58 protein-coding genes and 1 pseudogene (2 of these 59 only partly in view) are annotated in these 53,472 nt (G+C 71.7%); 35 read left to right on the top strand and 24 right to left on the bottom strand.

The genetic code is table 11. The features are described 5' to 3' along the window. Positions 1 to 409, bottom strand: the beginning of a protein-coding gene (locus N4G63_RS26515) for an ABC1 kinase family protein (protein ID WP_314600726.1). It extends 1,004 nt beyond the left edge of the window; only the first 409 of its 1,413 coding nucleotides appear in the window; its start codon is at positions 407 to 409; its stop codon lies beyond the left edge, outside the window. Then, positions 406 to 1,296: a TetR/AcrR family transcriptional regulator gene (locus N4G63_RS26520; protein ID WP_260791162.1), complete on the bottom strand. Its 891-nt coding sequence runs from the start codon at positions 1,294 to 1,296 to the stop codon at positions 406 to 408. Before N4G63_RS26520 ends, N4G63_RS26515 begins: the two co-directional genes overlap by 4 nt. Positions 1,297 to 1,422: 126 nt before the next feature. On the opposite strand from N4G63_RS26520, the gene N4G63_RS26525 reads away from it, so the two are divergent. Further along, positions 1,423 to 1,842 carry a nucleotide triphosphate diphosphatase NUDT15 gene (locus tag N4G63_RS26525; protein ID WP_260791160.1) on the top strand — a complete coding sequence of 140 codons (420 nt, stop codon included), beginning with the start codon at positions 1,423 to 1,425 and terminating at the stop codon, positions 1,840 to 1,842. A gap of 116 nt (positions 1,843 to 1,958) precedes the next feature. Beyond that, a complete protein-coding gene (locus N4G63_RS26530; RefSeq protein WP_314600727.1) occupies positions 1,959 to 4,211 on the top strand; it encodes an SLATT domain-containing protein in 2,253 nt (750 codons plus the stop codon). Positions 4,212 to 4,363: 152 nt separating this feature from the next. On the opposite strand, the gene N4G63_RS26535 is transcribed toward N4G63_RS26530, so the two are convergent. After that, on the bottom strand, positions 4,364 to 5,035 hold the full coding sequence (locus N4G63_RS26535; protein WP_314600728.1) for a glutathione S-transferase family protein: 672 nt from the start codon (positions 5,033 to 5,035) through the stop codon (positions 4,364 to 4,366). Positions 5,036 to 5,226: 191 nt separating this feature from the next. On the opposite strand from N4G63_RS26535, the gene N4G63_RS26540 reads away from it, so the two are divergent. After that, the gene (locus tag N4G63_RS26540) at positions 5,227 to 6,063 is read left to right on the top strand and encodes a hypothetical protein (RefSeq protein ID WP_260791156.1); all 837 of its coding nucleotides are present in this window, start codon (positions 5,227 to 5,229) and stop codon (positions 6,061 to 6,063) included. A gap of 41 nt (positions 6,064 to 6,104) precedes the next feature. Here N4G63_RS26540 and N4G63_RS26545 read toward each other — a convergent pair whose 3' ends face one another. Next, positions 6,105 to 6,341 (bottom strand): hypothetical protein, encoded by a 237-nt coding sequence (locus N4G63_RS26545; RefSeq protein WP_260791154.1) that lies wholly within the window; start codon positions 6,339 to 6,341, stop codon positions 6,105 to 6,107. A gap of 772 nt (positions 6,342 to 7,113) precedes the next feature. Here N4G63_RS26545 and N4G63_RS26550 point away from each other — a divergent pair. Next, the gene (locus tag N4G63_RS26550; RefSeq protein WP_314600798.1) at positions 7,114 to 7,218 is read left to right on the top strand and encodes an excalibur calcium-binding domain-containing protein; all 105 of its coding nucleotides are present in this window, start codon (positions 7,114 to 7,116) and stop codon (positions 7,216 to 7,218) included. A gap of 169 nt (positions 7,219 to 7,387) precedes the next feature. On the opposite strand, the pseudogene N4G63_RS26555 reads toward N4G63_RS26550, so the two are convergent. From N4G63_RS26555 to N4G63_RS26580, 6 genes and pseudogenes are all read right to left on the bottom strand, one after another. Further along, a pseudogene (locus N4G63_RS26555) lies at positions 7,388 to 7,672 on the bottom strand (OsmC family protein); the annotation flags it as partial. 139 nt (positions 7,673 to 7,811) lie between these two features. Beyond that, complete coding sequence (locus N4G63_RS26560; RefSeq protein ID WP_314600729.1) at positions 7,812 to 8,060, bottom strand: FmdB family zinc ribbon protein; 249 nt, start codon at positions 8,058 to 8,060, stop codon at positions 7,812 to 7,814. A gap of 115 nt (positions 8,061 to 8,175) precedes the next feature. Then, the gene (locus N4G63_RS26565) at positions 8,176 to 8,667 is read right to left on the bottom strand and encodes an ArsC/Spx/MgsR family protein (protein ID WP_314600730.1); all 492 of its coding nucleotides are present in this window, start codon (positions 8,665 to 8,667) and stop codon (positions 8,176 to 8,178) included. A gap of 118 nt (positions 8,668 to 8,785) precedes the next feature. Beyond that, on the bottom strand, positions 8,786 to 10,675 hold the full coding sequence (locus N4G63_RS26570) for a nitroreductase family protein (RefSeq protein ID WP_314600731.1): 1,890 nt from the start codon (positions 10,673 to 10,675) through the stop codon (positions 8,786 to 8,788). Positions 10,676 to 10,707: 32 nt separating this feature from the next. Next, entirely contained in the window at positions 10,708 to 11,301 is a 594-nt protein-coding gene (locus N4G63_RS26575; RefSeq protein ID WP_314600732.1) for a hypothetical protein, read from the bottom strand. Positions 11,302 to 11,307: 6 nt separating this feature from the next. Next, entirely contained in the window at positions 11,308 to 11,760 is a 453-nt protein-coding gene (locus N4G63_RS26580; protein WP_314600733.1) for a group II truncated hemoglobin, read from the bottom strand. A 372-nt stretch (positions 11,761 to 12,132) separates the two neighbouring features. On the opposite strand from N4G63_RS26580, the gene nifH reads away from it, so the two are divergent. From nifH to N4G63_RS26610, 6 genes are all read left to right on the top strand, one after another. Beyond that, on the top strand, positions 12,133 to 13,014 hold the full coding sequence (gene nifH, locus N4G63_RS26585) for a nitrogenase iron protein (protein ID WP_314600734.1): 882 nt from the start codon (positions 12,133 to 12,135) through the stop codon (positions 13,012 to 13,014). A 169-nt stretch (positions 13,015 to 13,183) separates the two neighbouring features. Continuing rightward, on the top strand, positions 13,184 to 14,650 hold the full coding sequence (gene nifD, locus N4G63_RS26590) for a nitrogenase molybdenum-iron protein alpha chain (protein ID WP_314600735.1): 1,467 nt from the start codon (positions 13,184 to 13,186) through the stop codon (positions 14,648 to 14,650). A 136-nt stretch (positions 14,651 to 14,786) separates the two neighbouring features. Continuing rightward, entirely contained in the window at positions 14,787 to 16,346 is a 1,560-nt protein-coding gene (gene nifK / locus N4G63_RS26595) for a nitrogenase molybdenum-iron protein subunit beta (RefSeq protein ID WP_314600736.1), read from the top strand. A gap of 203 nt (positions 16,347 to 16,549) precedes the next feature. Beyond that, positions 16,550 to 16,870, top strand: coding sequence for a hypothetical protein (locus tag N4G63_RS26600; protein ID WP_314600737.1), 321 nt, complete (start codon positions 16,550 to 16,552; stop codon positions 16,868 to 16,870). A gap of 110 nt (positions 16,871 to 16,980) precedes the next feature. Then, positions 16,981 to 17,223, top strand: a complete 243-nt coding sequence (locus N4G63_RS26605) for a hypothetical protein (protein WP_314600738.1) — start codon at positions 16,981 to 16,983, stop codon at positions 17,221 to 17,223. A gap of 209 nt (positions 17,224 to 17,432) precedes the next feature. Next, a complete protein-coding gene (locus N4G63_RS26610) occupies positions 17,433 to 17,687 on the top strand; it encodes a hypothetical protein (protein ID WP_314600739.1) in 255 nt (84 codons plus the stop codon). 58 nt (positions 17,688 to 17,745) lie between these two features. Here the strand turns inward: N4G63_RS26610 and N4G63_RS26615 are convergent, their stop codons facing one another. The 5 genes from N4G63_RS26615 to N4G63_RS26635 all read right to left on the bottom strand — a co-directional run bounded on the left by N4G63_RS26615 (position 17,746) and on the right by N4G63_RS26635 (position 23,251). After that, a complete protein-coding gene (locus N4G63_RS26615) occupies positions 17,746 to 17,991 on the bottom strand; it encodes a hypothetical protein (RefSeq protein ID WP_314600740.1) in 246 nt (81 codons plus the stop codon). Positions 17,992 to 18,094: 103 nt separating this feature from the next. Next, positions 18,095 to 19,747: a DUF2779 domain-containing protein gene (locus N4G63_RS26620; RefSeq protein ID WP_314600741.1), complete on the bottom strand. Its 1,653-nt coding sequence runs from the start codon at positions 19,745 to 19,747 to the stop codon at positions 18,095 to 18,097. A 93-nt stretch (positions 19,748 to 19,840) separates the two neighbouring features. Next, positions 19,841 to 21,277: an O-linked N-acetylglucosamine transferase, SPINDLY family protein gene (locus N4G63_RS26625; protein WP_314600742.1), complete on the bottom strand. Its 1,437-nt coding sequence runs from the start codon at positions 21,275 to 21,277 to the stop codon at positions 19,841 to 19,843. Between the two features lie 56 nt (positions 21,278 to 21,333). After that, positions 21,334 to 22,836: a methyl-accepting chemotaxis protein gene (locus tag N4G63_RS26630; protein WP_314600743.1), complete on the bottom strand. Its 1,503-nt coding sequence runs from the start codon at positions 22,834 to 22,836 to the stop codon at positions 21,334 to 21,336. A gap of 37 nt (positions 22,837 to 22,873) precedes the next feature. After that, positions 22,874 to 23,251: a winged helix-turn-helix transcriptional regulator gene (locus N4G63_RS26635; protein WP_314600799.1), complete on the bottom strand. Its 378-nt coding sequence runs from the start codon at positions 23,249 to 23,251 to the stop codon at positions 22,874 to 22,876. A 285-nt stretch (positions 23,252 to 23,536) separates the two neighbouring features. Between N4G63_RS26635 and N4G63_RS26640 the strand changes: the two genes are divergently transcribed. Both N4G63_RS26640 and nifE read left to right on the top strand, forming a co-directional pair. Beyond that, a complete protein-coding gene (locus tag N4G63_RS26640; protein WP_314600744.1) occupies positions 23,537 to 24,412 on the top strand; it encodes an SDR family oxidoreductase in 876 nt (291 codons plus the stop codon). A 120-nt stretch (positions 24,413 to 24,532) separates the two neighbouring features. Further along, positions 24,533 to 25,990, top strand: coding sequence for a nitrogenase iron-molybdenum cofactor biosynthesis protein NifE (gene nifE / locus N4G63_RS26645; protein ID WP_314600745.1), 1,458 nt, complete (start codon positions 24,533 to 24,535; stop codon positions 25,988 to 25,990). Here nifE and N4G63_RS26650 read toward each other — a convergent pair. After that, complete coding sequence (locus N4G63_RS26650; protein WP_314600746.1) at positions 25,941 to 27,143, bottom strand: GGDEF domain-containing protein; 1,203 nt, start codon at positions 27,141 to 27,143, stop codon at positions 25,941 to 25,943. The two genes, nifE and N4G63_RS26650, sit on opposite strands and share 50 nt — an antisense overlap. A 194-nt stretch (positions 27,144 to 27,337) precedes the next feature. On the opposite strand from N4G63_RS26650, the gene N4G63_RS26655 reads away from it, so the two are divergent. Further along, positions 27,338 to 27,646, top strand: a complete 309-nt coding sequence (locus N4G63_RS26655) for a DUF2322 family protein (protein ID WP_314600747.1) — start codon at positions 27,338 to 27,340, stop codon at positions 27,644 to 27,646. Between the two features lie 40 nt (positions 27,647 to 27,686). Here N4G63_RS26655 and N4G63_RS26660 read toward each other — a convergent pair whose 3' ends face one another. The 5 genes from N4G63_RS26660 to N4G63_RS26680 all read right to left on the bottom strand — a co-directional run bounded on the left by N4G63_RS26660 (position 27,687) and on the right by N4G63_RS26680 (position 32,065). After that, entirely contained in the window at positions 27,687 to 28,010 is a 324-nt protein-coding gene (locus N4G63_RS26660) for a hypothetical protein (RefSeq protein WP_314600748.1), read from the bottom strand. Between the two features lie 97 nt (positions 28,011 to 28,107). Continuing rightward, positions 28,108 to 28,818 carry an RNA polymerase sigma factor gene (locus N4G63_RS26665; protein ID WP_314600749.1) on the bottom strand — a complete coding sequence of 237 codons (711 nt, stop codon included), beginning with the start codon at positions 28,816 to 28,818 and terminating at the stop codon, positions 28,108 to 28,110. Between the two features lie 14 nt (positions 28,819 to 28,832). After that, complete coding sequence (locus tag N4G63_RS26670; protein WP_314600750.1) at positions 28,833 to 29,195, bottom strand: DUF3106 domain-containing protein; 363 nt, start codon at positions 29,193 to 29,195, stop codon at positions 28,833 to 28,835. Between the two features lie 231 nt (positions 29,196 to 29,426). After that, positions 29,427 to 30,680, bottom strand: coding sequence for a DUF1501 domain-containing protein (locus N4G63_RS26675; RefSeq protein WP_314600751.1), 1,254 nt, complete (start codon positions 30,678 to 30,680; stop codon positions 29,427 to 29,429). Between the two features lie 5 nt (positions 30,681 to 30,685). Continuing rightward, positions 30,686 to 32,065, bottom strand: a complete 1,380-nt coding sequence (locus tag N4G63_RS26680) for a DUF1800 domain-containing protein (protein WP_314600752.1) — start codon at positions 32,063 to 32,065, stop codon at positions 30,686 to 30,688. A gap of 213 nt (positions 32,066 to 32,278) precedes the next feature. Between N4G63_RS26680 and N4G63_RS26685 the strand changes: the two genes are divergently transcribed. Then, the gene (locus tag N4G63_RS26685) at positions 32,279 to 32,662 is read left to right on the top strand and encodes a hypothetical protein (protein ID WP_314600753.1); all 384 of its coding nucleotides are present in this window, start codon (positions 32,279 to 32,281) and stop codon (positions 32,660 to 32,662) included. Positions 32,663 to 32,692: 30 nt separating this feature from the next. Here N4G63_RS26685 and N4G63_RS26690 read toward each other — a convergent pair whose 3' ends face one another. Further along, positions 32,693 to 33,193 (bottom strand): PACE efflux transporter, encoded by a 501-nt coding sequence (locus tag N4G63_RS26690; RefSeq protein WP_314600754.1) that lies wholly within the window; start codon positions 33,191 to 33,193, stop codon positions 32,693 to 32,695. A gap of 271 nt (positions 33,194 to 33,464) precedes the next feature. Between N4G63_RS26690 and nifN the strand changes: the two genes are divergently transcribed. The 7 genes from nifN (at position 33,465) to N4G63_RS26725 (ending at position 39,275) form a co-directional block, all read left to right on the top strand. Next, positions 33,465 to 34,847 (top strand): nitrogenase iron-molybdenum cofactor biosynthesis protein NifN, encoded by a 1,383-nt coding sequence (gene nifN / locus N4G63_RS26695; protein ID WP_314600755.1) that lies wholly within the window; start codon positions 33,465 to 33,467, stop codon positions 34,845 to 34,847. A gap of 42 nt (positions 34,848 to 34,889) precedes the next feature. Then, positions 34,890 to 35,303 carry a nitrogen fixation protein NifX gene (nifX, locus tag N4G63_RS26700; RefSeq protein WP_314600756.1) on the top strand — a complete coding sequence of 138 codons (414 nt, stop codon included), beginning with the start codon at positions 34,890 to 34,892 and terminating at the stop codon, positions 35,301 to 35,303. Further along, entirely contained in the window at positions 35,300 to 35,788 is a 489-nt protein-coding gene (locus tag N4G63_RS26705; protein ID WP_314600757.1) for a NifX-associated nitrogen fixation protein, read from the top strand. Before nifX ends, N4G63_RS26705 begins: the two co-directional genes overlap by 4 nt. A 14-nt stretch (positions 35,789 to 35,802) precedes the next feature. Next, positions 35,803 to 36,006 (top strand): CCE_0567 family metalloprotein, encoded by a 204-nt coding sequence (locus N4G63_RS26710; protein WP_314600758.1) that lies wholly within the window; start codon positions 35,803 to 35,805, stop codon positions 36,004 to 36,006. Between the two features lie 33 nt (positions 36,007 to 36,039). After that, positions 36,040 to 36,345 (top strand): ferredoxin III, nif-specific, encoded by a 306-nt coding sequence (fdxB, locus tag N4G63_RS26715; RefSeq protein ID WP_314600759.1) that lies wholly within the window; start codon positions 36,040 to 36,042, stop codon positions 36,343 to 36,345. A 16-nt stretch (positions 36,346 to 36,361) separates the two neighbouring features. Then, positions 36,362 to 36,790, top strand: a complete 429-nt coding sequence (locus tag N4G63_RS26720; RefSeq protein WP_443112117.1) for a nitrogen fixation protein NifQ — start codon at positions 36,362 to 36,364, stop codon at positions 36,788 to 36,790. A 124-nt stretch (positions 36,791 to 36,914) separates the two neighbouring features. Then, on the top strand, positions 36,915 to 39,275 hold the full coding sequence (locus N4G63_RS26725; RefSeq protein WP_314600760.1) for a putative bifunctional diguanylate cyclase/phosphodiesterase: 2,361 nt from the start codon (positions 36,915 to 36,917) through the stop codon (positions 39,273 to 39,275). Here N4G63_RS26725 and N4G63_RS26730 read toward each other — a convergent pair. Beyond that, the gene (locus N4G63_RS26730) at positions 39,224 to 39,937 is read right to left on the bottom strand and encodes a GNAT family N-acetyltransferase (protein WP_314600761.1); all 714 of its coding nucleotides are present in this window, start codon (positions 39,935 to 39,937) and stop codon (positions 39,224 to 39,226) included. The genes N4G63_RS26725 and N4G63_RS26730 overlap by 52 nt on opposite strands. Before the next feature lie 135 nt (positions 39,938 to 40,072). Between N4G63_RS26730 and N4G63_RS26735 the strand changes: the two genes are divergently transcribed. Continuing rightward, on the top strand, positions 40,073 to 40,498 hold the full coding sequence (locus tag N4G63_RS26735; RefSeq protein ID WP_314600762.1) for a hypothetical protein: 426 nt from the start codon (positions 40,073 to 40,075) through the stop codon (positions 40,496 to 40,498). A gap of 4 nt (positions 40,499 to 40,502) precedes the next feature. Here N4G63_RS26735 and N4G63_RS26740 read toward each other — a convergent pair whose 3' ends face one another. After that, a complete protein-coding gene (locus tag N4G63_RS26740) occupies positions 40,503 to 41,069 on the bottom strand; it encodes a hypothetical protein (RefSeq protein ID WP_314600763.1) in 567 nt (188 codons plus the stop codon). 397 nt (positions 41,070 to 41,466) lie between these two features. Here N4G63_RS26740 and N4G63_RS26745 point away from each other — a divergent pair, with 397 nt between their 5' ends. The 13 genes from N4G63_RS26745 to N4G63_RS26805 form a co-directional block, all read left to right on the top strand. Beyond that, positions 41,467 to 42,690, top strand: a complete 1,224-nt coding sequence (locus N4G63_RS26745) for an IscS subfamily cysteine desulfurase (protein WP_314600764.1) — start codon at positions 41,467 to 41,469, stop codon at positions 42,688 to 42,690. Positions 42,691 to 42,812: 122 nt separating this feature from the next. Further along, positions 42,813 to 43,253 (top strand): Fe-S cluster assembly scaffold IscU, encoded by a 441-nt coding sequence (iscU, locus tag N4G63_RS26750; protein ID WP_314600765.1) that lies wholly within the window; start codon positions 42,813 to 42,815, stop codon positions 43,251 to 43,253. A 116-nt stretch (positions 43,254 to 43,369) separates the two neighbouring features. Further along, a complete protein-coding gene (gene erpA / locus N4G63_RS26755) occupies positions 43,370 to 43,783 on the top strand; it encodes an iron-sulfur cluster insertion protein ErpA (protein ID WP_443112118.1) in 414 nt (137 codons plus the stop codon). A 35-nt stretch (positions 43,784 to 43,818) separates the two neighbouring features. Next, positions 43,819 to 44,142 carry a HesB/IscA family protein gene (locus N4G63_RS26760; RefSeq protein WP_314600766.1) on the top strand — a complete coding sequence of 108 codons (324 nt, stop codon included), beginning with the start codon at positions 43,819 to 43,821 and terminating at the stop codon, positions 44,140 to 44,142. A 91-nt stretch (positions 44,143 to 44,233) separates the two neighbouring features. After that, positions 44,234 to 46,147 (top strand): Fe-S protein assembly chaperone HscA, encoded by a 1,914-nt coding sequence (hscA, locus tag N4G63_RS26765; RefSeq protein ID WP_314600767.1) that lies wholly within the window; start codon positions 44,234 to 44,236, stop codon positions 46,145 to 46,147. Between the two features lie 63 nt (positions 46,148 to 46,210). Continuing rightward, positions 46,211 to 46,609, top strand: coding sequence for an ISC system 2Fe-2S type ferredoxin (fdx, locus tag N4G63_RS26770; RefSeq protein ID WP_314600768.1), 399 nt, complete (start codon positions 46,211 to 46,213; stop codon positions 46,607 to 46,609). Between the two features lie 102 nt (positions 46,610 to 46,711). Then, positions 46,712 to 48,016 (top strand): DEAD/DEAH box helicase, encoded by a 1,305-nt coding sequence (locus tag N4G63_RS26775; RefSeq protein WP_314600769.1) that lies wholly within the window; start codon positions 46,712 to 46,714, stop codon positions 48,014 to 48,016. A 228-nt stretch (positions 48,017 to 48,244) separates the two neighbouring features. After that, positions 48,245 to 49,420: a homocitrate synthase gene (gene nifV / locus N4G63_RS26780; protein WP_314600770.1), complete on the top strand. Its 1,176-nt coding sequence runs from the start codon at positions 48,245 to 48,247 to the stop codon at positions 49,418 to 49,420. Positions 49,421 to 49,441: 21 nt separating this feature from the next. Further along, positions 49,442 to 49,792: a nitrogenase-stabilizing/protective protein NifW gene (gene nifW / locus N4G63_RS26785; RefSeq protein ID WP_314600771.1), complete on the top strand. Its 351-nt coding sequence runs from the start codon at positions 49,442 to 49,444 to the stop codon at positions 49,790 to 49,792. A 25-nt stretch (positions 49,793 to 49,817) separates the two neighbouring features. Next, a complete protein-coding gene (locus tag N4G63_RS26790) occupies positions 49,818 to 50,669 on the top strand; it encodes an electron transfer flavoprotein subunit beta/FixA family protein (protein WP_314600772.1) in 852 nt (283 codons plus the stop codon). Positions 50,670 to 50,698: 29 nt separating this feature from the next. Continuing rightward, complete coding sequence (locus N4G63_RS26795; protein WP_314600773.1) at positions 50,699 to 51,823, top strand: electron transfer flavoprotein subunit alpha/FixB family protein; 1,125 nt, start codon at positions 50,699 to 50,701, stop codon at positions 51,821 to 51,823. Positions 51,824 to 51,837: 14 nt separating this feature from the next. After that, positions 51,838 to 53,145 carry an FAD-dependent monooxygenase gene (locus N4G63_RS26800; protein ID WP_314600774.1) on the top strand — a complete coding sequence of 436 codons (1,308 nt, stop codon included), beginning with the start codon at positions 51,838 to 51,840 and terminating at the stop codon, positions 53,143 to 53,145. A 128-nt stretch (positions 53,146 to 53,273) separates the two neighbouring features. Further along, positions 53,274 to 53,472, top strand: partial view of a ferredoxin family protein gene (locus tag N4G63_RS26805; protein ID WP_314600775.1) — the 5' portion only. The gene runs 92 nt beyond the window's last position; the window shows 199 of its 291 coding nt (coding positions 1–199); it begins with the start codon at positions 53,274 to 53,276; the stop codon falls past the right edge of the window.

A 53,472-nucleotide genomic window follows, 5' to 3' on the forward strand; every position in this document is an offset into this window, starting at 1 on the left:
CCGTGGGCTCGAAGTGGCTGAACAGCGCCTCGGGCTCGCAGCCAAAGGCCTGGCGAAACACCTTGCCCACCAGCGCACGGTTCAGCGCCGGGGCCTGGTGGGTGGCGCGGGCCAGCTCGGCGCGCACGCCGGGGGGCAGAAAGTCGGCGTCCATGCTGAGCACCTGCGCGGCCTTCAGCGCGGTGCCGCGCAACTGGCCCATGGCGCCCATCAGGATGCGGCCAATCTCGGCCTCGTGCGCCTGGCGGGCGGCCGTGGCGGCGGGGGTGTCGGCGTGGGCGCCATCGCTGTTGCCATCGCTGCGCAGGCGGTGGCGCAGCGTGGCCAGGCCCACCCGGGTGGAGGCCAGGCCGGCAATGGCCGTGCGCGCCAGCTTGCCGGTGCGCGGCGGGCGGGCGGAGGTGCTCACTTCGCCTTCCTGGTGGGTCTGGCCGTGCTGGCCGTGCTGGCCGTGCTGGCCGTGCTGGCCGTGCTGGCCGTGTTGGCCGTACTTGGCGTGCCGGAGGCGCTGGCCGTGTTGCTGGCGCTGGCGCGGCGCCGGGCAGGCTTGGCCGGCCGGGGTTCGGGCGGCGCCGCGGGCTCGGGCGCTGGATCGGGCCCGGGCGCCGGGCCGGCATCGGCACGGGCCTGCATCACCCGCGCCATCTGGCTGCGCACGAAAAACAGCGCCAGCTGCACCAGCCGGTCGGGCAGGCCCGACTTGAGCGCGGCCACCAGGATGCCCAGGGTCTGATCCACAAAGCGCGGCGTGTCGGCGGCGCCGGGTGAGCGGTCATGCAGCCACCAGGCCACCACGCCCACGGCATAGTCGCCATACAGGCCGCTGAGCAGGCGCAGGAAATCGCTTGGCGCGATCTCGCCGCTGGCCACGGCGTGCTCCAGGTCGGCCAGCACCTGCTCACGCAAGGTCTGCTTGGCCTGCAGCTGATCGCCCAGCAGCAGCAGCGGCGCGCGCGCCATCAGTGCACGCGCCTGCAGCACAAAGGCGCGCTCGGGCTCCAGGCGCTCCAGGATGGCGTCGGTCAGGCGCTGCAGGCGGTCTTGCAGCGGGTAGTCGGCAAAGCCGGGCGTGGCGCGCGTGGCCCTCACGGCATCGGCGGCCACCAGATCGAAGTAGCCCAGCACCAGCCGGTCCTTGCTGGGAAAGTACTTGTAGATGGTGGCGTCGCCCACGCTGGCGGCCCAGGCGATGTCCTTCATCGTCACGGCCTCGTAGCCGCGCTCGCTCATCAGCGTCACGGCCGCGCGCACGATGCGCGTGCGGGTCTCGTCTTGCTGGGCCTTGCTGGTCTTCATGCCGCCTCTGCGTGGTTAATGCGAACTGACTACACGTTAAGTCTTATATTTTTCGTCGTCAAGGATGGTTTCATCTCTTTGATCGAATGTCGGCGGGGCTGCGGCGGTGTCGCCCATACTGCGCAGATGACTGCACACCTGGCTGAACTGCCCCGCGTCGGCGTGGGCATCCTCGTCATCCGTGAAGGCCGCGTGCTGCTGGGCCAGCGCCTGGGCGCGCATGGCGCGGGCACCTGGTCAGCCCCTGGCGGCCGGCTGGAATTTGCTGAAGACCTGCTGGCTTGCGCCCGCCGCGAGCTGGCCGAAGAAACCGGGCTCACGCTGGGCGCGGCGCGCATCGGCCCGGTGACCAGCAATGTGTTCGCCGAGGTGGGCCAGCACTACGTCACCGTGATCGTGCTGGCCCCGCACACGCAGGGCGAGCCACGCACGCTCGAGCCCGACAAGTGCGCCGGCTGGCAGTGGTTTGACTGGCAGGCGCTGCCGGCGCCGTTGTTTGCGCCGCTGCAGTCGCTGGTGGATCAGGGCTTTCAGCTTCCGGGCTGAGGGCTGAGGGCGGGGACCGAGGGCCGACCCTGCTGCGCACCTAGGGCTCGCCAATACACGGCGCGCCGGCCAACATCGCCGCCCGCCACAACACAAGAACCGAGGACGCCCGCACCATGGCCCATGCCAAGACGATTGCCCGCCCCGATGGCAGCACGCTCACGGTCTGGCCCGCCCCGGCCGGCGCCCCGGCCACCGCCGCCGCCCAGGCCCTGGGCCTGGCCAGCGGCGGCCCGGTGGTGTGGGTGGCGGGTGGCGACGATGCGCTGCCGCAGGCGCTGCAGGCCCGCATCACCCAGCTGCTGGCGCGCGGCCTGCTGCGGCCGCTGCGCGAGCACGTGGGCACGCCGCCCCTGCTGCTGGTGCGCGCCCAGGGCAGCGGCCTGCCCGCACTGCTGGGCCGCAGCGTGGCCGATGGCGCCGGGGTGCGGCTGCTGGGCGTGGCCCCGCAGGCCTTGATCGAGCTGCCCGCGGATGCCGCTGCGGGTGCCGCCGCCCTGCCGGCCGGCACCGGCCCGCGCCTGATGCCGGTGCCGGGCCTCAGCGACTTGCTGCTCACGCCGGGCAGCGCCTGGGGCGACGAGCTTGGCCAGGCCGTGGCGCTGGCCAGCCAGGTGGCCGCCGGCCCGCGTGTGCTGCTGCTGCTGATCGGCGGTGGCCCGGCGGCGCTGCCGCAGGTGCTGGCCGCCGTGCGCCAGGGCTGGCCGGTGCTGCTGGTGCAGGGCAGCGGCGGCCTGGCCGATGCGCTGCTGGCCCAGGCCGGCCGCGGTGCGGCCGATGGCGACGATCCGGCCGTGGCCGAGATCCTGGCCGATGGCAAGCTCGACTCGATCACCCTGGGCGACAAGGTGGCCGAGGCGGTGGATGCGCTGGCCCGTCGCGTGCGGCGCGACACCGGTGGCGACAGCGTGCTGCGCCAGGCCTGGCAGCGCTTTGCCATCTTTGATCAGGCCGCGGCGCAGCAGCAGACCGGCTTCAACCGCATGCAGCGCGGCATTCTGGTGCTCGGCGTGGCGGTGGTGGCGCTGTCGGTGGGGCGCAAGCAGTGGCTGGCCCATCTGGACGAGCGGGCCCGCAAGATCGCCGAGGCCGCCAGCACCATCAGCGACAAGGCCGCCAGCGCGGCGCAGGCGCTGGCCCAGGCCGGCACCGAGGCCGCCTCGGCCGCCGCGGGCGTGGCCTCGAGCGCCGCCGTGGCCGCCGCCAGCGCGGCGCAGGCGGCATCGGCGGCGGTGCAACCGGGGGCCAAGAACGGCTTCGACTCGGCGCTGTTTTTTCTGCTGGTGGCGCTGCCGATCACCGTGTCGGCGCTGGTGGCGCTGGACATCCGCTTTTCGCCCGGCAAGCGCTGGCTGCTGCTGCGCGCCGCCGCCGAGGGCATCAAGCGCGAGATCTACCGCTACCGCGCCATGCCGCACCCGGGCGCGGCGCCGGGCGAGCCCGAGAAGGCCCTGGCCAAGGCGGTGGAAGACATCACCCGCCGGCTGGCCCGCACCGAGGCCAATGCCCTGGCCATGCCGGCGTATGCCGGCGAGGTGCCGCCGCCTGGCGCCGTGGCCAGCGGCGACGACGGCCTGAGCCCGCTGGGCCCCGAGCGCTACCTGCACCTGCGCCTGCGTGCGCAGTGCGACTGGTACCGCCGCAAGACGGTGGCCTTTCATGCCAAGGCCAGCTGGTGCCAGGTGGCGGTGATCGTGGTGGGCGCGGTGGGCTCGCTGCTCACCGCTTTGTCGGGCAGCTTCGGCGACGGCATGGCCGACTGGGTGGCGGTGACGGCCGCGGTGTCGAGCGCGCTGCTGGCCTTTCTGGGCTTCAAGCAGTTCGAGAAGACGCTGGTGGGCTACAACCAGACCGCCACCGACCTCGAGAACCTGCAAGCCTGGTGGACGGCCCTGACCCACGAAGAACAGGCCGACACCGACAACATCGCCAAGCTGGTGAACCACACCGAGAAGGCCCTGGGCGACGAGCAGGACAGCTGGGCCCAGAGCATGACCAATGCGCTGGAAGACCTGCGCAAGGGCCAGGACCCGGGCTCGGCAGCGCGCGGGGCCGGCGGCGGGGGCGGTGATGGTGCGGGCGGTGGTAGTGCGGGCGGTGGCGGTGGCGGTGGCGGTGGAGCCGCTGCCGAAGCCGGCGCAGGCGCCGCCCGGCCGGGTGCCGTGGTCGTGGTCGGCGCCGGGCTCGTGGGCGCGACCGATGGCCTGGCGGATGCCAACATCCATGCGGACATCAGCGCTGACCTCGGTGCCGCCACCGGTGCCGACACCGGCGCGGCCGATCTGCCGCCTGGCGCCCAGCCACAGGACGCGCCCGCACCAGACGCCGATCCGGCCAGCGGGCAAGATCCCGCCAAACCCGGCACCTGAGCCGCGCAGCAGCCAGAGGCTCCAGCGCTCACCAGGTGCGAAGGAACCGTCGCGAGCGGGCTCAGGGTGGTTCGAGCAACGCAGCCGTACACCCGTACGGCGAGTCGCGCAGGGCCGCCATGTGCCCGCGCAGCAGGTTCATTCACAACTTGTCAGCGATAGCCCTCTTCGGCCAGCACCTGCCGCACCACCGGCTGCGCGCGCATGCGCTGCAGATGGGCCGCGCAGCGGGCGGGCAGGGGCAGGCCGGTCTTCTCGGCCCAGAACTCGGGGTAGAACAGCGCCGCGTCGGCCACGCCCCAGTGCGGGCCGAAGGCGAAGCCCTCGTGCTCGATGCCCGGGGGCAGGCGCGCGGCGATGCGCTCGAACGCCGCCGCCGCCATCTCGCGGCCCTGGGCCACCACGGCCTCGCGCCAGGCCGCGTGCAGGCCGGCCGCGGCCAGCGCATCGGCCATGGCCGGCGGCAGGTAGCGCTCGGGCGTGAACACGCGGGTGAAGGCCTGGCCGTGCAGGTGGCCCACCACGTCGGCCATCAGGCCGATGGCCTGGGCCTCGTCCACCGGGTCTTGCGGCAGCAGGCCGGCCTGGGGGTGGCGGCGCGCCAGCCACAGCGCAATGGCCTCGAACTCGCACAGCGCGCGGCCATCGTCGAGCACCAGGGTCGGGATGCTGCCCTTGGGGTTGATGGCCAGGTAGGCCGGCCCGCGGTGCTGGCCGGCAGGCAGGTTCAGCACATGCGCGGCAAAGGGCAGCGCCAGGCGCTCGAGCAGGATGTGGATGCCGGTGCTGCACGAGCCGGGCGTCATGTAGAGGGTCAGGGCCATGGCCTGCCGGTCAGCAAGAAGCATGCGGGCCGGGCGGGCCCGGGCCGGCATGGCATGGCGCCTGCAATCCGGGCCTCCACCGCGCCCTGCGCCCCTGGCCTGCGGGGGCGTTTGTCGGCTTGCCGACAAGGCGCCACGCGGGCCGCCCGCCCACCCGACTGCCCCACGGCACGACTGCCCGATTGCCCGTGATGACCCCCTCGCTGCACACGCTGGCGCTGGCCCTGGCCCGGCGCGATCCACCCGCCCCCGGCAGCACGCGCCTGGCCGAGGCCGAGGCCTGGGCGGCCGACCAGGCGCGGCTGGCCGCGCTGGTGCCCACGCTGGCCATCGAGCGCGCCACGCCGGCCGAGCGCTGGGCCTGGCTGGCCGAGGCGCTGCGGCTGGAGCGACCCTCGCGCTACCTGCAGGTGCTGCGCGGCTGCGGCGGCCTGCGGCGCTGGCTGCCCGAGGTGGAGGCGCTGTTCGGCGTGCCGCAGCTCAGCGACGGGCCCGAGTGGATGGACGTGGGCGAGCACCAGCTGCGCGTGGTGGACGAAGCCGCCCGCACCGGCCAGCCACTGGCCGTGCGCTTTGCGGCGCTGATGCACAAGATCGGCAAGGGCGGCACGCCGCGCGAGATCTGGCCCTCGCACTACAAGCACGAGCAGCGCGGCCAGGCCCTGCTTGACGCGCTGGCCACGCGCCTGGCGGTGCCGGCCGACGCGCTGGCGCTGGCGCACCTGGCCATCGGCGAGGCCGACCGCATCCACCGCGCCAGCGATGTGCGCGCCGGCGCCATGGCGGCCATGCTGCAGCGCCTGGCCGCACAGGCCCAGCCCGCGCGCTTCGAGGCCCTGCTGCAGGTGTGCACCTGCGACTTCGCGGCCTATCCCGGCCACGATGCGGCCAGCTATCCCAAGGCCCGCACCTGGCGGCGGGCGCTGCAGGCCAGCCTGGCCTGCCCGCTGGACGGGCTGGACGACGAGGCCGCGCTGCAGCGCCAGGCCGAGGCCATCGCCCAGGCGCTGGGGCCGGCGCTGCGTTAAGGCCTGCTCACGCGGCCGCAGCGCAGCGCGCGGCCTGCGGGTCAGCCGCGGCCGATCTCGCCCACGCTGTCGCGCAGCTGGCGGGCCAGCGAGGGGTTGGTGTGCTCGTACTGCGCGGCCACCGACAGCAGGTGGGCCCGCGCACGCGATGCGCCCAGCGCGGTGAGGCCGCGCCACAGCACGCCGCCCCAGCGGGCAAACGACGAGCTGACGGCCGCCAGCGGGCCGTGTGAGGCACCGGCACGGGGGTAGGTGCCACTGGTCAGGGATGCGGACATGGTGATCTCCGGTGAATGAACACGCACGGGGGCTGCGGGATCGCCGCCTGGGCCGTCTCTAGCGTGCTGCAGCGCAGCATAGGGTAAACCCTTTGCGTTGGCGCAAGTCGCCGAATGACCTGGTGTGAGATACGGGAATCCTGCACGCTTGGCGCCGCACTGGCGGCTGACCGGGCAGGGCGCGACCAGCCCGCGGCAGCCGGAGAGGCGCCGGCCTAGCGGGCCGCCAAGGCCGCCAAGGCCGCCAAGGCCGCCATGGCCGCCATGGCCGCCATGGCCGGGTGATAGGCTGCGGCGCACCGCGCCTGCCAGGCCCCTGCCCTGCCCCTGCCCCAACGCCCCGCCCCGATGCGCCACCACCCACCCTCCCCGTCACCCGGGCTCTGCGGCTGTTGGCGCTGATGGCCCTGGGCCTGGCCGCGCCGCTGCAGCCGGTGGTGGCGGGCAACGTGATCCACAAGTGCGTGGTCGACGGTGCGGTCACCTACCAGGGCGACCCCTGCCGGCCCAGGCAGGCGCAGGCCGCGCCCACGGCACAGCAGTTGAACGCCGAGCGGCAGAAGAAGCTGCGCCAGGCCGCCGCGGCGGCATCGGCAGAGGCAGCGCCGCCCGACACCGGGGCACCGGCCGCGCCGGCCGCAACCGCGCCACCTGCCCCACCCGCCCGTCCCGCCACGCCACCGATGGCCCCGCGGCCACCGGTGGCCGGCACCGGCCCGATGGCCACGGGCGCCGGCGCCTACCGCTGCGACGGCCGCCGCCGTGCAGCCAGATGCGCTCGTGCGCCGAGGCCACGTATTTCTTGAAGAACTGCCCAGGCGTGCAGATGGATGGCAACCACGACGGCATCCCCTGCGAAACGCAGTGGTGCCGTTGACGCCCGGCCAGCCAGCGCTCAGGCCGTCACCGGCGTATCGAGCACCGCGCTGAGGTTCAGCGTGAGGTTGTTCTTGGTGGCGTCCACGAAGGGGCAGATGCCCTTGGCGCTGCAGCAGGTCGTCGGCATCCAGCTGGCTCAGGCTGCCGGCCATGTGCACGGTCAGCGTCAGCGCCATGCGGTAGGCGTCGTCCAGCGTGGTGAACATCGACAGCTCGGCCTCCACATAGCAGCCCTTCAGGCCGCTGTGCTGCTTGCGCGCGATGTGGCGCACGCTTTGCTCGAAGCAGGCCGCAAAGGCGCCGGCCAGCAGCCGCTCGGGGTTGGGGCCGCCCTCAGCGCCGCCCGGCTCCCTGGGCACGGCCAGCTTGAGCTTGAAGCTGCCGTCCTCGCTCTGCAGGCTGCCGCTGCGGCCGCCCTGGGTGAGCATGTGGGCTTTGTAGACCAGATCCATGGGGTACTCCGATGCGTTGAAGAGTGGGGTAAACGCCGCCGCCTGCGGGGCCTTGTTGCGCCGTGCCGCAGCAGCGGGCGGCGGGCCATGCCCGGGGCCGGCGCGCCGCGGCCCGTGGCCTGCGGCCCGCGACCATCGCTCAGCGCGAGGTCTTCAACAGCTTGGCGCGCTCGGCCGGGCTGTAGTGGTTGAAGTGGCCGGCGCGGTCGGCCGCGCGGCGGTTCGACATGCGGATGGCCTCGATCTTGCCGGCCGGCGCCAGGCGCGAGACCAGGCGCTGCAACTGCGCGCTGCCGCAGTGCGGGCAGGCCGGCAGGTGGCTGCTGCTGCTGCGCACCAGCATCTCGAAATCGGCGTGCAGGTGGCAGTGGTAGTCGTGGATCGGCATGCTGGGGCTCCAGGAAGATCGGGCGATGGCGGGATGGCGGGATGGCGGGATGGCGGGATGGCGGGATGGCGGGGTGGCGGGGTGGCGGTGTGGGGCGGGGCGGGTGCGGGTGGGGTCAGGCGTGGGGTCGGGTGCGTGGGCGCGGTTGCGCTCGAGGGGCGGCACGGGGCCGGGCACCGGCCGGGGCGGCGGCACAGCCTTCCAGCACCACCGGCAGCGCGCCCTGCAGGGCCGCCGCGTCGGCCGGCTGCGACGACAGGCCGACGAAGGCCGCCACCTCGGCCAGCGCAAAGCCAACCAGGCGCGTGCCGTCGGCGCGCTGCATCAGCGGCCGCCGGATCAGCAGCGGATCGGCCAGCAGCAGGGCCAGAGCGGCCTCGGCGTCCAGCGCCTCGGGCTGCACCTCGCCCCGCTTGATCCGCGGCGCGGCGAGGTTGAACCACTGGGCCACCGGCAGCGGCGCCAGAAAGGGCAGCAGGCTGTCGCGGGTCCAGTGCGCGGTGAGCAGGTTGCGCCGCTGCAGCGTGTGGCCGGCAGCCTCGAGCAGCGCGCGCTGCCGCGCATTGCCGCCACAGCCGGGCTTCTCGAAGAACACGATGTCGGTCATGGCCGCCCCTTGCCCGGCGCGCCGGCCTGGCGGGCACCGGCCAGGCCATGGGCCCGCGGCCAGGCGGGCAGGTCGGCCGGGATGGCTGGGGTGGCTGGGGTCGCTGGGGTGGCTGGGCTCATGTGAACGCCTGCGGGCCCAGCGTGGCGCGGCCGGCCAGGTGGGCATAGGGCGGGCCGGTGGCGATGCGCCCATCGGCCACCGGCACGCCAAGTGTGAAGTGGTAGAGGCTTTGCAGCCGCGTATCGCCCTCGGCCAGGCCCAGCAACTGGTGCACGCCGTCGTCAAAGAAGCAGCCGATACCGGTGCCGCGCAAGCCCTGCGCCTCGGCCTGCAGGTACAGCACCTGGCCCAGCAGACCGGCCTCCTGCAGCAGGCGCTGATAACCCTCGGGCTGCGCGTCCACCGGTCCGTCAAACTGGGCCAGCAAGGCCACCGCCACCGCCGCGTCGGAGCCCAGCGCCTGGTGGCAGCTCAGGGTGCGCAGCGTGCCGGCCAGCGCGGGGTTCTCCACCAGCTGCCACAGGCCACCGGGATGGCCCTCCTGATGGCCACCGGGAGGACAGCCCGCCACGCCACCGCCCTCACCCGCCAGCAGCACCGGCTGCCAGGCCAGCGCCGCCGGCAAGGCGGCCCGCAGCAGCGCCGCGCCGGCGGCCGAACGCGGCAGCACATAGGCGCCGGCGGTCAGCCCTTCAACCCGATGGACAAAAAACACCGGATGCACCTGCGGCACGGCATCGGCCAACACGTCCCACGGCAGGCCGGGGCGGCCGGCCACGGTGCCCAGCGCCCTCACGATGGCACCAAAGGCCGCGGCACCGAGGCGCGCCTGGCGATCAAAGCGCTGCGCGCTGCGTCGCCGGCGGATGAGCTGCTGGGCACTGGGCAGGGTGTCGCTCGCGCTCGCGCTCGCACCAGCACCCGTACTCGCGGTCGCGGCCGCGGTCGCGGTCGCAACCAGGCCCACGCCCGCACGGTCGCGAGCCACACCAGCCGCCTCAGCCTCAGCCTCAGCCTCAGCCTCAGCCTCAGCCTCAGCCGCCACCGCCCTGCCCGCCGGCCGCGTGGCCTGCGCCACGCCGTCGATCACCGGCCAGCGGTACATCGGGTGGCGATCCAGCCGGTTGGCCTGGCCATGCCACAGGCGCCAGGGCCGCTCGGGGGGCGCAGGTGCCGTGCCCAGGTCGGGGCCGATGGCCAGCAGCAGCTCGGGCTCCTCGGCCTCGGCCTGGCCGAAGTCCGCTGCGCGATCGGTGCCCAGCCAGGCCGCCAGCTCGGCATGGCTCAGGCCGGGCAGCACGCGGGCCTGCCAGCCCAGCAGCGCGGCGGCATAGCGCACGGCGCCCAGCGCGTGGCCGGCATCGAGCTGGCAGTAGCGAAAGGCGCGTTCGCCGTACTTCCAGGCCTCGCGCCAGTGGATGCTGCTCAGGCCCAGCCACAAGCCCGGCCGGGTCGGTGGCGGGCGATGTGGCGGGTGATGTGACCGCTGATTCGACAGGTGATGCGGCGTGCGCGGCGCCGCAGTCGCGGCCGCCCACGCAGCACGCTGCTCGAGCGCATGTTCGCCCGGCGCGTAATGCCACAGGCCATCGGCCAGGTCGGGCAGGCCCTGGCTCAGCAGATAGGCCTCGGTGGGGTGCAGGTTGCCGCTGCTGGGGTTGCAGCGCACGGCCCAGCGGTCGGGGCCCAGGGTCTTCCATGCGGCCAGGCCCAGGGCCAGGCCCAGCAGGGCCGCCACGCTGCGCTCGGCCAGCGGCTGCACCGCCACCGCGCCGGGCTGGTGGATGGCGGCCCAGCGGGCCGGCAGCGCATCGTCGGCCAGCAGCGGCAGCGGGTGAAGCGGCGCACCGGCCCAGCGGCGCCAGGGGTCGGGCTGGGCGTCCCAGTCCAGCGTGTCGGGGCCGGCGGCATAACGGTTCAGCGCATGCTTGCTGCGCTGGTGGTAGGCGCGTGGGCCAGGCGCAGCATCAGCCGCCATGCGCGGGCCCTGGCTGATCGTGGACATCGTGCATCGCGCCGCAGGCCCTGCACCGGCGATCAGACCGGCCGGTTCTCGTAGATGTTGCGCACCGGGCCCATGGTCTTCACGCCTTCTTCGTAGCTCAGCTTGGCAAAGTGCTGGCTGAAGGCCAGGGCCTTGTCGGCCACGGCGTCGGTCTTGCCGGCGGTGTCGAGCTTCTTCAGCTCGTTCTTCTCGATGTAGAGCAGCTGCAGCAGCTCGTTGTAGACCGTGCTCTCGTCGATGGGCAGCACGTAGAACGTGGCGCCACCGTAGTCGACCTCGTACTTCTTGCTGATGTCGATGTTGTCGACAAACAGGAAGTACTTGCCCTTGGCGCTCAAGGCATCGCCCAGCACCTCGGCCAGCAGCGCGATCGACTCGAAGCTCAGCAGAAAGCCGGCCATGAAGGCCAGGTGCGTTTCGCCCTGGTGGGCCACCGCGATCACCTGGTCGGAGGTGAGCTCGGGCGGGCGCGCCTCGTCGGCCATCTTGGCCTGGAACTTCAGCGCGATGTCGCCGCGAAAGCCGAAGCGCCCCGGCTTGTGCGTGGGCGCCTTGAGCACGCTGTTGAGCAGTCGGCCTTCGGCCTCGAGGCGGCCCAGCGCGGTGTCCTGGATGGTGAGGCTCATGGTGGTTCAGTCCTGGTGGGGGGGTGGGGAAAAGGATTCGGTGTTGCGGATGAAGTCGGCCAGCTTCCAGAAGGCCGCGTCCAGCTCGGCACGCAGGCCGGCTTCGACACCCAGCTCGTCCATCGCCTGGCGCATGCAGGCCATCCAGGCATCGCGCGCGGCGGCATCGATGTCGAAGGGCTGATGGCGGCGCCGCAGCATGGGCGCGCCACGTTCTGGCGTGTACTCGCGCGGTCCGCCCATCCATTCGGACAGGTACTTCACCAGCACGCGGCGCGTGGCGGCCAGATCGGGTTCGTGCATGGCGCGGATCACCGCGGCATCGGCCCGCGTGTCCATCGCCCGGTAGAAGGCCTCCACCAGGCGCAGCACCGCGTCGTGCCCGCCCAGCCGCCCATAGTGGGTGTTGGGTGCGGGGGCAGCAGAGGCCGCAGAGGCAGTCGGCAGGGGTGTGCTCACGTGGGTACCTTCAGGCTGTGCCTTCCGGTCTTCGCCCTTGCGGCGGCCCGGTGGGCTCAGGCCCTTCACCAGCAACTGTCGTACCACCCGCCTTTGTCGGCTTTCGAACAATCGCCCGGGCCGCCGAAGACCCCGACGAATTGCCGATTTATTCAATCCAATCAAGCACTTGAGTCAACTCAGGCGGGTTGGCACGGCGGTTGCGAAGAGCTCGGTGCGCGGACCCTCTGGCTGACCCCAAGGACGCTTCGAAGAAGACCCATACCGGCACCGAAGGCGGCTAAGTATTCGTGACGCGTGGCCCATGCCGGGCCCGTGGTTTGTGAATCGTGTCTCGTCAACCCCGCTTCAACGTTCGACTGGAGAACTGAAATGTCCAAGCTTCGCCAAATCGCCTTCTACGGCAAGGGTGGCATCGGCAAGTCCACCACCTCGCAAAACACCCTGGCCGCCCTGGCTGAAATGGGTCAGAAGATCCTGATCGTCGGCTGCGATCCCAAGGCCGACTCGACCCGCCTGATCCTGCACGCCAAGGCCCAGGACACCATCCTGTCGCTGGCCGCCGAAGCCGGCTCGGTGGAAGACCTCGAGATCGAGGACGTGATGAAGATCGGCTACCGCGACATCCGTTGCGTCGAGTCCGGTGGCCCGGAGCCGGGCGTCGGCTGCGCCGGCCGCGGCGTGATCACCTCGATCAACTTCCTGGAAGAAAACGGCGCCTACGAAGGTGTGGATTACGTCAGCTACGACGTGCTGGGCGACGTGGTGTGCGGTGGCTTCGCCATGCCCATCCGCGAGAACAAGGCCCAGGAGATCTACATCGTGATGTCGGGCGAGATGATGGCCATGTACGCGGCCAACAACATCTCCAAGGGCATCCTGAAGTACGCCAACTCGGGCGGCGTGCGCCTGGGCGGCCTGGTGTGCAACGAGCGCCAGACCGACAAGGAACTCGAGCTGGCCGAGTCGCTGGCCGGCAAGCTGGGCAGCCGCCTGATCCACTTCGTGCCGCGCGACAACATCGTGCAGCACGCCGAGCTGCGCCGCATGACCGTGCTCGAGTACGCGCCCGACAGCAAGCAGGCCGGCGAGTACCGCACCCTGGCCCAGAAGGTGCACGCCAATGCCGGCAACGGCACGATCCCCACGCCCATCACCATGGATGAGCTGGAAGACCTGCTGATGCAGCACGGGATCATGAAGGCGGTCGACGAAAGCGAAGTCGGCAAGTCCGCCGCCGAGCTCGCCGCCTGAGGCACCCCATCTCCCTGCTGCGCGACCCGATCTGGGGCCTGTGCTGCTCGCCGTACGCCAGTACGGCTGCGCTGCTCGACCCCACCTCGGGCCGCTCGCGACGGGATCTGGGGCACCTCAGACCCGTTCATGAATCGCCCCCATTTCCCCGCTGACGGAGATCATCACCATGAGCATGACGGTTGAAGAGCGCAAGGCCGCGAACAAGGCCTTGATCGACGAGGTCTTGAAGGCCTATCCCGAGAAGATGGCCAAGCGCCGCGCCAAGCATCTGGGCCAGTACGAAGAAGGCAAGCCCGACTGCGGCGTCAAGTCCAACATCAAGTCGCTGCCCGGGGTGATGACCATCCGCGGCTGCGCCTACGCCGGCTCCAAGGGCGTGGTGTGGGGTCCGATCAAGGACATGATCCACATCTCGCACGGCCCGGTGGGCTGCGGCCAGTACAGCTGGGCCGCCCGCCGCAACTACTACATCGGCACCACCGGCATCGACACCTTCGTGACGATGCAGTTCACCAGCGATTTCCAGGAGAAGGACATCGTCTTCGGTGGCGACAAGAAGCTCGACAAGATCATCGACGAGATCCAGGCCCTGTTCCCGCTGAACAAGGGCATCTCGATCCAGAGCGAATGTCCGATCGGCCTGATCGGCGACGACATCGAGGCGGTGTCGAAGAAGAAGACCAAGGAATACGACGGCCACACCATCGTGCCGGTGCGCTGCGAAGGCTTTCGCGGCGTGAGCCAGTCGCTGGGCCACCACATCGCCAACGACGCCATCCGCGACTGGGTGTTCGACAAGGTCGATCCCAACAAGCGCCCCGAGTTCGTCTCGACCCCGTACGACGTGGCCATCATCGGCGACTACAACATCGGTGGCGATGCCTGGTCGAGCCGCATCCTGCTGGAAGAGATGGGCCTGCGCGTGATCGCCCAGTGGTCGGGCGACGGCACCATCGCCGAGCTGGAGAACACCCCCAAGGCCAAGCTCAATGTGCTGCACTGCTACCGCTCGATGAACTACATCAGCCGGCACATGGAAGAGAAGTACGGCGTGCCCTGGGTCGAGTACAACTTCTTCGGCCCGACCATGATCGAGAAGAGCCTGCGCGAGATCGCCAGCCACTTCGACGACACCATCAAGGCCAAGGCCGAGGAAGTGATCGCCAAGTACAAGCCGCTCACGCAGGCCGTGATCGACAAGTACAAGCCGCGCCTGCAGGGCAAGAAGGTCATGCTGTACGTGGGCGGCCTGCGCCCGCGCCACGTGATCGGCGCCTACGAGGACCTGGGCATGGACGTGGTCGGCACCGGCTACGAGTTCGGCCACAACGACGACTACCAGCGCACCACGCACTACGTGAAGGACGCCACGTTGATCTATGACGACGTGACCGGCTACGAGTTCGAGAAGCTGGTCGACGCCGTGCAGCCCGACCTGGTGGGCTCGGGCATCAAGGAGAAGTACGTCTTCCAGAAGATGGGCGTGCCCTTCCGCCAGATGCACAGCTGGGACTACTCGGGCCCGTACCACGGCTATGACGGCTTCGCCATCTTCGCCCGTGACATGGACATGGCCATCAGCAGCCCGATCTGGGCCCTGGCCAAGAACGCCCCGTGGAAGAAGACGGCGTGAAGTGACTTGACGAGGTGATCGGTGCTGCCTGCGCCCGGCCGTGGCGCAGGCCGGGCCGGTCCCGCGCATGCCGCCCGCGCCGCCGCCACCTTGCACCGATCACCCCTGACCCCCGCACCGCCCCAGGAGAAAGACCATGCCTCAATCAGCCGACAAGATCCTCGACCACGAGCTGCTGTTCCGTGAGCCCGAGTACCAGGAAATCTTCCGCAGCAAGAAGACCGAGTTCGAGTTCAACCACGCCGACGACAAGATCGCCGAGATCCGTGACTGGACCAAGACCAAGGACTACAAGGAAAAGAACTTCGCCCGCGACTCGCTGGTGGTGAACCCCGCCAAGGCCTGCCAGCCGCTGGGCGCGGTGTACGTGGCCAACGGCTTTGCCAAGACCATGAGCTTCGTGCACGGCTCGCAGGGCTGCGTGGCGTACTACCGCTCGCACTTCAGCCGCCACTTCAAGGAGCCCACCAGCTGCGTCAGCTCGTCGATGACCGAGGACGCCGCGGTGTTCGGCGGCCTCAACAACATGATCGACGGCCTGGCCAACACCTACAGCCTGTACAAGCCCGACATGATCGCGGTGAGCACCACCTGCATGGCCGAGGTGATCGGCGACGACCTCGACGCGTTCATCAAGAACAGCAAGCAAAAGGGCTCGGTGCCGGCCGACTTCGACGTGCCCTTCGCGCACACGCCGGCCTTCGTGGGCAGCCACGTGACGGGTTACGACAACGCGCTGCTGGGGGTGCTCAAGCACTTCTGGGACGGCAAGGCCGGCACCGCGCCGGCGCTCGAGCGCACGCCCAACGAGAGCATCAACTTCATCGGCGGCTTTGACGGCTTCGTCGTCGGCAACATGAAGGAGATCCGCCGCATCTTCGATCTGTTCGGCGCCGACTACACCGTGCTCTGCGACCCCAGCGAGGTGTGGAACACGCCCACCGACGGCGAGTTCCGCATGTACGAGGGCGGCACCACCAAGGCCGAGGTCGAGGCGGCGCTGCATGCCAAGGCGACCATCGTCTTCCAGGAGTACTGCTGCGAGAAGACCATCAAGTACCTCAAGGAGAAGGGCCAGGAGGTGGTGGCCCTGAACGCCCCGGTGGGCGTGGCCGGCACCGACGAGTTCATCATGGCCATCAGCCGCCTGACCGGCAAGCCGGTGCCCGCCGCGCTGGAGAAGGAGCGTGGCCAGCTGGTGGACGCCATGGCCGACAGCCAGGCCCACCTGCACGGCAAGAAGTACGCGCTGTACGGCGACCCCGACCAGATGATCGGCTATGCGCAGTTCCTGCTGGAGCTCGGCGCCGAGCCGACCCACGTGCTGGCCACCAACGGCAACGACGACTGGGCCGCCAAGGTGCAGAAGGTGTTCGACGCCAGCCCCTTCGGCAAGGACTGCAAGGTCTACCCCAAGCGCGACCTGTGGCACATGCGCAGCCTGCTGCACACCGAGCCGGTGGACTTCCTGATCGGCAACACCTACGGCAAGTACCTCGAGCGCGACGTGGGCACGCCGCTGATCCGCCTGGTGTTCCCGATCTTCGATCGCCACCACTACCACCGCTACCCCACCTGGGGCTATGACGGCGCGCTGCGCCTGCTGACGATGTTCCTGGACGAGTTCTTCGAGACGCTGGATGCGAACACCATCGTCCCGTCGAAGACCGACTACTCCTACGACATCATCCGCTGAGGCAGTCCGTCTCCCTGCTGCGCCGGCCGATCTTGGCGCTGTGGTGCTCGCCGTACGGGTGTACGGCTGCGCTCCTCGCACCAACCTCGGCCGGCTCGCGACGGGATCCGAACCGCCTCAGTCTTCGCGATGTGGCTCGCACCGCATCGCCGCATCGCGAAGACTGTGGTTTCGATCTGTCCACCCATCACCGGAGTTTTGCCATGTCCGAAGCCGTGTTCGTGAAGGAAACGCTGGATGGCCGCAAGGTCGAGGTGATCAACGGCTGGGTGTGCCTGGATGGCCTGCCCGAGACGCGCGAGCTGGTGGTGCTCGACGAGCACCCCAACCGCCAAAACATCCTGAAGGTGCAGCCCAGGGCCACGCACATGGCCGGGCGGCTGCCCTTGACCATGCCCGAGGCCTCCACCGCCCAGGGCGCGCTGCGCCGCATGCAAGACCGCTTTGACGGCAGCAACCAGGCCGTGCAGGAACGCCTGCGCAATGCGGTGTGGCAGAAGGTGTTTGCCGAAGGCGCCGAGTAGGTGCCGCACCCGCTCATCCGCTTTGCCGTTCTTTCGTTCTTCCGTTCCGCCATTCATCCACTCTTGCCCGATGCCCGCGCGTGGCATCCAGCTGTTCAGGAGCATCGACCATGTCCGCACGTTGTGAAGGCACCCGCATCGGCTTCAAGCTGCTGTGCAACGGCACCCAGTACAAGTGCCTGGCCTGCGGCACCGTGGGCTGCAAGCAGAACAAGCCCGGGGTCTGCTCGAGCCAGAACTTCTCGTCGCTGAACGCCTGCGCCAAGTGCGGCGTCAGCGGCCAGATGGACATGCTGGCTCCCGAGGCCGTGGGCTTTCGGCAGACGCTGATGCACGACGGCGTCGACGCCTGAACTTGCCCCACCCCCGAAGCGCCTGCGGCGCCTCCCCCTCCAGGGGGGCGAGCCCTGCGAGCGGTTGGCCCGAGGGGGCCAACGCGGCCTGCAAGGCCCGCCAGCGGCCCGGCAAAGCCGGTTCCGCGGCAGCCGCTGGGTTTCGGTGGTGGCCTGCTCCGTGAGTCACGCCCTTCGGCTCGCTGAGCTGAGTTGGCGAAAGGCCTGAGATGATCTACGTGCTGGAACTGCCCGAAGGCGCCGATCCGCGCGCCTGGTTCGCCTTCGACGCCGAGGACTTCCAGCGCAAGGTGGACGCGGCCGGTGGCGTGCCCGACTGCGAGATGCGCCTGTGGCACGACGAGATGGGCGCCATCCTGGCCTACGAGAACGATGCCGAGCCGGCCTGGCAGGGCCTGGGCTGGAAGGCGCGCTGGGCACTGCGCGAGCAGCTGATCGCGACCGAGGCGCTGTCGGACTCCTGAGAGGCTGAGGCCGCGGCGCCCTGGCGCCCGCCTGGCCGCAGGCTGAGGCGGCGGCGCCTCAGCAGCGGCCCGAGCGGCGGCTGCGCGGGTTGAGCTTGTCCAGCTCGGTGATCTGCTGCTTGAGCAGCGACTGCAGCGCACGCGCCTGCTCCACCGGCAGGCGCAGCCAGGTGCCGGGGCTGGGGTCGTCGTCGTCGGCGCGCGGCGGGCGCGGCAGCACCAGGGCATCGAGCTTGATCTCGAACACGCCCTTGTCGTGGCGCAGGGCCTTCAGGCGCTGCACTTCGATGTCGTAGGTTTTCATCAGTCGCGGTCTCCGGCCGGCGTTGGGCCACAGGCTTGTGGCGGCAGCCGGGATTGTCGGGCCTGGGCCGGCCCGGCCGCGGGCCGCTCGAGGCGGCGGGGATTCAGGGCGCCGCCTGCTCGAAGCGCCGGGTCAGCGCCATCAGCACCTGCACCTGCCGCCGGCCATGCGCCAGCAGCGCACCGCGCAGGGCCTCGCGCACCGGCGCCGACGTGCCCGGGTGCAGTGCCCGCGCCATGGCCTCGGCAGGTGATGCGGCCAGCGGCGGCAGCGGGCTGTCGGCGCCAAAGCGGTGGCCGCCCAGTTCGGGCACGAAGGCCCGGGCCACGGCGCGAAACGACCAGGCGCCGCGCATCTCGGGGTGGTAGACATGGGCGCGCATCAGCGGGTACAGGTCGACCAGCCGCGCCTGCAGCGCCAGCAGGGCCGGCGCCAGGTCGTCGAACAGCGTGGCCAGCTCGGCCAGGCGGTTGCGCTCGTAGCCGGCGTTGTAGGCGAACACCGGGCCGGCCTCGAAGGGCACCGGCGCGGCCGCGGCCAGCAGCGATTCGGCCCAGGCGCGGCGCGGGTCGGTGCCGGCGCCGGCGCCGGCCAGGTAGGCATGCCACAGCAGCGTGCCGGGCCCGGATTCGTCGGCCAGCGTCCACTGGAAGGGCAGCGCCTGGTAGGGCCGCGTGCCGGCCCACACCGGCACGGCATAGCCCAGCGTGTCGATGCGCAGCCAGCGCCGCGGCCAGGGCATGGCGCGCAGCTGGGCGCCAAGCGCTGGCGCGATCACCGGTGCGCCCTGGGTCACGGCCTGCCAGATGTGCTGCAGGCGCGGCTCGCCGAGCTGCGCCGCCGCCTGCGCGGCCGACAGCTCGCCCAGCCGCGCAAAGCCTGCCGCGCGCAGGCGCTGCGCGTGGTCGCGGCCCAGCACCGCCAGCGCGTCGGGCGCGGTGGCTTCGGGCTCGGGCGGGGCGGCGTCGCAGCGCGGGCGCCACGGGCAGGGCGCGGCGCCGCCGCAATGGGCGCCGGGCGTGGCGGCGGGCAGGCCGCCGCGCGCGCACTGGCGCATGGCCACCAGCCAGGCGGGCACCGGGCGGCTGCCGAGCATCGGGCTCAGATCGCTGTCGCGGTACAGGCCGGCATACAGGCCATGGCCGGGGTAGACGAAGTCGGTGTCCACCAGGCGCAGCGCCACGCCCTGCAGGCGCAGGCCGCTGCGCGCGGCAACATGGGCCCACAGCGCGGCGGCGTCCACATCGGCCTCGTTGCCGGCGGTGGCATGGCGCAGGCGCAGCACGCGCAGGCCGCGCTCGCCCGGCGCCAGCAGGTCGGCACGCACCCGCACGCCATCGTCGCTGGCCAGGCAGGCGCCGACGATGGCGCCGCCCTCGGCGTCCAGCACGCCGGCATCCAGCGCGGCGGCGGTGGCGCGCACGGCCAGCGCCCAGCCGGGCGCGTCGTGCGGGCCGGCCGGGGCCACGATCTCCACGCCCATCGGGTGGCTGGCGCGCAGGGCCTGGCCCACCGCGGCGCCCACCGGGCCGTCGTCGGGCCGCAGCGCATGGCTTGATCCATCGTCGGCCGAGAGCGCATCGGCCGCCACCGCGCTGCCGGCGGCCAGGGCCTCGCGCTGCCACCAGTAGCGGCGCGGGCACTGGCGCCAGCGCAGCAGGTCATCGGTGTCCAGCCAGTCCTGCTGGGTGGCGGAGGTGGTGGCGGTGGCGGGGCTGGCGGGGCTGGTGGCGGCCATGTCGGGAGACGCTTGCATGTTCGCTGCCTAGCAAGGTGCGTGCGCGTCCGGCGTCAAACAAGGGTGCCGATGGAGGCCGGCATCAACCGACGGTGCCGTTGGCGTCCGGCGTCAAGCCAGGGCGCCGATGGCCACCGGCGCCTGGCCGCGGCAGTGGCGCTGCCACATGGTGGTGTACAGCGCCTCCAGGTCGCGGGTGTAGCGCGCCACGTCGAACAAGGGCGCGGCGGCCCGCAGTCCGGCCAGCCGGCGGCGCAGCTGCGCCAGGCGTGGCGCGTCGCGGCCGAGCGCCAGCGCCAGCTGCTCGTAGGCGTCGAGGTCGTGGGTCACCAGCTCGGGCAGGCCGGCAGCGCGCAGCAGGCTGCCGGCCACGCGGCCGGCAAAGGTGTTGCCGGCGCAGGTGACCAGCGGCACGCCCATCCACAGCGCGTCGCTGGCCGTGGTGTGGGCGTTGTAGGGCAGCGTGTCCAGCACCAGATCGGCCAGCGCCAGGCGGGCCAGGTGCTGGTCTTGCGGCAGCGGCGGGGCAAACACCAGGCGCTGCGGCATCACGCCGCGGCGCAGCGCCTCGCCGCGCAGCTGGCCCTCGGCCTGCGCGTCGTGCAGCAGCCACAGCACGCTGCCGGGCAGGGCCTCGAGCAGCCGGCACCAGCGGTCGAACACCGCCGGGGTGAACTTCCAGGCCTGGTTGAAGCAGCACAGCACCAGGCCGGTCTCGGGCAGGCCGGCGGCGGCGCGCGTGGGCGGCTGCCCCGCCGCGGCGCTGGCGGCCCCGGCAGCGCCGGCGGCCCGGCCATGCGGCTGGTAGCTGTGCGGCAGGCAGGCCAGGGCCTCGCTGTAGGCGCCGTCGCTGCCGGGCGGGGTGACGAAGCGGTCGCTGATCAGGTAGTCGCAGCAGTCGCTGCCCAGCGTGCCCGGGTAGCCCAGGTAGCTCACCTGCACCGGCGCGGCGCGCCAGCCCAGCAGCCGGGCACGGGTGCCGGCGGTGTAGCCCTTCAGGTCGACCAGCAGGTCGATGCCCAGGCCGTGGATGTGGCGCGCGGCGGCGCCGTCGTCGAGCGCCGTGATGTCGTGGAACTGGCCGGTGGCGGCCTGCAGGCGCTGGCGCATGCCGCGGCCGCAGTCGGCGCCGTAGCTCAGCGCATGCAGCTCGAAGGCGCTGCGGTCATGGGCCTCGAGCATCTCCACCATCAGCAGCGCGGTGGCGTGCTGGTGGAAGTCGTTCGACAGATAGCCCACGCGGATGCGGCCACCACGCTGCGCCGGGCGCGGCAGGCCGGCAAACTGGCGCGCGGCCTCGGCGCGGGCGGCGCGGCTGGGCGCCAGGCGCGCCTGCATCCACTGCCCGGCCAGCCAGCGCTGCTGCTGCGCATCGATGCCCGGCAGCGAGAGCAGCGCAAACGGCGGCACGCGCTCATCGGCTGCCGCCTGCAGCAGCGCCGGCGCCCAGGCGTCGAAGTGTTCCCACTCGCAGAACGCGCGGCTGTGCAGGTAGCGCCGCACCAGGCGCGCCGCGGCGCTGGCAGGGGCGGGCAAGGTGGCAGACATGGGCCACCGCAGCAAGATGCGCGCCGTGGCGCGCCGGCCACCCCAGGCTGGGGCGGCTACCTCAGCTTGTCGCTGTCGAAACCCACCCGCACCGCACCCCAGTGCCGGCCGTTGAGGAAGATCGGCATCGACAGGTCGTTGATCACCTCGCCGGTGTCGCGCAGGTAGGTCTGGAACAGGAAGCGCTGCTGGTTGCGGGCCAGCTTGGTGCCCACCGGGTCGTCGAAGATGCGCTTGTGCCGGCACTTGGCCAGGTCGGTGGCGCGGTCACCGCTGGGCGGGTTGGAGAACACCTTGTTGTGCGCCGGCGCATAACCCTGGTTGTCCACGGCCAGCGCATACACGCAGCCGGGCAGCGAGGCCAGCAGCGCGTCGTACAAGGCCTGCAGCTCGGGCTCGACCGCCTGGTCGTAGCGGGTGGTGTAGCGCGGCGGGTCGCTGTGGGCGATGCGCTGGTACTGCTGATCGAACACGTCGCCGCCTTGGGCCAGGCGCCGGGCCAGCACGGCGGTGGTGCGCTCGCGCAGGCCGTTGGCGGCGTCCACCAGCGCGTCGAAGGTGGTGCGCCCGGTGCGGAACTCGGCCAGCGCGCCCTGCACCACCTCGCAGTTCTGGCGCAGCTCGTCCATGCGGCCGGTGGCGTCGCTCATCATCGCGCTGACCTGCTGGGCCGAGCCGGCCACGGCCTCGATGCGCTGGTTCATGTCGCGGTTGACGGTGCTAAGCTCGCCGATCGAGCCGACGATGCCGCGCACCGTGCCGGCCATGCCGCGAAAGTCGGCCATGAAGGCCTCGAAGCGCTCGTTGGTGCTGCCCACCTCGCGCACGGTGTCGGCCACGCCGCTGCTGATGCGCTGGGTGCCGGCGGCGGTGGTGGCCACCAGCTCCTGCATCTTGGCGCTGCGCTCGCCGATCTCGCGGGTTTCGGCGTTGACGCGCTCGGCCAGGCCGCGCACCTCCTTGGCCACCACGGCAAAGCCGCGGCCCGACTCGCCGGCGCGGGCGGCCTCGATGGCGGCATTGAGGGCCAGCAGATTGGTCTGCATGGCGATGGTGCGGATCACCTGGCCGATGTTGGCAATGGCCTTGGCACCTTCGGCCAGCTCGGCCACGGTGTGGTTGAAGTCGGCCACCGTGGCATCGATCTGCGCCATGCGCTCGCGCACCGCGGCCAGCTCGGCCATCGACTGCTGGGCGCTGTCGAGGTTGCGGGCGGCCACCTCGTTGATCACCGAGGCGTCGCGGTCCATGCCGTCCGACAGCTGGGTGACGCGCCGTGCCGCCTCGGTGAGCGCGGTGGCGTCGGCGCATTGCTGGGTGGCCTGTGCGGCGCTCAGGTCGACCCGCTTCTTCAGCTGCGCCACGTTGATGGCGGTCTCGATGCTGTTGCCGCGCGCCACCAGCACCAGGCTGCGGATGCGCTCGAGAAAGCGCGAGGCCGCAAAGCCCAGCGGCGTGACCGGCAGCACCCGGGCGCTGAGCGTGCCGCTGCCGTCGATGATCGACGCCAGCGCGGCGCGCGTGGTACCTGGAATGCGAAAGTAGCGGGCAAGGCTCATGGAGGCTCCTCCACCGCGTTATCGGCGACCGGCCGGCTCACTTGAGCGCGGCGGCGACGCGCGCCGGCTGCAGGCTGCGCGCCTGCTCGATGGCCGGCATCGAGGCCTCGATCCAGTCGACCAGCTCGCGCACCAGGGCGGCCACGCGCCGGCCCTGCGGCGACAGCCGGTAGGCCACCTGCGGCGGCACGCTGGGCTGCACCAGGCGCAGCACGAAGCCGTCGCCCTCGAGCTCCTTGAGGGTCTGCGACAGCATCTTCTCGCTGACCCCGCCGATGCGCCGGCGCAGCACGCTGAAGCGCTGCTCGCCCTCGACCAGCAGCGTGGCCAGCACCAGCACGCCCCAGCGGCTGGTGACATGCTGCAGCACCGCGCGCGAGGGGCAGGCCGCGGCAAACAGGTCGCCACGCGCCATGCGGTAGCCGCCGATGACGGTGGTGCTGTCGTCCCCGTCCGGCGCGTCGTCGCCGTGCGCGGCGGGTGGGGCGGGTGGCAAGGTGGCGGCCTGTCGGCTGACGCTGCGGCGGGCTGCCCGGGTGCCAGCAGCGGTGGCAGCAGGCTTGGTGGCGGCAGGCTTGGTGGCAGCAGGGGCGCGTGGCATGGGCTTACTTTCAGGTACGTACTTACCAAAAGTAAGTGTAGCGATCAGCATCACGGCTCCGCAACACCCTTGCGCCCCCCAGCGGGGCGCCCGATCGCCATGATTGCCATCACCGGCGCCAACGGCCAGCTCGGCCGCCTGATCCTCCAGCAACTTCTGGCGCGCGGCGTGCCGGCGGCCAGCATCGTGGCCACCGTGCGCTCGCCGGCCAAGGCCGCCGATCTGGCCGCCCTGGGCGTGCAGCTGCGCGAGGCCGACTACAACCGCCCCGAGACCCTGGCCCGCGCGCTGCAGGGCGTGCAGCGCCTGCTGCTGGTGTCGTCCAGCGAGGTGGGGCAGCGCCTGCCGCAGCACCGCGCGGTGATCGACGCCGCCCGCGCCGCCGGCGTGGCCTGGCTGGGCTACACCAGCCTGCTGCATGCCGATCGCTCGCCGCTGGGTCTGGCCGCCGAGCACCGCGATACCGAGGCGCTGATCCGCGCCTCGGGCCTGCCGCACACCGTGCTGCGCAACGGCTGGTACACCGAGAACTACCTCGCCAGCCTGGCCCCGGCGCTGCAGCATGGCGCGTTCATCGGCAGCGCGGGCGCGGGCCGCATCGCCTCGGCCACGCGGCTCGACTATGCCGAGGCCGCCGCCACCGTGCTGGCCCGGCCGCCCGCGGGCAACACCGTCTTCGAGCTGGCCGGCGACAGCAGCTACACGCTGGCCGAACTGGCCGCCGAGCTGAGCCGCCAGGCCGGCCGCAGCGTGCCCTATGTGAACCTGCCGCAGGCCGACTACGCCGCCGCCCTCACCGCCGCCGGCCTGCCGCCGCCACTGGCGGCGCTGCTGGCTGATTCAGACGCTGGCGCCGCGCAAGGCGGCCTGCTCGACGAGGGCCGGGCGCTCTCGGCGCTGATCGGCCGCGCCACCACGCCGCTGGCCGCGGCCATGGCCCAGGCCCTGGCCGCGCTGCCGCCCCAGGTCGCCTGACCTCGGCTGACGCCGGCTGAGCGCGCGCCCGGCCGGCGCCGGAATGTCGCAAACCCGCCATTCCGGCGCTGGCACCGAACCTGCATTCACGGCCGATCCACCGCCCCCTGGAGAGCCGCCATGTCTGCCTCACTGAACGCCAAGATCGCCGAAGTCTTCGACGAACCCGGCTGCGACAAGAACCAGGCCAAAAGCGAGAAAGAGCGCAAGAAGGGCTGCACCAAGCAGCTCACGCCCGGTGCCGCGGCCGGTGGCTGCGCCTTTGACGGCGCCAAGATCGCGCTGCAGCCCATCGTCGACGTGGCCCACCTGGTGCACGGCCCGATCGCCTGCGAGGGCAACAGCTGGGACAACCGCCACAGCGCCAGCTCGGGCGAGAGCACCTACCGCACCGGCTTCACCACCGACATCGGCGAGATGGACGTGATCTACGGCGGCGAGAAGCGCCTGTTCAAGGCGGTGCGCGAGATCAAGGAGAAGGTCAATCCGCCGGCCATCTTCGTGTACCAGACCTGCGTCACCGCGCTGATCGGCGACGACATCGAGGCGGTGTGCAGACGAGCCACCGAGAAGTTCGGCCTGCCGGTGATTCCGGTCAACGCGCCGGGTTTTGCCGGCCCCAAGAACCTGGGCAACAAGCTGGGCGCCGAGGCCCTGCTCGACCATGTGGTGGGCACCCTCGAGCCCGAGTTCACCACGCCCTACGACATCAACATCATCGGCGAGTACAACCTCTCGGGCGAGCTGTGGCAGATCAAGCCGCTGCTCGACGCCCTGGGCGTGCGCGTGCTCAGCTGCATCAGCGGTGACGGCCGCTACAAGCAGGTGGCCAGCGCCCACCGCGCCAAGGCCAACATGATGGTCTGCAGCAAGAGCATGATCAACATCGCCACCAAGATGGAGAAGCGCTGGGGCATCCCGTACTTCGAGGGCAGCTTCTACGGCATCGGCGACATGAGCGAGACGCTGCGCGAGATCGCCCGCCTGCTGGTGGCCACCGGCGCCGACCCCGAGTTGAAGGGCCGCACCGAGGCGCTGATCGCGCTGGAAGAGGCGCGCGCCTGGGGGCGCATCCGCGCCTACCGCGAGCGCCTGGCCGGCAAGAAGGTGCTGCTGATCACCGGCGGCGTGAAGAGCTGGAGCGTGGTGAGCGCACTGCAGGAAGCCGGCCTGGAAGTGGTGGGCACCAGCGTGAAGAAGAGCACCAAGGAAGACAAGGACAAGCTCAAGGCCCTGTTCGGCAGCGCAGAGGAAGCCGACGCCCACATGATCGACGACATGACGCCGCGCCAGATGTACGCCATGCTGCGCGACGCCCAGGCCGACATCATGCTCAGCGGCGGCCGCAGCCAGTTTGTGGCGCTGAAGGCGCGCATGCCCTGGATGGACATCAACCAGGAGCGCCACCACGCCTTTGCCGGCTACGAAGGCATGGTGACCATGGTGGAAGAGATCGACAAGGCCCTGCACAACCCGATGTGGGCCGAGGTGCGCAAGCCCGCGCCCTGGGATCTGGAAGACGCCCTGCTCAAGGCGCCAAGTGCCGAGCAGCTGGCGGCTGAGGCGGCGCCGGCCTGAGCGGGGGCGCGGCCACGCGCACGCTGTCGCGGCCTTCGGCCTTGGCGCGGTACAGCGCCTCGTCGGCCAGGCGCAGCGCCGCCTCCCAGGACGGCAGATCGCCAAAGGGCGGCGACACGCCGGCGCTCAGCGTGCAGCGCAGCAGCCCGCCCGACGGGCTGGGGTGGGCCTGCGCGGCCACGGCCTGGCGCACGCGCTCGGCCAGCACCAGCGCGGCATCGGTACCGCCAACACAGCCCACCAGAAACTCCTCGCCGCCCAGGCGCGCCAGAAAGTCGCTGCCGCGCACCTCGGCCTGCAGCGCGGCCGCCACGGCGCGCAGCACCGCGTCGCCGGTGGCGTGGCCGTGCTGGTCGTTGACGCGCTTGAAGTGGTCGATGTCGAACTGGCACCACACCAGCGGCAAGGCCGGTGGCCGCGCGGCGAAGTGCCGCTGCAGGGCCTCGTCGAGGCCCAGGCGGTTGAGCAGGCCGGTCAGGGGGTCGTGCGTGGCCAGCAGCTGCAGGCGGCCGTTCAGGCGCAGAAACACCATCCACAGCAGGTTGGGCCCCAGCACGACGCTGGCAAACGTGGAGTAGCCGTAGTAGATGCCCGCCAGCGGCCCGTTGAACAGCGGCGCCAGCCCGGCGCTGGCGGCCACCCACACCCGGGCCCCGGTGGTCAGGCCCATCAGGCCGGTCACGGCGCACAGCACGGTGAGCGACAGGCGCATGTCGCCCTGCACCCGCCGGCTGCCGTGCAGCGCCATGGCCGACAGCACGAGGTAGTTGACCGCCAGCGCGGTGTTCAGCGCCACGTGTCGGCCCAGGTCTTGCCAGCCCAGCCAGGCCAGCAGCCAGAAGCCCGCGAACACGGCCGTGCCCAGTGCCCGCACCCGCGCACGCGGCGCCGACTGGCCCACAAACTGGCGCAGGCCGGTGATGTACAGCAAGGTGGCCAGCACCATCAGCGTGTCGGGCAGCATGCTGAGCAGGCTGGTGCGCTGGTGGCCGGTGGCCAGGCGCACCAGGAAGGCCAGGCCGAACAGCATGGAGCCGATGGCAAAGCTGCGCATGCCCTGCGACTCGTCCATGCGACGCCCGATCAGGGCCAGCAGCAGGCCCACCGTGAACAGGTTGAGCCCGAGCAGAAGTACGACGGTCTGGGGGTCCATTCAGCGCTGCGGTGGCGCTGCGATTATTGGCGCCACCGCTGGCGCCGCACGCCCCGCGATGCCCGGTAAAACCCGGCCGCAGGCGCAGGCGGACCAAACTGGCCTGAACGCCGCGGTGGCCGGCAAGGGCCTGCCGCCAGCGGCCCGGGCGGCTAAAGTGGCGGCCCTCATCCACTGCCACGCTGCCCTGCCCCATGGCCTTTGCCGACATGCTCGCCACCCTGCCCGACGTCAGCCACCTCGCCGCGCTGCGCCTGATCGACGCCAGCGGCGCCGTGGTGGCCACGCTCGAGAACAAGCCCGGCCAGGCCGGCTCGGTGCGCGTGTACCACGCGCTGGCGCAGCGCCATGGCGGCGCGATCACGCCGGCCGCGGCGGCCGAGGGCCTGGGCTTGTACGCCGAGCACACGGCCGATGCGCGGGCCCATCCCGGCAAGCACCCCAACATCGACCGCCTGCTCACGCTGGCCGCGCCGCTGCAGGTGGTGCTGGTGCCGGCCTGAAGGCGGGCGGTGGCTCAGGCCCTGGCGGCGCGGGGCGCCCTCACAGCTCGCCCAGCGCCATCTGCGACAGCAGGTCGGGCTGCATCAGCTCGTTGAGCATCGGATCAGGCCGCCACCACCAGGCGGCCAGGGCCACGGCCAGGCCCAGCGCCAGCAGGCCCGCCAGCAGCCAGGGCTGGCGGCGCCGGCCGCCCCAATGCAGGGTGGCGCCGCTGCCGTGCAGGCCGGGGCTGCCGCCCAGCGCCAGGGCCTCGGGCGCATGCGCGGCCGCATGGTGCTGGCGCCATTGCGCCAGCACGCGGGCCTGCAGCGCGTGGCTGTGGTCGGCCGCCGCCGCGGCGCCGCTTTGCAGCTGCTGCTGCAAGGCGTGGCGCAGTGCGGCGTCGGTGGGCGCGGGGGCCGGCGCGGGGCCGGCGTGGGTGTGGGCGCGGGGCCAGGCTGGGGCAGGTGCGGATCGGGGCTCATCGCAGGTTCTCCGGGGCCAGGCTGCGTTTGAGGGCCTGCCGGGCCCGGTGCAGCAGCTGGTGGGCGGCATTGGTGTCGAGATCCAGCGCGGCCGCGATCTCGGGCACGCTGGCATCGGCATAGGCCCACATCGCCAGGGCCATGCGCTGGCGCGCCGGCAGGGCCCGCAGCGCAGCCTGCAGCGACGCGGCTGCCGGCCCGGCGGTGGCGCCGTCGCTGTTGCCATCGGCCACGGCATCCAGCCCCGCCTGCCGGGCATCGGCCAGGGTGGTGAGGGCCTCGGGCTCGGTGGCCAGTTCGCGGCGCTGGGTCAGCAGGCTCTTGCAGCGGTTGATGACGATGGTGTTGAAGTAGGTGGCCAGCGTGGCGCCGAGCCGGGCGTCGGGGCGGCTGCGCCACAGGCGCAGAAAGGCCTCCTGCACCATGTCTTCGGCATCGGCGCGATCGCGCAGCAGCTGCAAGGCCAGGCCCAGGGCCTGCGGCGTGAGCTGGCGCACCAGCGCGGTGGCGGCCGGCGCATCGCCGGCGCAGGCGCGCTGCCACAGCACCCAGTCGTCCACCGGCATGGCCGCGGCCGCCAGGCGGCCCAGCCAGCGTGCCAGGCGGTTGCGCGGCGGGGTGCCGGTGCCGGCGGCCGCCGCGGGGCCAGCGGGCGCGGCGGGGGCAGGCGCATCCAGCGCGGGGAGTTCACTGGCCGGATCGAACATCGTGGTGCCCGGCCTCAGTCTTGCGGCAGTTTTTCGCGCAGGGCGCGGCGTTCTTCGGGGCTCAGCTTGTCGAGCATGACGCGGCGCTGCTGGGCCAGCTCGCGGCGCTGCTCGGGCGTCATGGCCTGGATTTGCTGGCGGCGCTCGTCGGCCACGCGCTGGCGCTGCTCGGGGCTCATGGCGTCCCAGCGCTCGCGGGTCTGGGCCATCAGGGCCTGGCGCTGCTGCGGGCTCATGGTTTCGAGGCGCTGGCGCAGCAGGCGGCGGAACTCCTGCCGCTCGGCCGGCGTGGCCTGCTGCAGCTGGCGCTTGAGCGCGGCGCGGCGCTGGTCTTGCTGGGCCGGGGTGAGCGCGGCCCAGTCAGCGGGGTCGGGCACCTCGGGCGCGGCGGCGCGGGCCGACAGGCCGGCGCCGCACAGCAGCGCCGCCGCCAGCAGCAGGGCGGGCCACGGGGGCGGATGGAGGGCAGGCGCATCGCAGGCATGGGCTGGGCCAGGGGATGGGTGGTGGAGCGGGTGGTGGAGCGGGTGGTGGAGCGGGTGGTGGGGCGGAAGGCGGGCCGGGCGGTCAGGCGGATGGTGGCGCGCACGCGCCGGCCGGCACGCGGCTCAGGCTCGCCACAGCTGCGCATCATCGAACACCGGCGCGCCCGGCAGGATGCCGGCCCTCAATTGCGCCTGCGACAGGCCGAACTGGCGCTGCAGCAGCGCGCCGATGACGGCACGGATGTCCTGCGTGGGGCGCAGGTCGCGGCGGTCGAGCAACTGGGCGGGGGCCAGGCCGGGCCAGTCGGTCAGCACGCGGCCGCCAGCCACCGCGCCGCCGGCCAGCAGGGCCACGCCGCCGCTGCCATGATCGGTGCCGCCGCTGCCGTTCAAGACCGCGGTGCGGCCAAACTCGGTCATCACCAGCACGCTGGTGCGCGCCCAGTGCGGGCCCAGCGCGCTGCGCAGCGCGGCCAGGCCGTCGTCCAGCGCGGCCAGCTGGCGCTGCAGGCGGCCGGCCTGCTGGGTGTGGGTGTCCCAGCCGCCGGCTTCGAGCCAGGCCACGCGCGCACCGCGCTCGGCCGACAAGAACGCCCCGGCCTGCCTCGCCAGCGCCGCCAGGCCGTTGGCCTGGCCTGCGTCCATGCCGGCTATGCCCGCCCCTGCGGCCATGCCGGCCTCGCGGGCCAGGCCCTGCTGCTGCAGCGCCTTGGCCCAGGCATCGGCCAGCGCGCGGTCGTCGCCATAGAGCTGGCCCACGCGGGCCAGCAGGTCGTCGCTGCCGGGGGCGCGGCGGCTGGGGGTCCAGGTGCTGGCCTGCTCGGCGCCGCGCAGGGCCACCGGCATGGCCGGGCTCAGCGCCACCGCAGGCCGGCCGCTGGCCTGCAGCGCCCGCCCCAGCCAGCCGGTCTGCAGCGCAAAGGGCCGCTCGCCGCCGCTTTCCAGCAGCTGCTGGGCGTCGAAGTGCGAGCGTTCGCGGTAGGCGCTGGCCACGGCGTGCAGGATCAGCAGCTGACCCTGGCCCCACCACTGGTGCAGCTGGGCCAGCGCCGGGTGCAGCGCGAACAGGGTGCCGGGCAGCAGGCGGGGCTCGGCGCCGGCGGGCGATGCGGCGGCAGCGCTGCCCTCGTTGGCGGTGCCGGGCTGCGGCGCTGCCGCGGCCTGGCCGCGCAGCGCGGCCCAGGCCGGATCGCCCACGGCCGGCACGGCGGCCAGGCCGTCGAGCGCGCCGCGCAGCATCAGCACCACCAGGCGCGGCGACAGCGCGTCGTCGCTGCCGGCGGCCAGGGCCAGGCGGGCCGGCAGGGCGGTGGCGCCCAGGCCGGCGGCCAGCCAGTGCAGCGCGGCGCGGCGGCCCAGGGTGGGGTTGGCGGGCATGGCAATCACCTCCGTTGGAATTCAGGGCTGGCCAGCCACAGGGCCAGGGCCTGGGCGCCGCTTTCGGCGCGATCGATCTGCTGCTGGGTGGCGGCGCTCAGGTCGTCGCCCAGGCTCAGCGGCGCCAGGCGGCGGGCGTCGGCCTGGTTGGCATGGCTGGCGGCAAAGCGCTCGGCCCATTGCACGCGCTTGAACAGCGCGTCGGGCGACAGCCAGTCTTCGCTGCGGTCGGGCCAGCCCTGCGGCGAGGGTGCGCGGCCCAGGCTCTGGCCCATGGCCTGCACTGCCTGCACGCCGGCCTGCAGCTGGGCGTCGCCAAAGGGCAGCTTGAGCATGCGGTGGGCCGAGAGCAGCAGCTCGTCGGGGCGCTTGAACTTGGGCGGATGGTCGGGCCGCCAGGTCTGCGGGTGCGTGAACAGCGCCAGCGCGGTGGCACGCAGGTCGCCATCGCTGGCGCGAAAGGCCGCGGCCACCGCCGCCACCAGGGCCGGCGGCGGCGCATCGGTGACGAAATGGCGTGCCAGCTTGGTGGCCAGGTGCTGCGCCGTGGCCGGGTGGCGGCTGAGCTCGAGCAGCAGCGCGTCAAGCGCCTGCGGGCCTTCGTCATAACGCCTGCCCAGCACGGTCTTGGGGCCGGGCTGGTGCAGCGTGGCCTGGAACACGGCCTGGCCATCGCTGCCGTAGCGCACCGTCCAGCCGGTGAGCAGGCGCGCGGTTTCGGTGACATCGGCCTGGGTGTAGCCGGCGCCCACGCCCAGGGTGTGCAGCTCGAGCAGCTCGCGTGCGAGGTTTTCGTTCAGGCCGCGCTGGCGGCGCTGGCCGGCGCGTGAATCGGGGCCCATCGACTGGGCGTTGTCGAGGTACAGCAGCATGGCCGGGTGCAGGGTCGAGGCCTTCAGCAGATCGACAAAACGGCCCTGGGCCTGCGGCCGGATGGCCTCGTGCTCGTGCGGCCACACCAGGCCCAGCGTGCTGCCCTTGGTGGCCGCCACGCAGAAGTGGTTGGACCAGAACTGCGCCCAGCGCTCGGCCACCGGCGCCTCGGTGCGCACGGTGTGCTGCCAGCGGCGCTGCAGGCCGTCGAGGTTGAGCTGGCGCAGCGCCTGGCGGGCCTCGCGGCGGGCCGGGTCGGCGCTGGCAGCGCTGCCCTGGCCGCTGGCGGCGGCGCTGCCGGCCGGCTGCGGCTGCAGCGCCGTGCGCAGCACCTCGCGGCTGATGCGCAGCGCGGCGGCGGCATCGGCCAGGCCGCGGGTATCGAAGGCGTTGGCGGCGGCGCTGTCGGCGCTGAACTGGGCCAGCACCCAGGCCTGGGGATCGGCCTGCAGCGCGCGCAGGCTGGTCTCGGCATAACCGAACCGGTGGGCGGCAAGGGCGGCAGCGTGCATGGTGCGGCGGCGTTGGGGCCAGGGTGGCGATGGTGCTTGAACCCGCACCGTGCCTTTGTCTTACGGCCCCGGCGATTTGCCCGAGCAATTTGCTCAGGCAAGGCAGCCTGGCGCGTAAGACCGGCCGGCGGCCCCGGTTCAAGCACCAGGCCCGCCACCCCGGCGCCGCCCTGCCCCCACCCACCGGTTTGCCGGCCCCACTGGAGTTGCCCGATGAAGACCCTGACCCTTGCCCGCCTGGGCCTGCCCCTGCTGGCCGCCACCCTGGCCACGCTGCTGCTGACCCAGCCGGCGCCCGCCCAGGCCGCCACGGCCGCCGCCCTGCCCGACGCGGCCAGCGCAGCCCAGCAGCAGCGGGTGGACCGGCGCCAGGCGCACCAGAGCGCCCGCATCGCCTCGGCCGCCGACAGCGGTGCCCTCACCGCGCGCGAGCAGCGCCGCCTGCAGCACCAGCAGGCCGCCACCGCCCGCATGGAGCAGCGCACCGAGGCCGATGGCCAGGTCACGCGGCGCGAAGCCGTGCGCCTGGAGCGCCAGCAAGACCAGAACAGCCGCGCCATCCGCCGCCAGGCGCACGACGCCCAGACCCGGCCCTGAGCGGCGCCAGGCGGCGTCGCCCGGCGCGGTTCAGCGCCCTTCGGCCCGGTCAGCCGGTTTGGCCGCGGTGGCCAGCGCAGGCGCGGTGGCCCCATCCGCCCCGGCGGCCACCGGCGCCGCCGAGGCCGGCAGGCCGAACACCCGGTCAAAGGCCCAGGTGAACACCACCGCGTAGCCGAAGAAGAACACCAGCACGCCCAGGTCGGCCAGCAGCGCCTGCAGCAGCGTGGTGTTCAGCCACCAGGCCATCACCGGCACCAGCATCACCACCAGCCCGCCCTCGAAGCCCAGGCCGTGGGCCAGGCGGCGGCGCCAGTTGCGGCCCTTGACCGGCTGGCGCGATTCCCAGCGCTCGAACCAGCCGTTGAACAGGTAGTTCCAGGCCAGCGCCACGGTGGACATCAGCACCGCCAGCCCCAGCGTCGAGCCCAGCGGCTGCGCAAACAGCCAGGCCAATACCGGGCCGACCGCCACGATGGCAAAAAACTCGTAGAGCACGGCCTGCAGCACGCGCCGGGTTCGGGGTTGCATGGGTGGCAAGGGTAGCGCCTGGGCACAGGGCCGGCGGCCACTGCCGGCCGGCAACGCCGCGCGGCAACGTCGCGTTTGTCGCAAATCGACGCGCCACGGCCGCGCAACCCACACCGCAAGTGATTGATTTGCCTGCGATTTTTTCTGGCATTGAAACTGCATTGGCTGCTGCGAGCGCCCCAAGGCCGGCCCCTGCCGGCCGTCCCCCACGGGGATCAAGGACAGTGGCCCAGCCACAGGTCCTTGAGAGCCGGTCTCTCGGAGCAGCCCCATGGCCCTGGTCAGCGAAAGCAAGAAGTCCTGCGCGGTGAACCCGCTGAAGATGAGCCAGCCGCTGGGCGCCAGCTACGCCTTCATGGGCCTGGAAGGCTGCATGCCGGTGATGCACGGCAGCCAGGGCTGCACCTCGTTTGGCCTGGTGCTGCTGGTGCGGCACTTCAAGGAGGCCATCCCGCTGCAGACCACGGCGATGAACGAGGCCACCACCATCATGGGCGGCTTCGACAACATCGAGAAGGCGGTGCTCAACATCCGCCAGCGCGCCAGGCCGGCCATCATCGCCATCTGCTCCACCGGCCTCACCGAGACCAAGGGCGACGATGTCGAGGGCTACCTGAAGCTGGTGCAAAAGCGCCACCCCGAGGTGGCCGACACGGCGCTCGTCTACATCAGCACGCCCGACTACGTGGGTGCGTTCCAGGACGGCTGGGCCGCCGCGGTGAAGGGCCTGATCCGCCAGCTGGCGCTGCCCGGGCAGGCCACGGTGGCGGGCCGCATCGCCATCCTGCCCGGCGGCCACCTGAACCCCGGCGACGTGGAAGAGCTGCGCGACATCGTCGAGCGTTTCGGCCTCGAGCCGGTGTTTGCGCCCGATGTGTCGGGCTCGCTCGACGGCCACATCCCCGACGACTGGCTGGGCACCACGCTGGGCGGCACGCCGCTGCAGGCGCTGCGCACGCTGGGCTCGGCGCAGCACTGCATCGCCATCGGCGAGCAAATGCGCCCGGCCGCCGAGCAGCTCAAAAGCCAGTGCGGCGTGGACTACACCCTGTTCACGCGGCTCACCGGCCTGAGCGCCACCGACGCCTTCGTGATGAAGCTGGCCGAGCTGTCGGGCAAGCCGGTGCCGGCGCGCCTGCAGCGCCAGCGCAGCCAGCTGGTGGATGCGATGCTGGACGGCCACTTCCACTTCGGCCACAAGAAGGTGGCGCTGGGCGCCGAGCCCGACCTGCTGTGCGCGGCCGGGCACTTTCTCACCGAGCTGGGTGCCGAGTTGAGCGTGGCCATCACCACCACGCCCAGCCCGGTGCTGCACAGCATGCCCTGCAGCGAGGTGGTCATCGGCGACCTCGAGGATTTCGAGCGCCTGGCGCAGGCCGCCAATGTGGACCTGCTGATCACCCACGCCCATGGCCGCCAGGCCGCCGAGCGCCTGAACAAGCCGCTGTTTCGCCTGGGCATTCCGATCTTCGACCGCATCGGCAACGCCCACACCTGTCATGTGGGCTACCGCGGCAGCCGCAACTTCGTCTACGAGCTGGGCAACCAGTTCATCACGCAGATTCCGCACCACGGCCCCGACGACTGGCCGCTGCCGCCCGCGGCCATCGAGGCCGCGCGCCCGCCCGCCGAGCTGGCCGCGGCCAGCGCCTGAGCGCGTGGCACCCCGCCCCCGTCCATCCCCCCAGGAGAAGCCATGAAAGTCGCCTTCGCCACGCAGGACCAGCAGCGCGTCGACGCGCACTTCGGCTGGGCCAAGCACCTGGCCGTCTACGAGATCGAGCCCACCGGCTACAAGTTCGTGCAGGACTACGGCTTTGGTGAAGACCTGGCCGAAGACGGCAACGAGGACAAGCTCGCGCCCAAGCTCGAGGCCATTGGCGACTGCGCCATCGTCTACGTGGCGGCCATCGGCGGCAGCGCCGCGGCACGCGTGGTGGCGCACAAGATCCACCCGGTGAAGGTGACCTCGCCCGAGCCGATCATGGACATCCTGGACAAGCTGCAGCTGGTGCTGCAAGGCACGCCCCCGCCCTGGTTGCGCAAGGCCCTGGCCAAGGGCCAGGAACGCGCCCACGACTTTGAAGACGATGAGGAAATCAAGCCATGACCGACACCCCTGTGGCCGAGAAGCCCGCGCCCACCGACGACGAGCTGATGCGCGACGAGTTCATCCGTGAACTCATCAAGCAGATCCGCGCGCAAGACACCCACGGCACCTGGGAGGGCAAGAGCGACGCCAAGCTGCTCGAGCCCTACATCATCACCGCCGAGCAGCGCCGCGCCATGCCGCTGATGGGCGACCCCGATCCCGACACGCTGTGGCGGCTGGATCTGTTCCACAACGCGGTGGGCCTGTGCATCGAGAAGGCCACCCAGTGCATGGTCAGCCCGATGACCAAGATGAGCCACGAGGGCTTTGGCCGCACCGTGCTCACCACCGGCCGGCTGATCGTCGTCAACCGCCACCTGCGCGATGTGCACCGCTTCGGCTATGCCAGCCTGGCCAAGCTGGCCGAGGCCGGCAACAAGCTGGTCAAGGAGGGCGTCGGCATGGTCGAGACCTACAAGGACGTGGCCACCTACGGGGCCTGACCGGAGCACACAGCATGAGCGACGCCGTCGATGTCGAGGCCCTCAAGGCCGCGATCAAGAAACTCAACGCCAAGGCCACGCAGGCCAAGATGGACCTGCACGACCTGAGCGAGGAACTGCCCACCCACTGGGAGCGCATCCCCGAGGTGGCCAAGGTGGCGCACGAGGCGCATGCGGCGCTGATCGCCGCGCGTGCCCAGCTCGCCGCCGTGAGCTGACCCCCTCACCCAAAGCGCCATGGAGCCGATGTCATGAGCCAGTTCAGCGTCACCCTGCCTTCGGGCGAAACCTGGACGCCCACCTTCGTGCAGAAGATCAACGAGGACACCTGCATCGGCTGCGGCCGCTGCTTCCGGGTGTGCCCGCGTGGCGTGCTCGAGCTGGTGGGCCTCGATGACGAGGGCCACCGCGTCGCGGTGGGCGACGACGAGGACGACGACGCCGAGTACGAGAAGAAGGTGATGACCATCGCCCACCAGGAGATGTGCATCGGCTGCACTGCCTGCGCCAAGATCTGCCCCAAGAAGTGCTACACCCACGCCGCCGCGGCGGTGTGATCTGCCGGCCCCGGCCATGAACAGCAGGCTGCGGCCCGCGCCCATGCAGGCCACACCGCCGGGCGCCGCCGCGCGGCCCGTGGCGCTGGCGCTGGCCCGCCGCGCCAGCCGCGACGACGAGGTGGACGAGGTGCGCGCACTGCTGCTCGACCACACCGATGCCGCCGCCGGCACGGCGGCCGCCATCGCCGCCATGGCCGAGGTGGTGGCGCTGGCCTGCCTGGGCGACGACCACCTGTGGCAAGACCTGCAGCTGCCCTCGCGCGGCGAGCTCTCGGCGCTGATGCAGCACTGGTTTCCCAGCCTGGCCGCGCGCAACGACCGCGACATGAAGTGGAAGAAGTTCCTCTACAAGCAGCTGTGCGAGCGCGCCGAGATCCAGGTCTGCAAGGCCCCCAGCTGCGCGCTGTGCAGCGACCACGCGCTGTGCTTCGGGCCCGAGTGAGATGGCCGCTCAGGCCGTGATTTATTGCCGCCGCTGGCCGCCGCGCATCCGCCCGGCGGGCTAAGGCCCATCGCGGCGCGACCGATAAGCTGGTGTCGTCCGCCCATCCATCGCCACGCTGCCAATGCCGGTTCTGCCCTCGTTGAACGCCCTGCGCGATGAGCTGGTGGGCATGTATTCGTCGCCCGCGCCCGAGTGGGCCAGGCTGCGTGGCCAGCACATGGCCTCGGTGCTGCGGCTCACGCCCTACACCATGGCTGCCAACGTGGCCAATGCGGCGCTGGTGCTGTGGGCCTTTTCGCCGGGCGTGGCACCGGGCCAGTGGCTGTGGCTGGCCAGCCTGCTGCTGATCGCGGCGCTGGGGCTGCAGCGCTGGTGGCAGCTGCGCGGGCAGGCCCGCGCCACCGCCTCCTGCCGCGCGGTGCGGCACGCCACCGCACATGCCGCGCTGCTGGCCGGCATCTGGGCCCTGCTGCCGCTGCTGTGGTTTGCGCCCGGCACGCCGGGCCAGCAACTGGTGGTGGCCACGGTCTTCACCGGCATGCTCTCGGCCGGCAGCTTTGTGCTGCATGCGCTGCCGCTGGCCAGCGTGGTCTGGGTGCTGGTGCTCACCGCAGGCGCGCTCGGCGCACTGGTGCAAAGCCAGGATGCCGTGGCCTGGGGCGTGGCCGGACTGCTGTTGGTGTATGCGCCGATCGTGGCCGCCGGCGCGCTGGCCGCCTGGCGCCAGGCCAATGCGCTGAGCCGCTCGCGGGCCCGCGCGGCCCGGCAGGAGCGCACGCTGGCCGTGTTGCTGAAGGACTTCGAGCAGAACGCCGGCGAGGCGCTGTGGCAGGTGGGCGCCGATGGCCATCTGCAGCACCTGTCGCCGCGGCTGCCCGTGCTGCTGGGGCTGGACGAGCAGGCCATCCGCGCCGAGCCGCTGATGGCCTTGCTGGAGCGCCTGAGCCCGGCCGGCGCGCCCGCGCTGCGCGCTGCGCGCGACGCCGGCCGGCCGTTCCAGGACCTGCTGCTGCCGCTGGGTGACGGCGGACAGGCGGGCGATCCGGTGCGCTTTCTGGCCATCAACGGCAAGCGCCTGCTCAGCGACAGCGGCCACACCGTGGGCTGGCGCGGCGTGCTGGCCGACGTGAGCGAAAAGGCGGCGGCCGAGCGCCGGCTGCGCACGCTGGCGCACACCGATTCGCTCACCGGACTGGCCAACCGCTTCATGCTGCGCGACACGCTGGCCGAGGCGGTGCGCAGCCAGCGCCCGGTGGCCCTGCTGATGATCGACCTGGACCGCTTCAAGTCGATCAACGACACCCTGGGCCACAGCGCCGGCGACGAGGTGCTGCAGGCCGTGGCCCGGCGCCTGCGCGACTGCGTGCGCCCGGCCGACCTGGTGGCCCGCCTGGGTGGCGACGAGTTTGCCGTGCTGGTGCCGGCCAGCGCCGACGGCGCGGCCGAGGCGCAGCTGCTGGCGCGCCGCCTGATCGCCGCGGTGCAGCGGCCGGTGCCGGTGCAGACCCGCCAGCTGCGCGTGGGCGCCAGCATCGGCGTGGCGCTCAGCCGCGATGGCGGCCTGGCGGTCGACGAACTGCTGGCCCAGGCCGACACCGCGCTGTATGCGGCCAAGGGCGGCGGCCGCGGCCGCCATGCGCTGTACGAGCCATCGATGGGCCAGCGCAACGCGCGCCGGGTCGACATCGAGCACGGCCTGCGCCACGCGCTCGAGCACGGCGGCCTCGAGCTGCACTGGCAGCCCAAGGTCGACATCGCCGACTGGCGCATCTGCGGCGCCGAGGCGCTGATGCGCTGGCAGCACCCTGGCCTGGGCCGGGTGAGCCCGGCCGAGTTCATCACCGTGGCCGAGCAGTGCGGCCTGATCGAGGACCTGGGCCGCTGGGCGCTGCACGAGGCCTGCCAGACCGCGGTGCGCCAGTTGCCGGGCCTGCCGATCGCCGTGAACGTGTCACCCTTGCAGCTGCGCGATGGGCAGTTTGTGACGCTGGTGCGCGACACCCTGCGCAGCACCGGCCTGGCCGCCGGCCTGCTGGAGCTGGAGATCACCGAGTCGGTGTTCATCGACGATGCCGACACCGCACTGGCCCAGCTGCATGCGCTGCGCAACCTGGGCGTGCGCGTAGCGCTCGACGACTTCGGCACCGGCTACTCGTCACTGGCCTATCTGCGGCGCTTTCCGTTCGACACGCTGAAGATCGACCGCAGCTTCGTCAACGAGGTGCTGCTGCGCAAGAACGCCCGCGCCATCGTGCAGACCATCGTGCACCTGGCCACCACGCTGGGCATGCGCACGGTGTGCGAAGGCGTGGAGAGCGAGGCCGAGCTGGCCGCCGTGGCCGCCGCCGGCTGCCAGGAGGTGCAGGGCTTTCTCGTCTCGCCGGCGGTGCCGGTGGCGGCCTTCACCCAGCTGCACCGGCGCTGGCGGGTTCAGACCGTGCCGTCCAGCGACAGCAGCCGGTCGGGCGCCCTGGTGCACTGAGGGTTGCACTCAGGGTTGCACTGGGCGTTGCACTGAGGCTCGCACTGGGCGCTGCGCCCGGCGGCGCACGCCGGGGCGCCTTGCGCGCCAGGCTGCCCGGGTGGCTCGCCAGCGCTGCCGCGCCAGCGTGCATACAGCCACACGTCGCGCGGTGTGTCGCTCACATTGGGGTGCATCAGCATGCGCGCCAGCCGGCCCTCGCGGGCATAGCCCGCGGCCGCCAGCAGGCGCGCCGAGGCCTGGTTGTCCACGTCGCACAGCGCGTCGATGCGCCACAGCTCGGGCGTCTCGGCAAAGGCCATCTCGCCCACGCAGGCCACCGCCGCGCGCATCAGGCCGCGGCCCTGCCAGGCCCGCGCCAGCACGAAGCCCAGGCGCAGGTGGTGCGGGCGGCCATCGAGCTGCTGCGGCAGCAGCTGCACCAGGCCCACCGGGTGGCGCTCGGCCGCGGGCAGCAGCATCCAGGTGAAGGCGCTCTTCTTGAGCCAGCGCGCCTCGTCCCAGGCCAGCTGCTGGCGGGTCTGGTCGGCCTGGCCATGCGGCCGCCAGCCCAGCCAGCGCAGCACCTGGCCATCGGCCGCCCAGCGCGCAAACACCGGCTCGGCATCGGCCGCCTGGGGTGGCCGCAGCGTGAAGCCCGGGCCGCTGAGCTGGCGCCTCATGTTCGGCAACTCATGTCGGGTCACTCATGTCGGGTCACTCATGTCGGGCAATTCATGTCGGATGACTCATGTCGCGCGACGCCTGCCCGGCACCCTCGCGGCCGGCCAGGCCCGGAACCTGCATCACGCCGCGGCATGACGACCCACCCTGCCCTGCTGGCCCAGGCCCGGCAAACCGGCGAGGACGTGCTGCTGCTGGTGGACGGCCTGGACGAGGCCGAGTTCAGCCGCTCACGCCTCACCCGCCACGAGGTGCGGCGCCTGCTGTGCCGCATGGCCGACACGCTGACCGCCCTGCCCGCGGCCGTGCAGCAGGGCCTGCCCGAGATCGACTGGCCCGGCTGGCGCGGCCTGGTGCCGGCACTGGCCCCGCCGGGCGCGGCGGGCAACGCAGCCCTTGGCAAGCCCTCCGGCCCGGCCACGCCGGCCGACGCTGGCGCCCCGCCCACCCAGGCTACCCAGGCCGCCTGGGCCGCCACGCAGGCGCTGGTGCCGGCCACGCTGGCCTGGCTGCGGGTGTACCAGCAGGCCGATCCGGCGCTGTTCGAGCCCAGGGCCTGAGCCTTCATGCGCGGCGCGCTCCGGGCGTGCCGGGGGCCTCTGCGGCACCGGCCATGCCGGAGCCGCCGACCGGTGGTGCGGCAGCCAGCCCGGCCGTGGCCTGGACCATTGCGCCGATCACGTCGTGGCCAAGGCGCGAGCCGGGCTGCAGCAGCTCGATGTGGGCCAGCAGCGCACGGGCCTCGTCGGGCCGGCCGCTGCGCAGGCGGATGAAGGCCAGCGCCTTGAGCGTGAAGAGCCAGAAGCGCGCCGGCCCGTCGCCCTGGAAGTCGGCGCCGCAGCCCGGCGCCACGGCGGCCCAGTCGGGCGCCAGGCCGGCCTGCACGGCGGCCTCGCTCAGGCCACGCTGCGCGGCCTGCTCGGCCTGCGCCAACTCACGCCGGCCGGCGTGGTACTTGTACAGCGCGTAATAAACCGCCAGCGTGGCGGGCGCGATGGCCTGCGCCGTCCACAGCAGCGCACCGCGCTCGTCGGCGCGCGCCAGCGCCGCCTGGTGCAGCAGCGCCCGCACCGCCTCGGGCACCTCGCCGCCGAAGAAGGCGTCCGAGGCTTCGCCGGTGGTCAGGTTCATGCGGGGCTCCAGTGGGGGGTGTGGCGCAGGGCGGCGCGGGGCAGGCCCCGGCAAGCATGGGCTGTGCCGGCGCCGCGGCCGTGCCTCGCGCCGGCGGTGTCAGCCGCCGAGTCGCCCGCTGTCGCAGCCGCCATCCCACCGGGCGTTCCGTCGGCGTGGATACCGGCCAGCACGCCGATTCGTGGGCCCCCACACCCCGTCCGAGCGTCGGATTGGCGACAAAACCGACAGCCTCCGACAGGCCGGCCGGCCGCCCTTGCTGGCCTGCGGATTGGCGCCAAGTCATTGATCCATCAGCACTTCAGCGGCCCGGCAGGGGCGGCAGGCCGACTGGCACGGTCCATGCGAAAGGGCTCTCGAGTCCCCTTCCCGCCACCCTGCCGCCGGAGCACGATCGATGACCGACACCCCCATCACCAGGCCGATCTATCTGGACTACGCGGCCACCACGCCGGTCGACCCGCGCGTGGTGCAGGTGATGGTGCCGTACCTGTACGACAACTTCGGCAACCCGGCCTCGCGCAGCCATGCCTATGGCTGGGCCGCCGAGGAGGCGGTGGAGATTGCCCGCGAGCATGTGGCCGCACTGATCGGCGCCGACCCGCGCGAGGTGGTCTGGACCTCGGGCGCCACCGAGAGCAACAACCTGGCAATCAAGGGTGCGGCGCAGTTCCACCAGACCCGGGGCCGCCACCTGATCACGCTGAAGACCGAGCACAAGGCCGTGCTCGACACCCTGCGCGAGCTCGAGCGCCAGGGCTTCGAGGTGAGCTACCTGGACGTGGGCGCGGACGGCCTGCTCGACCTCGAGGTGCTGAAGGCGGCCATCCGGCCCGACACCATCCTGGTCTCGGTGATGTGGGTCAACAACGAGATCGGCGTGATCCAGGACATCCCGGCCATCGGCGCCTTGTGCCGCAGCAAGGGCATCCTGTTGCATGTGGATGGCGCCCAGGCCACCGGCAAGCTGGCCATCGACCTGAGCAGCCAGCCGGTCGACCTGCTGAGCCTGTCGGCGCACAAGACCTACGGCCCCAAGGGCATCGGCGCACTGTACGTGCGGCGCAAGCCGCGGGTGCGCATCGAGGCGCAGATGCACGGCGGCGGCCACGAGCGCGGCATGCGCTCGGGCACCCTGGCCACGCACCAGATCGCCGGCATGGGCGAGGCCTACCGCCTGGCCAAGGAGCACATGGCCAGCGAGAACCTGCGCATCCGCGCACTGCGCGACCGGCTGCTGAGCGGCCTGCAAGGCATTCCCGAGGTGCGCATCAATGGCGACATCACGGCCCGCGTGCCGCACAACCTGAACATCAGCTTCCAGTTCGTGGAAGGCGAGTCGCTGCTGATGGGCATGAAGGCCATCGCCGTGTCCAGCGGCTCGGCCTGCACCTCGGCCAGCCTGGAGCCCAGCTACGTGCTGCGCGCCCTCGGCCTGAGCGACGAGGTGGCGCACAGCTCGATCCGCTTCTCGATCGGCCGCTTCACCACCGAGGCCGACGTGGATGCGGCCATCGTCCACACCCGCAGCACCGTGGAGCGCCTGCGCGCCATGAGCCCGCTGTGGGACATGCACGTGGCCGGCGTCGACCTGGCCAGCGTGCAGTGGGCCGAGCACTAGACCAACCCCTACGGCCGTCGGCCGCCCCCTCGAGGGGGCAAGGCCGACGGCCCGGCCAAGCCGGATCCGTGGCGTTCACTGGCTGACAGCCAGACCGCAAAGTCAACAACAGGAGTTACCTCATGGCCTACAGCGAGAAAGTCATCGAGCACTACGAGAACCCGCGCAACGTGGGCGGCTTTGACGCCGCCGACGAGGGCGTGGCCACCGGCATGGTGGGCGCGCCGGCCTGCGGCGACGTGATGAAGCTGCAGATCAAGGTCAACCCGAGCACCGGCGTCATCGAGGACGCACGCTTCAAGACCTATGGCTGCGGCTCGGCCATCGCCAGCAGCTCGCTGGTGACCGAGTGGGTCAAGGGCAAGACGCTCGACCAGGCGCTGGCGATCAAGAACACCGCCATCGCCGAAGAGCTGGCCCTGCCGCCGGTCAAGATCCACTGCAGCATCCTGGCCGAAGACGCCATCAAGGCCGCGGTGGCCGACTACCGCAACCGCGCGCTGGGCAGCGACGGCGCGCTCGAGAAGACCGCCTGCGCCCCGGCCACCGCCAGCACCAGCTGATCCCTGGCCTCGCCGCGGCGCGCCACGCGGCCTGCGCGCCGCACGCGCGGCGCCGCTCCCCTTTTGACCCCGCTGGCCCACGTGCCCGCCGCCGTTCGACCCCACCGGAGAATTCCATGTCCGCCTGCCAAAGCCAAGCCTCCTCCTGCAGCACCAGCGCCAGCACGCCGCCGCCCATGCCGGTGCTGCTGCCCGAGGGCAGCGACCCGCTCAACATCAGCCAGACCGTGGTGGCCAAGGTGGCCGAGATGCTGGCCGAGGAGAACGACCCCAACCTGGCGCTGCGCATCTTCGTCACCGGCGGTGGCTGCTCGGGCTTCCAGTACGGCTTCGCCTTCGACGACGAGCGCAAGGCCGACGACCTGCGCGTGAGCAAGGGCCCGATCACCGTGGTGGTGGACGCCATGAGCCTGCAGTACCTGATGGGCGCCGAGATCGACTACGAAGACAAGCTCGACGGCGCGCGCTTCGTGATCCGCAACCCCAACGCCGCCAGCACCTGCGGCTGCGGCAGCAGCTTCAGCGTCTGAGCCCGCCAACCCCATCCCGCGAGAGGAGCCCGACCATGAGCATCAGCGTCACCCCCAAGGCCGCCGTGCAGATCCGCAAGGCCCTCGACAAGCGCGGCGGCGGTGTCGGCCTGCGCGTGGCCATCAAGACCAGCGGCTGCTCAGGCTATGCCTACGCGCTGGAGTTTGCCGACGAGGCCACGCCGCAGGACCTGAGCTTCGAGACCGAGGGCGTCACGGTGCTGGTGGACGGCCAGAGCCTGCCGCTGATCGACGGCACCCAGCTCGACTGGGTGCGCGAAGGCCTCAACGAGGGCTTCAAGTTCAACAACCCCAACGCCACGGCCGCCTGCGGCTGCGGCGAATCCTTCGCGGTCTGACCGCGCATTCCGCTGCTGCGCGAGCCGATCTGGCGCCTGCGCGGTCAGACGATGCACGTTGAATCCGCGTTGAACCCTGAGGGACGCCGCCATGGCTTTGCTGCAGATCGCCGAACCCGGCCGCGCCGCGGCCCCGCACCAGCACCGCCTGGCGGTGGGCATCGACCTGGGCACCACCAACTCGCTGGTGGCCACGGTGCGCAGCGGCCTGCCCACCGTGCTGGGTGACGAGCGCGGGCACTTGCTGGTGCCCTCGGTCGTGCACTACGGCGAAGACGGCGTGCTCACCGTGGGCCATGCGGCCTGCGCCTTTGCCGCCAGCGACCCGGCCAACACCATCGCCTCGGCCAAGCGCCTGATCGGCCGGGCGCTGGCCGATGTGGCCCAGGGCACTGTGCCCTACCCGCTGGTGGCCTTGAGCGACAGCGCGGTGGGCGTGCGCACCCGCGCCGGCAGCAAGAGCCCGGTGGACGTGGGCGCCGAGGTGCTGCGCCTGCTGCGCGAGCGCGCTGAAGGCGCGCTGGGCGGCGACCTGGTGGGTGCGGTGATCACCGTGCCGGCCTATTTCGACGATGCCCAGCGCCAGGCCACGAAAGATGCCGCCCAGCGTGCCGGCCTGACCGTGCTGCGCCTGCTCAACGAGCCCACCGCGGCGGCCGTGGCCTACGGCCTCGAATCGGCGGCCGAGGGCGTGTACGTGGTCTACGACCTGGGCGGCGGCACCTTTGACGTGAGCATCCTGCGCCTGCAGCGCGGCGTGTTCGAGGTGGTGGCCACGGCCGGCGATGCGGTGCTGGGCGGCGACGACTTCGACCATGCGCTGGCCGCCTGGTTTGCCGGGCAGACCGGTGGCTGGGCCGCCGACGACATGGCCGCCCTGCATGCCGCCGCCCGCCGCGCCAAGGAGGCGCTGACCGATCACGACAGCGGCACCATGGTGTGCCAGCGCCGCGACGGCAGCACCGCCACCTGGCCGCTCAGCCGCGCCGACTTCGACACCCTCACCCGCCCGCTGCTGGAGCGCACGCTGGGCCCCACCAAACGCGCGCTGCGCGACGCCAGGCTCAAGCCCACCGAGGTGGACGGCGTGGTGCTGGTGGGCGGCAGCACGCGCATGCCCTGCGTGCGCGCATTGGTGGCCGAGTTGTTCGGCCGCGAGCCCTTCACCGGCATCGACCCCGACCAGGCCGTGGCCCTGGGCGCCGCGATCCAGGCCGACGCGCTGGCCGGCAACCGCGCCGGCAGCCCTGAAGACGGCGGCCTGCTGCTGCTGGATGTGAACCCGCTGAGCCTGGGCCTCGAGACCATGGGCGGCCTGGTGGAGAAGATCGTGCCGCGCAACAGCACCGTGCCCACCGCCCGCGCGCAGGACTTCACCACCTTCAAGGACGGCCAGACGGCGATGGTGCTGCACGTGGTGCAGGGCGAGCGCGAACTGGTCAGCGAGTGCCGCAGCCTGGCGCGCTTCACGCTGCGCGGCATTCCGCCGATGGTGGCCGGTGCGGCGCGCATCCGCGTCAGCTTCCAGATCGACGCCGACGGGCTGCTCAGCGTGCATGCGGTCGAGCAGGTGTCGGGCGTGCACGCCCACATCGAGGTCAAGCCCAGCTACGGCCTGGCCACCGAGGCCGTGGCCGGCATGCTGCAGGACGCGATGGGCAGCGCCGAGGCCGATGCCGCCGCGCGCATGCTGCGCGAGGCCGAGGTCGACGCGCGCCGCCTGCTGGACGCGGTGGACGCCGCGCTGCACGAGGACGGCGAGCGCCTGCTCTCCAGCCCCGAGCAGTTCCAGATCCTGCGTGCCATGCAGGGCGTGGCCGATGCGCTGGCCCAGGCGGCCGAGAACGAGGGCCAGACCCTGGCCGAGCAAAAGGCCCTGCGCGACGAACTGCGCGACACCACCGAGGCCCTCAACCGCGCCACCACGCCCTTTGCCGCCGCCCGCATGGACCAGCGCGTGCGCCAGGCGCTGTCGGGCCGCACGCTCGAGCAGATGGCGGCCTGAGCGGGTGCCAGCGACACCGCCAGCGCCCCTGCCCTTGCCGATTTGCCCACCCAGGACGCCTTCATGAGCACCGATGCCACCGCCCCAGCCGCCACCGCCAAGGCCCCCGACGCCACGGCCAGGCCCACCACCCGGGTGACCGTGAAGCCGCACCCCGAGCTGTGCCCCGAGGGCCTGAGCTTCGACGCCCGCCAGGGCCGCAAGCTGGTGGACGAGCTGCTGGCCCAGGGCATTGCCCTCGAGCACGCCTGCGAGAAGGTGTGCGCCTGCGCCACCTGCCATGTGCACCTGCGCGAGGGCGCCGAGTTCGTCAACGCCGCCGATGACGAAGAGGAAGACCAGCTCGACAAGGCCTGGGGCCTGGACGCGCAGTCGCGCCTGTCGTGCTGCGTCAGGGTCAAGGGCCCGGCCCTGCTGGTGGAGCTGCCGCGCTACACCAAGAACCACGCGCGCGAGCACTGAGTCGCGGCGCAGGGGCCGTGGCGCGCGGGCAGCGTGCCACGGGGCGGGGGCGGCCTAAAATCCGCGTCCCGCTCTCCCAGGGCACCGCCCAGGCCCCATCCCATGACCTTCCCTTCCCTGGGCCTGCTCCCCGCCTTGGTCGATGCCCTGGCGCGCACCGAGCGCACCGAACCCACGCCGATCCAGGCGCAGGCCATTCCGGCGGTGCTGGCCGGACGCGACCTGCTGGCCCAGGCGCCCACCGGCTCCGGCAAGACCCTGGCCTATGCGCTGCCGCTGCTGCAGCAGGCGCTCAGGGGCAGTTCGAATCCGCAGCACCAGCGTGACCCCGCGGCACTGGTGCTGGTGCCCACGCGCGAGCTGGCGCAGCAGGTGGGCGAGGTGCTGCGCGCGCTGGTGCGGGCGCTGCCGCCGCATGCCAGCGCCTGGCGCAGCGACGGCCCGCCGCCGCCGCGCCTGCGCGTGGCGGTGCTGCAGGGCGGGGTGTCGATCAACCCGCAGCTGATGGCCCTGCGTGGCGGCGCCGACATCGTGGTGGCCACACCCGGCCGCGTGCTGGACGTGGTGGCCCACAACGGCCTGCACCTGGACCGCCTGAAGACCCTGGTGCTCGACGAGGCCGACCGCCTGCTGGCGCTCGGCTTTGCCGACGAGCTTGACCGCGTGCTGGGCCTGCTGCCCGCGCAGCGGCAGAACCTGCTGTTCTCGGCCACCTACGGCCAGGGCACCGGTGGCGCCGGCACGGCGCTGCAGGCGGTGGCCGAGCGCCTGCTGCAAGACCCGGTGCAGGTGCGCGACGAATCGGCCGGCAGCCAGCCGCCGGCCGCCATCCAGCAGCGCGCCATCGTGGTGGACACCACGCGGCGCACGCCGCTGCTGCGCCATCTGCTCGCCGAGCTGGGCCAGCCGCGCACGCTGGTGTTCGTGGCCACGCGCCACGCCACCGAGATGGTCACGGCCAAGCTGGCGCGCGCCGGCGTGAAGGCCGCCGCGCTGCATGGCGAGCTGAGCCAGGGCACGCGCTGGCGCGTGCTGGACGGCCTGGGCCGCGGCGAGTTCCATGTGCTGGTGGCCACCGACGTGGCCGCGCGCGGCCTCGACATCCCCGATCTCGCGCTGGTGGTCAACCACGACCTGCCGCGCTCGGCCGACGACCATGTTCACCGCATCGGCCGCACCGGCCGCGCCGGCGCCAGCGGCCTGGCCATCAGCTTGGTGCCGCCCGGCGCCGAGGCGCATTTCCGCCTGATTGAAAAGCGCCAGGGCCAGCGTGTGCCGCGCGAGGTGCTACCCGGCTTCGAGCCCACCGAGGTGCCTGCGCCGCAAGACCCCACCGGCGGCGTCAAGGGCAAGCGCAAGAGCAAGAAAGACCGGCTGCGCGAGCAGGCGGCGGCCCGGCCGGCCTGACCGGCAGGGGCCCAGGCCGCGCGCGCCGCAGCGGCCGCAAGGCGCGGCGGCGGCCGCCGGCGCAGCGCGCCGGCCCGGCCGTCGTCTGTGACCTTAGCGACATTCCCGACAGCACCTCGACAGCCGCCAGCGACCTGAAAAAACATAGATAAATCAAACACTTGGTGACGATGCCGGGGTTGGCACACCGCTTGCGATCTGCAGCCCAACCCTGCCTTGGAGCCTGGTGTGATCGCCCCCCTGCCCCGCCCCGTCGAATCCAACATCACGATCAACGACACCACGTTGCGCGATGGCGAACAGACCGCGGGCGTGGCCTTCACCGACCGCGAGAAGCTGGCCATCGCCCGCGCGCTGGATGCGGCCGGCGTGCCCGAGATGGAGATCGGCATCCCGGCCATGGGCGAGCACGAGGTGGTGCTGATCAACGAGATCTGCCGCAGCGTGCGCCGGGCCCGCACCATGGTGTGGGCGCGCATGGCCGAGCGCGACATCGTGGCCGCGCTGCGCTGCCGCGCCGACATCGTGCACCTGTCGGTGCCGGTGTCCGACATCCAGATCACCCACAAGCTGCAGCGCGACCGCGCCTGGGTGCTCGACACCATCCGCGCCTGTGTCACCCGCGTGGCCGACCGCGGCCTCGCGGTGAGCGTGGGCTTCGAGGACGCCTCGCGCGCCGACGCCGGCTTTGTGGCCGCCGCCGCCACCCTGGCCCAGGCCTGCGGCGCGGTGCGCGTGCGCTATGCCGACACGCTGGGCCTGCTCGATCCGTTTGAAACCCAGCGCCGCATCGCCGCGCTGCGCGCCGAGGTCGACATCGGCATCGAGATCCACGCCCACAACGACCTCGGCCTGGCCACCGCCAACACCCTGGCCGCGCTGGCCGCCGGCGCCACGCATGCCAGCACCACCGTCAACGGCCTGGGCGAGCGCGCCGGCAATGCCGCGATGGAAGAGGTGGTGATGGCGCTGCGCCATGTGTACGGCGTGGAATGCGGCGTGGCCACCGCCGAGATCCCGGCCATCAGCGCCCTGGTGGCCCGCGCCTCGGGCCGGCCCACCGCCGCCGGCAAGGCCATCGTCGGCGATGCGGTGTTTGCGCACGAGAGCGGCATCCACGTCGATGGCCTGCTTAAGGACCGCCGCAACTACGAGAACTTCGCACCCGAGGAGCTGGGCCGCACGCACCGCCTGGTGCTGGGCAAGCACTCGGGTTCGGCCGCGGTGATCGAGCGTTATGCCCGCATGGGCCTGGCCATCGAGCCCGAGCATGTGCCGGTGCTGCTGCAGCACATCCGCGACCATGTCATGAGCACCAAGTGCGAGCCCTCGGCCGCCGAGCTCACCCGCTTTCTGCTCGACGCGCGCGGTGGCGCCGAGCCCGTTCCGATGGCCCGCGCCTGAGCCCGCGCAATGGAGAACCGCATGACCGACAGCCTGACCGACCGCCTCAAGTCGCTCTCGAGCGCCGAGGACTTTCTCACCTTCTTCGGAGTGCCCTTCGACGAGAAGGTGGTGCATGTGAACCGCCTGCACATCCTCAAGCGCTTCTACCAGTACCTGCACAAGAGCGAGGCCGCGCCCGGCGAGGACGAGGTGGCCACCTTCCGCCGCTACCGCGAGCTGCTGATCCAGGCGCATGGCGACTTCATCCACTCCTCGGCCGTGAAGGAGAAGGTGTTCAAGGTGTTCCAGGACGCCGACGGCCAGAAGGCCGTGCCGGTGGCCAACCTGCGCGAGAGCCTCGCGGAACGCCGCCGTGCCGCTGCGGCCTGACCTTTCCCGTACCTAGGAGCCCTCCATGCACATCGTCGTCTGCATCAAGCAGGTGCCCGATTCGGCGCAGATCCGCGTGCACCCGGTCACCAACACCATCATGCGCCAGGGTGTGCCGGCCATCGTGAACCCGTACGACCTGTTCGCGCTGGAAGAGGCCCTGCGCCTGAAGGACAAGTTCGGCGGCCGCGTCACCATGCTGTGCATGGGCCCGCCGCAGGCCGAAGACGCACTGCGCAAGTGCATCAGCTTCGGCGCCACCGATGCCGTGCTGGTGACCGACCGCGCCTTTGCCGGCGCCGACACGCTGGCCACCAGCTACGCGCTCACCTCGGCCATCCGCAAGATCAGCCAGGAGCAGGCGGTGGACCTGGTGTTCACCGGCAAGCAGACGATTGACGGCGACACCGCGCAGGTGGGCCCCGGCATCGCCAAGCGACTGGGCTGGAACCTGCTCACCTACGTGAGCAAGATCAACGCGGTGGATCTGGACGGCCGCACGATCACCGTCGAGCGCCGCGCCGAAGGCGGCGTGCAGCGCCTGAAGACCACGCTGCCCAGCCTGATCACCATGCTCGAAGGCACCAACGAGATGCGCTTTGCCACCATGGACGACATGCTGCGCGCCGCGCGCGTGCCGGTGCGCAAGTGGAACAAGGACGACGCCGGCATCGAGGACATCACCAAGATCGGCCTGAAGGGCAGCCCGACCATCGTGAGCAAGGTGTTCGCGCCCAAGGCCCGCAGCGCGCGCGCCGAGATGCAGGAAGTGGGCGATGGCGCCAGCGTCAACGACGCCTGCCTGAACCTGCTGCAAAAGATCTTCACCACGCATCCGACGCTCGAAGAAGAGACCGTCGACCGTCTCAGCGCCTGAAGCCCCGCCCCCCGAAGAGGAGAAGAACCATGGCCGAACCCGACAAGCCCCAGATGGCCGCCGCCGCGGCCGCCGGTGCCGCCAAGACCGCCGGCCGCTCGGGCCGCAGCACCGAGCTGCCCGAGCACCTGAAGGCCTACAAGGGCGTGTGGGTGTTCATCGAGCACGACCGCGGCCAGGTGCACAGCGTGAGCTGGGAGCTGATGGGCGAGGCGCGCAAGCTGGCCGACAAGCTGGGCGTGAATGTGAGCGGCGTGCTGCTGGGCGGCCCGGCCGACAAGCTGGAAGACTTTGCCAAGGAAGCCTGCATCTACGGCGCCGACCACTGCTACATCATGCGTGACCCGGTGCTGCAGGGCTACCGCAACGAGCCCTACACCAAGGGCCTCACCGATCTGGTGAACCAGCACCAGCCCGAGATCATGCTGCTGGGCGCCACCACCATGGGGCGCGACCTGGCCGGCAGCGTGGCCACCACGCTGGGCACCGGCCTCACGGCCGACTGCACCGAGCTCAACATCGACGGCCGCGCGCTGGCCGCCACGCGCCCCACCTTCGGCGGCAGCCTGCTGTGCACGATCATGACCCTGGCCTACCGGCCGCAGATGGCCACGATGCGCCCGCGCACCGCCGCCATGCCGCGCCGTGACGAGAGCCGCAGCGGCGGCATCACCACCATGGCGCTCGGCATTATCGAGACCGACATCGTCACCAAGCTGCTCGAGTTCGTGCCCGATGCCAACCGCAACACGGTGAACCTGGCCTATGCCGACATCATCGTCACCGGTGGCAAGGGCCTGAAAAACGCCGACAACTTCAAGCTGGTGTGGGACCTGGCCCGCGTGCTGGGCGCCGAGGTGGGTGCCACCCGCGCCGTCACCCAGGCCGGCTGGTGCGAAAGCGAGCGCCAGGTCGGCCAGACCGGCAAGACCGTGCGGCCCAAGCTCTACATCGCCGCCGGCGTGAGCGGCGCCATCCAGCACCGCGTGGGCATGGAGAGCAGCGACATCATCGTGGCCATCAACACCGACCCCAACGCGCCGATCTTCGACTTTGCGCACCACGGCATCGTGGGCAATGCGATGCAGGTGCTGCCGGCCCTGACCCACGCCTTCCGCACGCACCTCGACAAGCGGATCAAGCGCGCTGCCTAACCCAGGAGATGAGCATGGCGAAAGAGCATTTCGACGCGATCGTGGTCGGTGCGGGGCCCTCGGGCAACGCCGCCACCTACACCCTGGCCAAGGCCGGCCTGAAGGTGCTGCAGATCGAGCGCGGCGAATACCCCGGCAGCAAGAACGTGCAGGGCGCGATCCTGTACGCCAATGCGCTGGAGAAGATCATCCCCGACTTCCGCGATGACGCGCCGCTGGAGCGGCACATCATCGAGCAGCGCATGTGGATGCTCGACGACACCAGCTTCGTCGGCACCCACTACCGCAGCGACGACTACAACAAGCCGCCGTACAACCGCTACACCATCATCCGCGCGCAGTTTGACAAGTGGTTCTCGAGCAAGGTGCGCGAGGCCGGCGCGCTGCTGATCTGCGAGACCACGGTGGAAGAGCTGCTGATGGACGGCCAGCGCTGCATCGGCGTGCGCTGCGACCGCATGGGCGGCGAGGTGTATGCCGACGTGGTGGTGCTGGCCGACGGCGTGAACAGCACGCTGGCGCGCAAGGCCGGCTTTCACGGCGAGATCGAGGCCAGGAACGTGGCGCTGGCGGTCAAGGAGATCCTCTTCATGCCCGAGGAGGTGATCCAGGCGCGCTTCAACATCGGTGAAGACTCGGGCGTGGTCATCGAGATGATGGGCTCGGTGACCGAGGGCATGGTGGGCACCGGCTTTCTCTACACCAACAAGGATTCGCTGACCATCGGCGTGGGCTGCATGCTCAGCGACTTCAAGGCCAACCCCAAGCGCACCACGCCCTATGCGCTGCTCGAGAAGCTGAAGGCCCACCCCAGCATCGCACCGCTGATCGAGGGCGGCGAGATGAAGGAGTACGCCGCGCACCTGATCCCCGAAGGCGGCTTCCACGCCGTGCCGCAGATCTATGGCGAGGGCTGGATGATCGTGGGCGACTCGGGCGGCTTCGTCAACGCCGCGCACCGCGAGGGCAGCAACCTGGCCATGACCACCGGCCGCCTGGCCGCCGAGACGGTGATCGCCGCCAAGGCCGCCGGCCAGCCGCTGACCGCCAAGACCCTGGCCGCCTACAAGGCCGCGCTGGACCAGAGCTTCGTGATGAAGGATCTGAAGAAGTACCGCGATCTGCCCGAGGTGCTGCACACCAGCCCGCAGTTCTTCACCACCTACCCGGCCTTGCTCAACCGCGCCGCGCAGACCCTGTTCACCGTGGACGGCGTGGACAAGAAGACCAAGGAGCGCGAGATCCTGGGCAGCTTCAAATCCGCCCGCCGTCTCGGCGGCCTCATGTCCGACGCATTCAAGATCTGGCGGGCCGTGAGGTAGGCCCACCCCCGAAGCGGCCAGGGCCGCTTCCCCCTCAAGGGGGCGCCGCCAGCGGCCCGGCAAAGCCGGTTCCGCGGCGACTGCTTGGTTTTCACCGCAATCCTGCGGTCATTGAGACGAGGTTCACCATGAACGTCAACGTTGAAGAGAAGCTCTTCCAGAACCGCTACAAGGTCGACCACGGTCGGCCGCACATCCAGATCAAGAACCCGGCGGTGTGCAGCAACGATTGCCAGAGCCAGGCCTGCACCTTTGTGTGCCCGGCCAGCTGCTACAAGGCCGAAGGCAACCGCACGGTCACCTTGATCACCGATGGCTGCCTTGAAT

The sequence above is a fragment of the Aquabacterium sp. OR-4 genome, assembly GCF_025290835.2.
Lineage (GTDB): Bacteria > Pseudomonadota > Gammaproteobacteria > Burkholderiales > Burkholderiaceae_C > Pseudaquabacterium.

What these genes read in the sequence shown, in the direction of transcription:
- N4G63_RS26520 (WP_260791162.1), bottom strand. Translation starts at nt 1,296, where the DNA reads ATGAAGACCAGCAAGGCCCAGCAAGACGAGACCCGCACGCGCATCGTG.
- N4G63_RS26525 (WP_260791160.1), top strand. Translation starts at nt 1,423, where the DNA reads ATGACTGCACACCTGGCTGAACTGCCCCGCGTCGGCGTGGGCATCCTC.
- N4G63_RS26530 (WP_314600727.1), top strand. Translation starts at nt 1,959, where the DNA reads ATGGCCCATGCCAAGACGATTGCCCGCCCCGATGGCAGCACGCTCACG.
- N4G63_RS26535 (WP_314600728.1), bottom strand. Translation starts at nt 5,035, where the DNA reads ATGGCCCTGACCCTCTACATGACGCCCGGCTCGTGCAGCACCGGCATC.
- N4G63_RS26540 (WP_260791156.1), top strand. Translation starts at nt 5,227, where the DNA reads ATGACCCCCTCGCTGCACACGCTGGCGCTGGCCCTGGCCCGGCGCGAT.
- N4G63_RS26545 (WP_260791154.1), bottom strand. Translation starts at nt 6,341, where the DNA reads ATGTCCGCATCCCTGACCAGTGGCACCTACCCCCGTGCCGGTGCCTCA.
- N4G63_RS26550 (WP_314600798.1), top strand. Translation starts at nt 7,114, where the DNA reads ATGCGCTCGTGCGCCGAGGCCACGTATTTCTTGAAGAACTGCCCAGGC.
- N4G63_RS26560 (WP_314600729.1), bottom strand. Translation starts at nt 8,060, where the DNA reads ATGCCGATCCACGACTACCACTGCCACCTGCACGCCGATTTCGAGATG.
- N4G63_RS26565 (WP_314600730.1), bottom strand. Translation starts at nt 8,667, where the DNA reads ATGACCGACATCGTGTTCTTCGAGAAGCCCGGCTGTGGCGGCAATGCG.
- N4G63_RS26570 (WP_314600731.1), bottom strand. Translation starts at nt 10,675, where the DNA reads ATGTCCACGATCAGCCAGGGCCCGCGCATGGCGGCTGATGCTGCGCCT.
- N4G63_RS26575 (WP_314600732.1), bottom strand. Translation starts at nt 11,301, where the DNA reads ATGAGCCTCACCATCCAGGACACCGCGCTGGGCCGCCTCGAGGCCGAA.
- nifH (WP_314600734.1), top strand. Translation starts at nt 12,133, where the DNA reads ATGTCCAAGCTTCGCCAAATCGCCTTCTACGGCAAGGGTGGCATCGGC.
- nifD (WP_314600735.1), top strand. Translation starts at nt 13,184, where the DNA reads ATGAGCATGACGGTTGAAGAGCGCAAGGCCGCGAACAAGGCCTTGATC.
- nifK (WP_314600736.1), top strand. Translation starts at nt 14,787, where the DNA reads ATGCCTCAATCAGCCGACAAGATCCTCGACCACGAGCTGCTGTTCCGT.
- N4G63_RS26600 (WP_314600737.1), top strand. Translation starts at nt 16,550, where the DNA reads ATGTCCGAAGCCGTGTTCGTGAAGGAAACGCTGGATGGCCGCAAGGTC.
- N4G63_RS26605 (WP_314600738.1), top strand. Translation starts at nt 16,981, where the DNA reads ATGTCCGCACGTTGTGAAGGCACCCGCATCGGCTTCAAGCTGCTGTGC.
- N4G63_RS26610 (WP_314600739.1), top strand. Translation starts at nt 17,433, where the DNA reads ATGATCTACGTGCTGGAACTGCCCGAAGGCGCCGATCCGCGCGCCTGG.
- N4G63_RS26615 (WP_314600740.1), bottom strand. Translation starts at nt 17,991, where the DNA reads ATGAAAACCTACGACATCGAAGTGCAGCGCCTGAAGGCCCTGCGCCAC.
- N4G63_RS26620 (WP_314600741.1), bottom strand. Translation starts at nt 19,747, where the DNA reads ATGCAAGCGTCTCCCGACATGGCCGCCACCAGCCCCGCCAGCCCCGCC.
- N4G63_RS26625 (WP_314600742.1), bottom strand. Translation starts at nt 21,277, where the DNA reads ATGTCTGCCACCTTGCCCGCCCCTGCCAGCGCCGCGGCGCGCCTGGTG.
- N4G63_RS26630 (WP_314600743.1), bottom strand. Translation starts at nt 22,836, where the DNA reads ATGAGCCTTGCCCGCTACTTTCGCATTCCAGGTACCACGCGCGCCGCG.
- N4G63_RS26635 (WP_314600799.1), bottom strand. Translation starts at nt 23,251, where the DNA reads ATGGCGCGTGGCGACCTGTTTGCCGCGGCCTGCCCCTCGCGCGCGGTG.
- N4G63_RS26640 (WP_314600744.1), top strand. Translation starts at nt 23,537, where the DNA reads ATGATTGCCATCACCGGCGCCAACGGCCAGCTCGGCCGCCTGATCCTC.
- nifE (WP_314600745.1), top strand. Translation starts at nt 24,533, where the DNA reads ATGTCTGCCTCACTGAACGCCAAGATCGCCGAAGTCTTCGACGAACCC.
- N4G63_RS26650 (WP_314600746.1), bottom strand. Translation starts at nt 27,143, where the DNA reads ATGGACCCCCAGACCGTCGTACTTCTGCTCGGGCTCAACCTGTTCACG.
- N4G63_RS26655 (WP_314600747.1), top strand. Translation starts at nt 27,338, where the DNA reads ATGGCCTTTGCCGACATGCTCGCCACCCTGCCCGACGTCAGCCACCTC.
- N4G63_RS26665 (WP_314600749.1), bottom strand. Translation starts at nt 28,818, where the DNA reads ATGTTCGATCCGGCCAGTGAACTCCCCGCGCTGGATGCGCCTGCCCCC.
- N4G63_RS26675 (WP_314600751.1), bottom strand. Translation starts at nt 30,680, where the DNA reads ATGCCCGCCAACCCCACCCTGGGCCGCCGCGCCGCGCTGCACTGGCTG.
- N4G63_RS26680 (WP_314600752.1), bottom strand. Translation starts at nt 32,065, where the DNA reads ATGCACGCTGCCGCCCTTGCCGCCCACCGGTTCGGTTATGCCGAGACC.
- N4G63_RS26685 (WP_314600753.1), top strand. Translation starts at nt 32,279, where the DNA reads ATGAAGACCCTGACCCTTGCCCGCCTGGGCCTGCCCCTGCTGGCCGCC.
- N4G63_RS26690 (WP_314600754.1), bottom strand. Translation starts at nt 33,193, where the DNA reads ATGCAACCCCGAACCCGGCGCGTGCTGCAGGCCGTGCTCTACGAGTTT.
- nifN (WP_314600755.1), top strand. Translation starts at nt 33,465, where the DNA reads ATGGCCCTGGTCAGCGAAAGCAAGAAGTCCTGCGCGGTGAACCCGCTG.
- nifX (WP_314600756.1), top strand. Translation starts at nt 34,890, where the DNA reads ATGAAAGTCGCCTTCGCCACGCAGGACCAGCAGCGCGTCGACGCGCAC.
- N4G63_RS26705 (WP_314600757.1), top strand. Translation starts at nt 35,300, where the DNA reads ATGACCGACACCCCTGTGGCCGAGAAGCCCGCGCCCACCGACGACGAG.
- N4G63_RS26710 (WP_314600758.1), top strand. Translation starts at nt 35,803, where the DNA reads ATGAGCGACGCCGTCGATGTCGAGGCCCTCAAGGCCGCGATCAAGAAA.
- fdxB (WP_314600759.1), top strand. Translation starts at nt 36,040, where the DNA reads ATGAGCCAGTTCAGCGTCACCCTGCCTTCGGGCGAAACCTGGACGCCC.
- N4G63_RS26720 (WP_443112117.1), top strand. Translation starts at nt 36,362, where the DNA reads ATGAACAGCAGGCTGCGGCCCGCGCCCATGCAGGCCACACCGCCGGGC.
- N4G63_RS26725 (WP_314600760.1), top strand. Translation starts at nt 36,915, where the DNA reads ATGCCGGTTCTGCCCTCGTTGAACGCCCTGCGCGATGAGCTGGTGGGC.
- N4G63_RS26730 (WP_314600761.1), bottom strand. Translation starts at nt 39,937, where the DNA reads ATGAGGCGCCAGCTCAGCGGCCCGGGCTTCACGCTGCGGCCACCCCAG.
- N4G63_RS26735 (WP_314600762.1), top strand. Translation starts at nt 40,073, where the DNA reads ATGACGACCCACCCTGCCCTGCTGGCCCAGGCCCGGCAAACCGGCGAG.
- N4G63_RS26740 (WP_314600763.1), bottom strand. Translation starts at nt 41,069, where the DNA reads ATGAACCTGACCACCGGCGAAGCCTCGGACGCCTTCTTCGGCGGCGAG.
- N4G63_RS26745 (WP_314600764.1), top strand. Translation starts at nt 41,467, where the DNA reads ATGACCGACACCCCCATCACCAGGCCGATCTATCTGGACTACGCGGCC.
- iscU (WP_314600765.1), top strand. Translation starts at nt 42,813, where the DNA reads ATGGCCTACAGCGAGAAAGTCATCGAGCACTACGAGAACCCGCGCAAC.
- erpA (WP_443112118.1), top strand. Translation starts at nt 43,370, where the DNA reads ATGTCCGCCTGCCAAAGCCAAGCCTCCTCCTGCAGCACCAGCGCCAGC.
- N4G63_RS26760 (WP_314600766.1), top strand. Translation starts at nt 43,819, where the DNA reads ATGAGCATCAGCGTCACCCCCAAGGCCGCCGTGCAGATCCGCAAGGCC.
- hscA (WP_314600767.1), top strand. Translation starts at nt 44,234, where the DNA reads ATGGCTTTGCTGCAGATCGCCGAACCCGGCCGCGCCGCGGCCCCGCAC.
- fdx (WP_314600768.1), top strand. Translation starts at nt 46,211, where the DNA reads ATGAGCACCGATGCCACCGCCCCAGCCGCCACCGCCAAGGCCCCCGAC.
- N4G63_RS26775 (WP_314600769.1), top strand. Translation starts at nt 46,712, where the DNA reads ATGACCTTCCCTTCCCTGGGCCTGCTCCCCGCCTTGGTCGATGCCCTG.
- nifW (WP_314600771.1), top strand. Translation starts at nt 49,442, where the DNA reads ATGACCGACAGCCTGACCGACCGCCTCAAGTCGCTCTCGAGCGCCGAG.
- N4G63_RS26790 (WP_314600772.1), top strand. Translation starts at nt 49,818, where the DNA reads ATGCACATCGTCGTCTGCATCAAGCAGGTGCCCGATTCGGCGCAGATC.
- N4G63_RS26795 (WP_314600773.1), top strand. Translation starts at nt 50,699, where the DNA reads ATGGCCGAACCCGACAAGCCCCAGATGGCCGCCGCCGCGGCCGCCGGT.
- N4G63_RS26800 (WP_314600774.1), top strand. Translation starts at nt 51,838, where the DNA reads ATGGCGAAAGAGCATTTCGACGCGATCGTGGTCGGTGCGGGGCCCTCG.